This is a genomic window from Dactylosporangium sp. NPDC000555 (assembly GCF_040300025.1).
Classification (GTDB): Bacteria; Actinomycetota; Actinomycetes; order Mycobacteriales; family Micromonosporaceae; genus Dactylosporangium.
The window spans coordinates 1-56,710 of the sequence record NZ_JBEPDB010000004.1 but is presented as its reverse complement, the minus strand read 5'-3'; the positions used below and the strand labels follow the sequence as shown (position 1 = coordinate 56,710).

55 protein-coding genes, 1 tRNA gene and 1 pseudogene (1 of these 57 cut by a window edge) are annotated in these 56,710 nt (G+C 71.0%); 26 read left to right on the top strand and 31 right to left on the bottom strand.

What is annotated here, in order from left to right; translation table 11 throughout:
* The 4 genes from ABT297_RS04835 to ABT297_RS04820 all read right to left on the bottom strand — a co-directional run.
* Positions 1–548, bottom strand: partial view of a glycosyltransferase family 2 protein gene (locus ABT297_RS04835; RefSeq protein ID WP_350544787.1) — the 5' portion only. Its footprint begins 454 nt before the window's first position; 548 of the gene's 1,002 nt are visible here — the first part of the coding sequence; its start codon is at positions 546–548; its stop codon lies off the left edge, out of view.
* 167 nt (positions 549–715) lie between these two features.
* Positions 716–1,081, bottom strand: a complete 366-nt coding sequence (locus ABT297_RS04830; RefSeq protein ID WP_350544785.1) for a macro domain-containing protein — start codon at positions 1,079–1,081, stop codon at positions 716–718.
* A gap of 191 nt (positions 1,082–1,272) precedes the next feature.
* Positions 1,273–1,773 (bottom strand): hypothetical protein, encoded by a 501-nt coding sequence (locus ABT297_RS04825; protein ID WP_350544784.1) that lies wholly within the window; start codon positions 1,771–1,773, stop codon positions 1,273–1,275.
* Complete coding sequence (locus tag ABT297_RS04820; RefSeq protein WP_350544782.1) at positions 1,766–2,059, bottom strand: metal-sensitive transcriptional regulator; 294 nt, start codon at positions 2,057–2,059, stop codon at positions 1,766–1,768. The genes ABT297_RS04825 and ABT297_RS04820 overlap by 8 nt, the downstream gene beginning before the upstream one ends.
* Before the next feature lie 98 nt (positions 2,060–2,157).
* Between ABT297_RS04820 and ABT297_RS04815 the strand changes: the two genes are divergently transcribed.
* Positions 2,158–4,389 (top strand): putative bifunctional diguanylate cyclase/phosphodiesterase, encoded by a 2,232-nt coding sequence (locus ABT297_RS04815; protein ID WP_350544781.1) that lies wholly within the window; start codon positions 2,158–2,160, stop codon positions 4,387–4,389.
* Here ABT297_RS04815 and ABT297_RS04810 read toward each other — a convergent pair.
* The gene (locus tag ABT297_RS04810) at positions 4,386–4,964 is read right to left on the bottom strand and encodes a thymidine kinase (protein WP_350544779.1); all 579 of its coding nucleotides are present in this window, start codon (positions 4,962–4,964) and stop codon (positions 4,386–4,388) included. The two genes, ABT297_RS04815 and ABT297_RS04810, sit on opposite strands and share 4 nt — an antisense overlap.
* A 56-nt stretch (positions 4,965–5,020) precedes the next feature.
* On the opposite strand from ABT297_RS04810, the gene ABT297_RS04805 reads away from it, so the two are divergent.
* From ABT297_RS04805 to ABT297_RS04790, 4 genes are all read left to right on the top strand, one after another.
* Positions 5,021–5,332 (top strand): hypothetical protein, encoded by a 312-nt coding sequence (locus tag ABT297_RS04805; protein ID WP_350544777.1) that lies wholly within the window; start codon positions 5,021–5,023, stop codon positions 5,330–5,332.
* A gap of 46 nt (positions 5,333–5,378) precedes the next feature.
* The gene (locus ABT297_RS04800) at positions 5,379–6,137 is read left to right on the top strand and encodes a hypothetical protein (RefSeq protein ID WP_350544776.1); all 759 of its coding nucleotides are present in this window, start codon (positions 5,379–5,381) and stop codon (positions 6,135–6,137) included.
* A gap of 114 nt (positions 6,138–6,251) precedes the next feature.
* The gene (locus tag ABT297_RS04795; protein ID WP_350544774.1) at positions 6,252–7,025 is read left to right on the top strand and encodes a hypothetical protein; all 774 of its coding nucleotides are present in this window, start codon (positions 6,252–6,254) and stop codon (positions 7,023–7,025) included.
* Positions 7,026–7,057: 32 nt separating this feature from the next.
* Positions 7,058–7,708 carry an MOSC domain-containing protein gene (locus ABT297_RS04790; protein WP_350544772.1) on the top strand — a complete coding sequence of 217 codons (651 nt, stop codon included), beginning with the start codon at positions 7,058–7,060 and terminating at the stop codon, positions 7,706–7,708.
* Here the strand turns inward: ABT297_RS04790 and ABT297_RS04785 are convergent.
* The 5 genes from ABT297_RS04785 to ABT297_RS04765 all read right to left on the bottom strand — a co-directional run bounded on the left by ABT297_RS04785 (position 7,691) and on the right by ABT297_RS04765 (position 11,182).
* Positions 7,691–8,554 (bottom strand): dioxygenase family protein, encoded by an 864-nt coding sequence (locus ABT297_RS04785; protein WP_350544770.1) that lies wholly within the window; start codon positions 8,552–8,554, stop codon positions 7,691–7,693. The two genes, ABT297_RS04790 and ABT297_RS04785, sit on opposite strands and share 18 nt — an antisense overlap.
* Positions 8,555–8,672: 118 nt before the next feature.
* A complete protein-coding gene (locus ABT297_RS04780; protein ID WP_350544768.1) occupies positions 8,673–8,900 on the bottom strand; it encodes a hypothetical protein in 228 nt (75 codons plus the stop codon).
* A gap of 75 nt (positions 8,901–8,975) precedes the next feature.
* Positions 8,976–9,635, bottom strand: coding sequence for a phosphotransferase (locus tag ABT297_RS04775; protein ID WP_350544766.1), 660 nt, complete (start codon positions 9,633–9,635; stop codon positions 8,976–8,978).
* An 88-nt stretch (positions 9,636–9,723) separates the two neighbouring features.
* Complete coding sequence (locus ABT297_RS04770) at positions 9,724–10,332, bottom strand: response regulator transcription factor (protein WP_350544764.1); 609 nt, start codon at positions 10,330–10,332, stop codon at positions 9,724–9,726.
* Positions 10,333–10,369: 37 nt separating this feature from the next.
* Positions 10,370–11,182, bottom strand: a complete 813-nt coding sequence (locus ABT297_RS04765) for a M20/M25/M40 family metallo-hydrolase (protein ID WP_350544762.1) — start codon at positions 11,180–11,182, stop codon at positions 10,370–10,372.
* A 413-nt stretch (positions 11,183–11,595) separates the two neighbouring features.
* Between ABT297_RS04765 and ABT297_RS04760 the strand changes: the two genes are divergently transcribed.
* The gene (locus ABT297_RS04760) at positions 11,596–11,946 is read left to right on the top strand and encodes an ankyrin repeat domain-containing protein (protein ID WP_350544978.1); all 351 of its coding nucleotides are present in this window, start codon (positions 11,596–11,598) and stop codon (positions 11,944–11,946) included.
* Positions 11,943–12,149 (top strand): RNA-binding S4 domain-containing protein, encoded by a 207-nt coding sequence (locus ABT297_RS04755; protein WP_350544760.1) that lies wholly within the window; start codon positions 11,943–11,945, stop codon positions 12,147–12,149. The genes ABT297_RS04760 and ABT297_RS04755 overlap by 4 nt, the downstream gene beginning before the upstream one ends.
* A gap of 141 nt (positions 12,150–12,290) precedes the next feature.
* On the opposite strand, the gene ABT297_RS04750 is transcribed toward ABT297_RS04755, so the two are convergent.
* Positions 12,291–12,809 (bottom strand): hypothetical protein, encoded by a 519-nt coding sequence (locus ABT297_RS04750; protein ID WP_350544758.1) that lies wholly within the window; start codon positions 12,807–12,809, stop codon positions 12,291–12,293.
* A 146-nt stretch (positions 12,810–12,955) separates the two neighbouring features.
* Positions 12,956–13,795, bottom strand: a complete 840-nt coding sequence (locus tag ABT297_RS04745; protein WP_350544756.1) for an NADP-dependent oxidoreductase — start codon at positions 13,793–13,795, stop codon at positions 12,956–12,958.
* A 446-nt stretch (positions 13,796–14,241) separates the two neighbouring features.
* Between ABT297_RS04745 and ctaD the strand changes: the two genes are divergently transcribed.
* Positions 14,242–15,978 carry an aa3-type cytochrome oxidase subunit I gene (ctaD, locus tag ABT297_RS04740; protein WP_350544754.1) on the top strand — a complete coding sequence of 579 codons (1,737 nt, stop codon included), beginning with the start codon at positions 14,242–14,244 and terminating at the stop codon, positions 15,976–15,978.
* 475 nt (positions 15,979–16,453) lie between these two features.
* Here the strand turns inward: ctaD and ABT297_RS04735 are convergent, their stop codons facing one another.
* The 4 genes from ABT297_RS04735 to ABT297_RS04720 all read right to left on the bottom strand — a co-directional run bounded on the left by ABT297_RS04735 (position 16,454) and on the right by ABT297_RS04720 (position 21,575).
* Positions 16,454–16,831, bottom strand: coding sequence for an STAS domain-containing protein (locus tag ABT297_RS04735; RefSeq protein WP_350544752.1), 378 nt, complete (start codon positions 16,829–16,831; stop codon positions 16,454–16,456).
* Between the two features lie 213 nt (positions 16,832–17,044).
* Entirely contained in the window at positions 17,045–17,632 is a 588-nt protein-coding gene (locus ABT297_RS04730) for an isochorismatase family protein (RefSeq protein ID WP_350544750.1), read from the bottom strand.
* On the bottom strand, positions 17,629–18,915 hold the full coding sequence (locus ABT297_RS04725) for a nicotinate phosphoribosyltransferase (protein WP_350544748.1): 1,287 nt from the start codon (positions 18,913–18,915) through the stop codon (positions 17,629–17,631). Before ABT297_RS04725 ends, ABT297_RS04730 begins: the two co-directional genes overlap by 4 nt.
* 35 nt (positions 18,916–18,950) lie before the next feature.
* Positions 18,951–21,575, bottom strand: coding sequence for a LuxR C-terminal-related transcriptional regulator (locus tag ABT297_RS04720; RefSeq protein WP_350544746.1), 2,625 nt, complete (start codon positions 21,573–21,575; stop codon positions 18,951–18,953).
* A gap of 293 nt (positions 21,576–21,868) precedes the next feature.
* On the opposite strand from ABT297_RS04720, the gene ABT297_RS04715 reads away from it, so the two are divergent.
* The 6 genes from ABT297_RS04715 to ABT297_RS04690 all read left to right on the top strand — a co-directional run bounded on the left by ABT297_RS04715 (position 21,869) and on the right by ABT297_RS04690 (position 26,042).
* Positions 21,869–23,356: a P-loop NTPase family protein gene (locus tag ABT297_RS04715; RefSeq protein WP_350544744.1), complete on the top strand. Its 1,488-nt coding sequence runs from the start codon at positions 21,869–21,871 to the stop codon at positions 23,354–23,356.
* Positions 23,357–23,371: 15 nt separating this feature from the next.
* Complete coding sequence (clpS, locus tag ABT297_RS04710) at positions 23,372–23,668, top strand: ATP-dependent Clp protease adapter ClpS (RefSeq protein ID WP_350544742.1); 297 nt, start codon at positions 23,372–23,374, stop codon at positions 23,666–23,668.
* Between the two features lie 2 nt (positions 23,669–23,670).
* Positions 23,671–24,165: a DUF2017 domain-containing protein gene (locus ABT297_RS04705; RefSeq protein WP_350544740.1), complete on the top strand. Its 495-nt coding sequence runs from the start codon at positions 23,671–23,673 to the stop codon at positions 24,163–24,165.
* Between the two features lie 47 nt (positions 24,166–24,212).
* A complete protein-coding gene (locus ABT297_RS04700; protein WP_350544738.1) occupies positions 24,213–24,704 on the top strand; it encodes a M67 family metallopeptidase in 492 nt (163 codons plus the stop codon).
* A 71-nt stretch (positions 24,705–24,775) separates the two neighbouring features.
* A complete protein-coding gene (locus tag ABT297_RS04695) occupies positions 24,776–25,087 on the top strand; it encodes a MoaD family protein (protein WP_350544736.1) in 312 nt (103 codons plus the stop codon).
* A gap of 4 nt (positions 25,088–25,091) precedes the next feature.
* A complete protein-coding gene (locus tag ABT297_RS04690; RefSeq protein WP_350544734.1) occupies positions 25,092–26,042 on the top strand; it encodes a PLP-dependent cysteine synthase family protein in 951 nt (316 codons plus the stop codon).
* Positions 26,043–26,065: 23 nt separating this feature from the next.
* Here ABT297_RS04690 and ABT297_RS04685 read toward each other — a convergent pair whose 3' ends face one another.
* Positions 26,066–26,413, bottom strand: a complete 348-nt coding sequence (locus tag ABT297_RS04685; RefSeq protein WP_350544732.1) for a hypothetical protein — start codon at positions 26,411–26,413, stop codon at positions 26,066–26,068.
* Between the two features lie 259 nt (positions 26,414–26,672).
* On the opposite strand from ABT297_RS04685, the gene ABT297_RS04680 reads away from it, so the two are divergent.
* The 6 genes from ABT297_RS04680 (at position 26,673) to rdgB (ending at position 32,165) form a co-directional block, all read left to right on the top strand.
* On the top strand, positions 26,673–27,425 hold the full coding sequence (locus ABT297_RS04680) for an MBL fold metallo-hydrolase (RefSeq protein ID WP_350544730.1): 753 nt from the start codon (positions 26,673–26,675) through the stop codon (positions 27,423–27,425).
* Between the two features lie 67 nt (positions 27,426–27,492).
* Positions 27,493–28,641: a glycosyltransferase family 4 protein gene (locus tag ABT297_RS04675; protein WP_350544728.1), complete on the top strand. Its 1,149-nt coding sequence runs from the start codon at positions 27,493–27,495 to the stop codon at positions 28,639–28,641.
* 124 nt (positions 28,642–28,765) lie between these two features.
* Positions 28,766–29,878, top strand: a complete 1,113-nt coding sequence (locus ABT297_RS04670) for a glycosyltransferase (RefSeq protein WP_350544726.1) — start codon at positions 28,766–28,768, stop codon at positions 29,876–29,878.
* Positions 29,879–29,978: 100 nt separating this feature from the next.
* Entirely contained in the window at positions 29,979–30,818 is an 840-nt protein-coding gene (locus tag ABT297_RS04665) for an SGNH/GDSL hydrolase family protein (RefSeq protein WP_350544724.1), read from the top strand.
* A 25-nt stretch (positions 30,819–30,843) separates the two neighbouring features.
* Entirely contained in the window at positions 30,844–31,572 is a 729-nt protein-coding gene (rph, locus tag ABT297_RS04660) for a ribonuclease PH (RefSeq protein ID WP_350544722.1), read from the top strand.
* Entirely contained in the window at positions 31,569–32,165 is a 597-nt protein-coding gene (gene rdgB, locus ABT297_RS04655) for an RdgB/HAM1 family non-canonical purine NTP pyrophosphatase (protein ID WP_350544720.1), read from the top strand. Before rph ends, rdgB begins: the two co-directional genes overlap by 4 nt.
* A gap of 332 nt (positions 32,166–32,497) precedes the next feature.
* Here rdgB and hutH read toward each other — a convergent pair whose 3' ends face one another.
* From hutH to ABT297_RS04625, 6 genes are read right to left on the bottom strand one after another with little or no spacing between them, the layout of a single operon-like run.
* Entirely contained in the window at positions 32,498–34,018 is a 1,521-nt protein-coding gene (hutH, locus tag ABT297_RS04650; RefSeq protein ID WP_350544718.1) for a histidine ammonia-lyase, read from the bottom strand.
* Positions 34,015–35,184, bottom strand: a complete 1,170-nt coding sequence (hutI, locus tag ABT297_RS04645) for an imidazolonepropionase (protein WP_350544716.1) — start codon at positions 35,182–35,184, stop codon at positions 34,015–34,017. Before hutI ends, hutH begins: the two co-directional genes overlap by 4 nt.
* Positions 35,181–36,650 carry a formimidoylglutamate deiminase gene (locus tag ABT297_RS04640; protein WP_350544977.1) on the bottom strand — a complete coding sequence of 490 codons (1,470 nt, stop codon included), beginning with the start codon at positions 36,648–36,650 and terminating at the stop codon, positions 35,181–35,183. The genes hutI and ABT297_RS04640 overlap by 4 nt, the downstream gene beginning before the upstream one ends.
* Positions 36,647–37,852 carry an allantoate amidohydrolase gene (locus ABT297_RS04635; RefSeq protein ID WP_350544975.1) on the bottom strand — a complete coding sequence of 402 codons (1,206 nt, stop codon included), beginning with the start codon at positions 37,850–37,852 and terminating at the stop codon, positions 36,647–36,649. Before ABT297_RS04635 ends, ABT297_RS04640 begins: the two co-directional genes overlap by 4 nt.
* On the bottom strand, positions 37,852–39,504 hold the full coding sequence (hutU, locus tag ABT297_RS04630; protein WP_350544973.1) for a urocanate hydratase: 1,653 nt from the start codon (positions 39,502–39,504) through the stop codon (positions 37,852–37,854). The genes ABT297_RS04635 and hutU overlap by 1 nt, the downstream gene beginning before the upstream one ends.
* Positions 39,505–39,513: 9 nt before the next feature.
* Entirely contained in the window at positions 39,514–40,377 is an 864-nt protein-coding gene (locus ABT297_RS04625) for a MurR/RpiR family transcriptional regulator (RefSeq protein WP_350544714.1), read from the bottom strand.
* 95 nt (positions 40,378–40,472) lie between these two features.
* On the opposite strand from ABT297_RS04625, the gene ABT297_RS04620 reads away from it, so the two are divergent.
* Positions 40,473–41,273, top strand: coding sequence for an MOSC domain-containing protein (locus tag ABT297_RS04620; protein ID WP_350544709.1), 801 nt, complete (start codon positions 40,473–40,475; stop codon positions 41,271–41,273).
* Positions 41,274–41,591: 318 nt separating this feature from the next.
* Positions 41,592–42,083, top strand: a complete 492-nt coding sequence (locus ABT297_RS04615) for a hypothetical protein (RefSeq protein ID WP_350544707.1) — start codon at positions 41,592–41,594, stop codon at positions 42,081–42,083.
* Here the strand turns inward: ABT297_RS04615 and ABT297_RS04610 are convergent.
* The 3 genes from ABT297_RS04610 to ABT297_RS04600 all read right to left on the bottom strand — a co-directional run bounded on the left by ABT297_RS04610 (position 42,080) and on the right by ABT297_RS04600 (position 44,354).
* Positions 42,080–42,232, bottom strand: coding sequence for a hypothetical protein (locus ABT297_RS04610; protein WP_350544705.1), 153 nt, complete (start codon positions 42,230–42,232; stop codon positions 42,080–42,082). The genes ABT297_RS04615 and ABT297_RS04610 overlap by 4 nt on opposite strands.
* 426 nt (positions 42,233–42,658) lie before the next feature.
* Entirely contained in the window at positions 42,659–43,702 is a 1,044-nt protein-coding gene (locus ABT297_RS04605) for a LacI family DNA-binding transcriptional regulator (protein WP_350544703.1), read from the bottom strand.
* Positions 43,703–44,207: 505 nt separating this feature from the next.
* A complete protein-coding gene (locus ABT297_RS04600; protein WP_350544701.1) occupies positions 44,208–44,354 on the bottom strand; it encodes a hypothetical protein in 147 nt (48 codons plus the stop codon).
* 214 nt (positions 44,355–44,568) lie between these two features.
* On the opposite strand from ABT297_RS04600, the gene ABT297_RS04590 reads away from it, so the two are divergent.
* Positions 44,569–48,450: a GH92 family glycosyl hydrolase gene (locus tag ABT297_RS04590; RefSeq protein WP_350544699.1), complete on the top strand. Its 3,882-nt coding sequence runs from the start codon at positions 44,569–44,571 to the stop codon at positions 48,448–48,450.
* Between the two features lie 189 nt (positions 48,451–48,639).
* Here ABT297_RS04590 and ABT297_RS04585 read toward each other — a convergent pair.
* The 5 genes from ABT297_RS04585 to bcp all read right to left on the bottom strand — a co-directional run bounded on the left by ABT297_RS04585 (position 48,640) and on the right by bcp (position 52,736).
* A tRNA-Leu gene (locus ABT297_RS04585) sits at positions 48,640–48,712 on the bottom strand.
* 21 nt (positions 48,713–48,733) lie between these two features.
* A complete protein-coding gene (locus ABT297_RS04580) occupies positions 48,734–49,576 on the bottom strand; it encodes a transglutaminase family protein (protein ID WP_350544697.1) in 843 nt (280 codons plus the stop codon).
* The gene (locus ABT297_RS04575) at positions 49,573–50,520 is read right to left on the bottom strand and encodes an alpha-E domain-containing protein (protein ID WP_350544695.1); all 948 of its coding nucleotides are present in this window, start codon (positions 50,518–50,520) and stop codon (positions 49,573–49,575) included. Before ABT297_RS04575 ends, ABT297_RS04580 begins: the two co-directional genes overlap by 4 nt.
* Before the next feature lie 8 nt (positions 50,521–50,528).
* A complete protein-coding gene (locus tag ABT297_RS04570) occupies positions 50,529–52,151 on the bottom strand; it encodes a circularly permuted type 2 ATP-grasp protein (protein WP_350544693.1) in 1,623 nt (540 codons plus the stop codon).
* Positions 52,152–52,262: 111 nt separating this feature from the next.
* Positions 52,263–52,736 carry a thioredoxin-dependent thiol peroxidase gene (bcp, locus tag ABT297_RS04565; RefSeq protein WP_350544691.1) on the bottom strand — a complete coding sequence of 158 codons (474 nt, stop codon included), beginning with the start codon at positions 52,734–52,736 and terminating at the stop codon, positions 52,263–52,265.
* 139 nt (positions 52,737–52,875) lie between these two features.
* On the opposite strand from bcp, the gene ABT297_RS04560 reads away from it, so the two are divergent.
* The 3 genes and pseudogenes from ABT297_RS04560 to ABT297_RS43110 form a co-directional block, all read left to right on the top strand.
* Positions 52,876–54,813 (top strand): copper resistance CopC/CopD family protein, encoded by a 1,938-nt coding sequence (locus ABT297_RS04560; RefSeq protein ID WP_350544689.1) that lies wholly within the window; start codon positions 52,876–52,878, stop codon positions 54,811–54,813.
* A 99-nt stretch (positions 54,814–54,912) separates the two neighbouring features.
* On the top strand, positions 54,913–56,343 hold the full coding sequence (locus ABT297_RS04555) for a hypothetical protein (protein WP_350544687.1): 1,431 nt from the start codon (positions 54,913–54,915) through the stop codon (positions 56,341–56,343).
* 227 nt (positions 56,344–56,570) lie between these two features.
* Positions 56,571–56,710, top strand: a pseudogene (locus ABT297_RS43110) (IS982 family transposase); the annotation flags it as partial.

Below are 56,710 nucleotides of genomic sequence, written 5' to 3'. Positions count from 1 at the left end.
CGGTAGACGGGTTTCTGCTCGGGAAGCTCGGTCAACGCGTTGACGACGTCGCGACTGATGAGCCGGAAGTCGCCGGCCTGCGACGGAACCCAGCTACCGACGTAGCGTCGCATGAGCCAGTAGTACAGACCCGCGGTGGTTTTCTTGAAGAGGGCGTCCGTCGTCCGGTCTGCCCGGACCCCGTAGACGACGTGGAGACCTTCGGCGCGGGCCAGCGCGAGCATCTCGGGGATCTTCTCGGGCGGGTCCTGCAGGTCGGCATCGATGCTGACGACGTACTGACCGAGCGCTCGCTGCAAGCCGGCGGCGAGCGCCGCCTGATGGCCGGAGTTGCGCTGCAACTGGATGAGGCGAAGCTGCGGCCAGCCGATCTGCAGGCCGCGGATGATCTCATTGGAACGGTCCTGGCTGCCATCATCGACGAGGATCACCTCGTACGCTTCGCCAATGCCGTCCATGACTCGCCGTAGCCGGTCAATGGTCAGGTGGAGCACGGCTTCTTCGTTATAGACGGGAGTGACTACGGACAAAACAGGTGTTCGGTCCACTTCTCCGCACCCCAATCCAGGCAGTGTGCCGTTGCATTGAGCGCCAGCGCCGGGCCACTGTACACGGAACGTGAAAGATTCTACGTCCTCGCCGAGTGCCGCCCGTCCAGTGTGGACAAACATGCTGAGCCATAGCGGAACCGGTCATTGTGTCCTGCGTGGGGAGATTACGCGAGGTCGTACACGGTCACGGGGATGTCCCGGGCGGACAGCCGGGCGGTGATCAGCGGCTCGATGCGCTCCCAGTGGCCGCCGGCCAGGCCGGTGCCGATGCGGGGAATGTGCGCCGAGGCGGCGAGGCGTTCGGCGTGATCGGCGAGGGCGGCCAGGCAACGGTCGACCGCGTCGTACCGGATCGGCGGTCCCTTGGAACCCGTCCGCATACCGTGCTGGCCGATCATGTTGGCGACCCAGAGGTCGCCGCGGACCTGGATCAGCCGGACCGCGCCGAGGCCGAAGTCGTTGTGGGAGCGGCCGCGGTGCCAGGCCCGGTAGTCGCGCTCCGGCTCGGGCCAGCGGCGGGACACGGCCACCACGAAACCCTTGCCCAGCCGCCGAAGTCGTTGCAGACGTGCGCGATCACCTTCGGTCCGGCCGCCTGCGGGCTGGTCGCGTCGCCTTGGCGGATCGTCAGCGGTACCACCTGGAAAAACTAACCGACGCCGCCGCCGCGCGGATATCCCAACATGTCATGAAATGTCGGATATGTCGCATCGGTCGGGGTTCAGTTCAGCGTGTGGCCGGGGAGGACCACGGCGAAGGCGCGCGGGAAGCCCAACGTGTCCAGGCGGCGGGTCTGCGCGTCGGTGACCGTGACCGTGGTGGCCTCGCCGCGCGAGGGGTTGAAGCACCGCAGCGCGCCGCCCTCGTGGCCGACGATGAGGACCCAGTGGCGCGGGATCGTCGCGCCGATGAGCATCGCCACCGGCCAGTCGGACTCCACCGCGGCCAGCACGGCGCCCAGGTCCTTTCGGAAGAGCCGCCAGGTGTACCGCACGCCGAGCGCCTCCGTGTGCGCGGAGATCGCGGCCGCCACGCCCCACGGGGTCGTGCCCAGCTTGCGCGGCCACAGCCGGTTGGCGGCGGCGTGGATGCGGTGCTGCTCGCCGGCCGCGTCGGTGACCGTCGCGCCGTACGCGGGATCAAGCGCCGCGGACGCCACCAGCGCCACGGTCGGGCCGCACGTGTAGCCGTCGGTCTGCCGGACGAACAGGTAGTCAGCCACGGCGCAGGAGCCGGCCGACCGCGGCCATCATCTCCGTCGCCATCTCCTCGCCCCGGCCCTCCTCGGCGCCGTGGTGCATGCAGTGGCGGGCGTGGTCGTCGAGCAGGCCGAGTGCGACCTTGTCCAGGGCCGCCTGGATCGCGCTGATCTGCGTCAGCACGTCGATGCAGTACCGATCCTCGTCGACCATCTTCTCCACGCCTCGGACCTGGCCCTCGATGCGGCGCAGGCGGCTTTGGAGCTGGTCCTTGGTCGCGGTGTACCCGCGCGGCGTCGCGGTAGTCATGCCGACCAGCATACCCGTTTCGCAAGGAACCCCCTGGGGGTATAAAGCCGAGGAAAACAACCCTCAACCCCGCACCGCGGGCTGCCGATAACCCTCGCGTGGAACATTGGCTGACCAGACGCTTCTGGATCGTCTGGTTCCTGGTGGGCGGCGTGGCGGCGGCCGTGTGCCCGCTACTGCCCAAAAACTCGTACCTCGCGAACGTCGGGTACGAGGCGGTCGCCTTCGGCGCCGTCATCATGGTGCTGCTCGGTGTGCGGCGCAACCGGCCCGAGCGGCGCGCGCTGTGGTACTTGTTCGCCGCCGGCCTGGCTGTGCGGATCCTCGGTGACGTGACGTACGGGATATTTTTCCACAAAACCGGCGCCGTGCCCTTCCCGTGCGTCGCCGACGCGTTCTACCTCGGCGCCTACCCCGCCATCGCGGCCGGGATGTGGCTGCTGCTGCGTGCGCAGGGCCGCGACCGGGCCGGCCTGATCGACGGGTGCATCACGGCCGCGAGCGGCGGGCTGCTGTTCTGGGCCTTCGTCATGCGGCCCATCGCCGATGCCGGGCGCGTGTCCGCGATCCAGCAGGCGTTCTCCCTGGCGTACCCCGCCGCCGACGTGGTGCTGCTGGTGCTGCTGGCCCGCCTGCTCACCGGGCGGGCGGCCCGCAAGCCGAGCTACTGGCTGCTCGTGGCGAGCATGCTGGTGATGTTCGCCAGCAACGTGAGCTACTCGGTGCTCTCCAACTATTCGGCGGTACCGAATGGAGTGCTGGAGACCGGGTGGCTGACGTCGTATGTCGCGCTCGGCGCGGCGGCGCTGCACCCGTCCATGCGGGCGCTGACCGCGCGGGTCGACGTCGCCGAGACGGCCCCGTCCCGGGGGCGGCTGGTGGTGCTCGCGATCAGCTCCCTGATTGCCCCGGTGCTGTTGCTCGGGCAGGGCCTCGCCGGGGTCCGCCACATCGACTGGCTGGCCATCGGGGCGGTGGCGGCAGCTCTGTTCCTGCTGGTCCTGGTGCGCATGGCCGGCCTGGTGGGGCAGGTGCAGTCGCAGGCCTACCAGCTCAGCGAGCTGGCCATGCGCGACGACCTCACCGGCCTGCCCAACCGGCGGCTGCTGGAGGAGCTGATACGCGACGAGCTCAACCGCGGCGGGCACCCGCAGGTCGCCTTCATCGACCTCGACGACTTCAAGCGCATCAACGACGGGCTCGGCCACGCCGTGGGCGACCAGCTGCTGGTCGCGGTCGGCCGGCGGCTCGGCGGGGTGCTGCGGCCCGCGGATGTGGTCGCCCGCCTCGGCGGGGACGAGTTCGCCGTGCTCATGCCCGAGACCGGCCGGACCGCCGCCGACGCGCTCGTCGCCGAGCTCGCCGCGGCGCTCGAGCAGCCGGTCTTCGCCGGCGAGCACCACCTGCTGGTCCAGGCCGGCATCGGCGTCGCGGACGCGGCCGGCACGCGCGACCCGTTCGAGGTGCTGCGCCGCGCCGACGTCGCCATGTACGCGGCGAAGGAGAGCAAGTCGCGGCAGGAGCGGTTCCGCCCCGAGTTCGACCAGCGCCTCTCCGAGCACGCCCGGCTCGGCGCACAGTTGCGCGAGGCGCTCGACCAGGGGCAGTTCCAGCTGGTGTACCAGCCGATCGTGGCGCTGCCGCACGGCGAGATCGCCGGCGTCGAGGCGCTGATCCGCTGGCACCACCCGGAGCTGGGGTTCATGAGCCCGGCCGACTTCATCCCTGTTGCCGAGCGCAACGGCCAGATCGTCGAGCTCGGCGCGTGGATCCTGCTCGAGGCATGCTCGCGGGCGGCCACCTGGCTCGCCACCCTCGGCGACGCGGCACCCGGCAAGGTGAGCGTCAACGTGTCGGCCCGGCAGCTCGTCGAGCCCGACTTCGCCGAGGTGGTCGCGGCGGTACTCGCGGCGACCGGCCTGCCCGCGGAGCGCCTGACCCTGGAGGTGACCGAGACCGCGGTCTTCGGCGGCGGCCGCGCGATCGAGGCCCTCGACGCGGTGCACCGGCTCGGGGTGCGCATCGCGCTGGACGACTTCGGCACCGGGCACTCGTCGCTGGGCCTGCTGCAGACGTGCCCGGTCGACGTACTCAAGGTCGACAAGTCCTTCGTCGACAACGTCACCATGGCGGGCCGGCACGCGGTCATCGCGACGGCGCTCATCAATGTCAGCGACGGGCTCAACCTCGACGCGATCGCCGAGGGCGTCGAGACCGCCGAGCAGGCTCGGGAGCTCTACCGGCTCGGGTACCGCTACGCGCAGGGGTACCACTTCGGCCGCCCGGTGGCCGACCCGCGGTTCGCGCTCGAGCCGGCGGCCGCCGCCTAGGCAATCGGCTGTGTGGGCAGGCGCTGCGGCAGGACGACGCAGGTGCGGCAGCGGGCCTCGTACGTGTACGTCCCGTCGTCGGGCAGCGCCGTCGAGGGCGCGAGCTCGCGGACCATCGGCTCGCCGTGCTCGAGCACCTGGGTGTACACGGCGGAGAAGGAACGGCACCGGTCACATACCGCTCGCCGGTAGGTCACGCTCGCCGGCCCGAGCTCCAGCAGCGCGCGCACCGGCGCGAACAGCTCGCCCCGGTGGTCGAGGTCGATCCCGGCGGCCACGACCCGCGTGCCGCGTTCCAGCAGCCGCCGCACCACGGCCATGTCCGGCAGCGCGAACATGTGCACCTCGTCGATGCCGACGACATCGAGATCCTCTTCGAGCGCCGAGGCCAGCGACGTGGCCTTCACGGTGGCGAGTGCCGCCCCGCTGCGCGACACCACGCCGGCGTCGCGCACGTGCCGGGCGCTCTGGAACACGCGGTGCCGGGCGTCGGTGTACCGCAGCGGCGACAGCAGGCTCACGAGCTCGAGCGACTTGCCGCTCTTCATCGGCCCGAGAATGACGGTCAGATCCACGGCGCAACAGGCTACTCCGGCTTGCGGCCGCCGCCCGGAGCGGGCATGTTTGAGGCATGGACCTCGCCACGCCACCGAGCCGTCTACGGCGTGGCGTGCGACGATTCGTGCTGACCATCTGCGCGCTCATCCTCGGCGCCGGCTTCACGCCCGCCCTGCCGTCCACAGTGGAGCCAGTCCCGCCCGCGTCCGTCTCCTTCGCCGCCGGCCCCTCGTCCGAGCGGTCCACTGTGGACGAGCCGGCCGCCGAGCCGGCTCCGCCCGTCGCCGGCCACGCGGAGCCCGCGATCGCCGGCCCGTTGTCCCTGCTCACGGGCCGGCGCGTCGGGGCCGTGGCCAGCCGGGCCCCTCCCGCGCACCAGGCGTGAGACGAACCCCTCCCTGACCGGTCTCGCTCCTTCGAGGTGCCCCCTCATGCGGAATTTCTCCCACGACGTCCAGTACGCCCTGGCGATCTGGCTGACCCTGCTCGCCGCCGTCACCATCACTTTCCTGGTCCTGACCGCCCTCTCCCGCCGTGGCTCCGGCGACCCGTCCTGGTGGACCCGCCTGCGCAAGGCGATCCGGGATCCCGAGGCCGCCCGCGAGCGGCAGGCCAAGGTGGAGCGCAGCGCGAGAGAAATCGAGGAGCTGCGGCGGTACTGCGCCGAGATCGCCGTCGCCGCCGAGCGCGCGACGGTCATGGCCGAGCGCCGGCGCGCGGAGTGGGAGGCCGCCCAGCGCACCCAGGAGGCGGCCTGGCGCGCGTACGAGGAGACCGAGCAGTCGGTCGACCGCCTGCGCCGCGCCAACGCGTTCCCGATGACCGAGGACGACCCGCAGATCCGCCGCCGCCACCTGGTGCGCATCGCCAACGCCGCCCACGGTCGCGGCGAGATCTCGGCCGCCGACCTCGCTGACGCGCTGATGCACCGTAACGGCTGGGATCCGGCGGCGCACCCGTTCGTCCAGGAGCTGACGCTGCGGCGGGTCGTCAGGGACCGGAGGTTCCAGGCGTATCACGAGGCGTCGGAGGTCGAGCGCCAGACCGCGAACGCCGCGGACATGGCGTCCGCCGCGAAGCGAAGCCTGGACGACGAGGCCTTCGACGCGGCGCTTCGGCTGCGCAAGGCCACGGCGGTGGCCCCGGAGTGGTCGTCACCGTCGTTTCTGACCGCACCGGCGCGTTCCTGACCCGCGCGACCTGCGCCTTGGCCGCTCGTCGGGGGCGCTGTCGGCGTTTCAAGGTCAAGACGGTTCGGCTGACTGTAACGTGGATATAACTTTGCGTGATGCCGGGGGCCGGTCATGGGCATTGAGCTGTCGATCGTTGCGGGACTTTGTTATGCGTCGTCCAGCGTCAACGCCACCGGCGTCGACGCGCACGCGACCAGTGCGGCCGAGGTGGAGCTCTTCGGCCTCGGTGACGATGGGCTCATCGAGGCTGCGGCGGCCTGTCTCGGGCGGGCGCCGGACCGAGTGCAGATCGACGGGCTGTTGCACGGCAGTCACGGCTGGGCGCCGGTCAGCACCACGCTGCGGGTCGCGAGCGCCTCGGTCACCGGGGTCGGCTCGGAGCCCGTCGGCCGGCCGATCGGCGACGATGCGCGGCTGACCGTCACGGCCGCGCACATCTGGTCGCCGATCGGCGGGGTCGCGCCGGCCGAGCCGCTGCGGTACCAGATCGAGGTCCCGAGCGGCCAGCGGCTCGAGTACGAGCACACGTGGGGCGCCGCCACGATCGAGTCGTCCAGTGTCGAGCTGGCGGGGGCGGCGCCCGGCGACGAGCTGCTCGCGCTGCGCATGGAGCTCGGGGTGCGGGTCGTGTACGACGCGTACCTGAGCGGGGATGTGGCCGTCATGTTCCGCGACGGGCATGAGGGGCACCGGGTCTGGGGCGTCGACGTCGGCACGATCATGGCCGCGGGCGGGCTGTCGAACGGCCGGAACTTCGCCGAGAACCTCAGCGTGCGGTACCTCGCCGGGGCGCGCGTCGTGCACGCCGGGCCCGGGGGACAGGTGAGCACCGTCGGCGGGCCGGGCATCCGGGCGGGCGAGGACCTGGCACTCATTCACGCCTGAGCGGGCGGAGCGGAGCGGATAGGTTGTCAGGCGTGGCCTATCTGCTTTCCGTGAATGTCGGCCATCCCGAGCCGACCGAGCACTCCGACAGGGGCGTGACGAGCATCGGCAAGCGCCCCGTCGACGGGCCGGTGGCGATCGCCGTGCCCGGTCCGCGCGGCACCGAGCCGACCGGCGTCGACGGGGACCGGGTCAGCGACATGCGGCACCACGGCGGGCCGGACCAGGCCGTGTACGCGTACGCCCGCGAGGACCTCGACCGGTGGGCCGCCGAGCTCGGCCGCGACCTGCCCGGCGGCGTGTTCGGCGAAAACCTCACCACGGTCGGCCTCGACGTCACCGGCGCGCGCATCGGCGAGCGCTGGCTGATCGGCGACGAGGTCGTGCTCGAGGTGTGCGCGCCGCGCATCCCCTGCCGCACGTTCGCCGGCTGGATGGGGGAGCGCGGCTGGATCAAGCGGTTCACCGGCCGGGCCGAGCCCGGGGCGTACCTGCGGGTCGTGCGGCCCGGGCTGGTGCGCGCCGGCGACGAGGTGCGCGTGATGTTCACGCCGGTGCACGACGTCACGGTCGGGCTGACCTTCCGCGCGCTGACCGGCGAGCCGGACCTGCTGCCCAGGCTGCTGGCGGCCGAGGCGCTGCCCGGCTGGACCCGGGAGAAGGTCCTAAGCCGTTTGCAGTGAGCGCTTCGACAGGCCCATGAAGTAGCCGTCGATCACGGAGCGCACCGGCGCGTCGGGCCGGTCGGCTGCGCCGAGCGTGACGAACAGCGGCGTGTAGTGCTCGGCGGTCGGATGTGCGAACGGCATGCCCGGCGCCTGGCTGGCGAACCGGCTCAGCGTGTCGACGTCGCCGCGGGCCAGCGCGTCGGCCGCCCAGGCGTCGAAGTCGGCGGACCAGCCGGGCGGCTCGGCCGCGCCCGCCCAGTGCTCGTGGGTGAGGAACGGCAGCCCGTGGGTCATGAACCCGGATCCGATGACGAGCACGCCCTCGGCGCGCAGCGGACGGAGCCGGCGGCCCAGCTCGAGCAGGCGGTCGGGGTCGTGCGTGGGCAGGCTCAGCTGGAGCACCGGGACGTCGCCCAGCGGGTACATCACCATGAGCGGCACCCACGCGCCGTGGTCGAGCCCGCGGCCGCGGTGCTCGTGCAGCGGCTCCGAGTCGGGCATCACGGCGGCGACCCGCCGGGCGAGGTCGGAGGCGTCCGGGGTGGCGTACCGCAGCGTGTAGAACACGGGCCTGAAGCCGCCGAAGTCGTACACCAGGGGCGTGCCCGCCGGCGTGGCCGACACGCTGAGCGGCGCCGACTCCCAGTGCGCGCTGACGATGAGGATCGCCTTCGGCTTGGGCAAGTCCAGCGCCCAGTCGAGCAGCTGCCGCATCCACTCGCCGTCCTCCAGCAGCGGCGGGGCGCCGTGGCTGAGGTACAGGCTGGGCAGCGCCCCGTCCTCGGGCGTCCAGGCACGCTGCTCGCGAGCGGCCGGCACGGCGGCGGCGAGGTGGCGATCGAGAAGGGGCAGTTCGCTCATGTGCTCAACGGTAGCGCTTTAGTTGAGCGCTCAACAAGGGTTGGCAAAAAAGTCCGGTACGTCCGGCAATGGGGTTGACGGACGTACCGGATGAGGAGATGCGGGGATATAAGGAGCCTCAGTTGGGGTCGGTCATCGCGAGATCGGCGGCGTGCCGCAGTGCCTCGGCGACGGCGTGGGTCTCGGCGGCGCCGTACACGAGGAGGAGCTCGCGGTCGGGGCCGCCGCGGCGGTCGGTGGCGGTCGCGCGCTCCACGACGACGCGCGTGGTGGTGAGCTGGTCGTCTACGGAGATGTCCATGTCGGCCACGCCGATGTCCACCTGACGGACGAAGAGTTCTTCCATGAGCAAAAGCGTGGCGCCACCTACCCCGGGTCACGCCGCCCCGTGCGGGTTATTCACCCGCCGGCGTGCGGGCAATCAGAAGTGCGCGCGGGCGGCGGTGGTGACGAGGAGCTTGGCCTCCTGCAGGTGTGCCTTCTCCTCGGCCTTCACGTTCGGGTCGGCCGTGCGGCGGTGCACGGCCGCCTCGAGCTGGGACATCGGGTTGTCGCGGGTGCAGCTCAGCAGCGTGTCCAGGAACGACTCGGCCCGATCGGCGAACGGGCCGGGCAGCACCGCCACGCTGGCGATGATCAGGGCCGTCATCGCCACGTCGAGCTCCGGCGGACCCTCCGTGCTGTTGCGCCAGTCGATGACCACGGGGCCGCCCTCGGTCATGACGACGTTCTCCGGGTGCAGGTCCAGGTGCAGGATGCGGGTGCCCGGGTCGGTCGCCGCGCGCACGCGGACCTTGTGCAGCCGCTCCAGCAGGTCGGCCAGCACGGTGGCGCCGGAGTGCAGGTCGATCGTGCCGTCGCGGAGGGCCTGCAGCATGGTCGGGCCGTCGAGGCGCTCCAGGACCAGGTCGGCGCCGTCGGCCGCGTAGACGCGCGGCACCGGGTAGCCGTGGTCCGAGACGTATCGCATGATCGCCGCCTCGGCCGTCACGTCCCCGCCCCGGCGGTATCGCCGCAGAACCCGCCGCTCGTCGAGCGCATATACATCAGCGTCCCGGCCGCTGGCGAGAAGTGCGGTCATGCCGCGACTCTACGTCCCCGGGCGCGATCCTTCAGCCCTTAGGACCGCAGCCAGCCGTTGCCGCCGGTGTCCGAAAGCCGCGTGTATCTCAGAGCCAGCCGTTCTCCTCGGCGAGGCGGACAGCCTCGGCGCGGGTGCGCGCGCCGGTCTTGCCGATCGCGGCGGACAGGTGGTTGCGCACGGTGCCCTCGGACAGGCCGAGCTGGCCGGCCACGTCGGCGACCGTGCCGCCCTTGCGCGCGGCGCGCAGCACGTCGGCCTCGCGCGGTGTCAGCGGGCTGTCGCCGCTGGCCAGGGTCTCCGCGGCCAGCGTCGGGTCGACGACGCGCAGGCCGGCGGCGATCCGGCGTACCGCGTCGGCGAGCTGCCGGGCCGGTGTGTCCTTGACCACGAAGCCGGAGGCGCCCGCCGCCATCGCCCGTCGGAGATACCCCGGCCGCCCGAACGTGGTCACCATCAGCACCTTGCAGGACGGCAGCGCCTTGCGCAGCGCGGCGGCGGCCGCGATGCCGTCCAGGCCCGGCATCTCCACGTCGAGCAGCGCCACGTCCGGGCGGTGCTCGCGGGCGGCCGAGACGACCTCGTCCCCGCGGCCGACCTCCGCCACGACCGTCAGATCGGTCTCGAGGTCGAGCAGCGCGGCGAGCGCGCCCCGCACGAGCGCCTGGTCGTCGGCGATCAGCAGTCGGATGGACACCCCAGCATGGTGCCACGGCGCCGGTGCCAGACCCGCGTCACTGGGCGAGATCGACGACCGTGCGCACGGCCGCGGCGACGACGCTGGCGGCGAAGGCGTAGTCCAGCGTGTCCGCGGTGTCGCTGGGGCGATGGCAGTGCGGGTTGCGGTAGTCCGCGGTGTCGGTGACCAGCAGTGCCCGCCGGCCGGTGTTCCAATACGGCACGTGGTCGCTGCGCATCGCGAACTCGCGGGCGAAGTCAGGCAGGACCAGCGGGAAGCCCGGGATCTCGAGGTGCCCGGCGAAGCGGGTGAGCAGACCCTGTGAGGCCTCGTTCGCGACCAGCGCGACGAAGTCGCCGCGCTCCGGCGGGTCGGCGAACCCGGTCAGCTCGTCGGGGAAGCGCTGCCAGGCCGCCGTGAAGCCGATCATCTCGAACACGATGGACTCGGTGCGTGGCGTGATGCGCGCCATGTGCGCCTCGCTGCCGAGGAAGCCGTCCTCCTCGCCGCCGAAGAGGCAGAACCGGACCGTGCGGGCCGGCAGGTCGGCGTCGCGCAGCGCGCGGGCGGCCTCGAGCACGCCGGCCACCCCGCTCGCGTTGTCGTCCGCGCCGGGGCTCTCCTCGATCGAGTCCCAGTGGGCGCACAGCTCCACGGCGTCGTCGGAGGTGCCGCCCTGGATCTCGGCGACAAGGTTGACCTGGTGCAGCTCGCCGCCGTAGCGCTCGACGCGCACCGCCAGGCCCATGGCGCCGAGCTCCTCGGTGATGTACCGCAAGCAGGCCGGCACCCCGGCCAAGTCCTCGAATCGCGGCCCGTGCGCGGTGAGCGCCTCGACGTGGGCGCGCAGCCGTTCCGGTGAGATCACCGTCACAAGCGTACGGGTGATCCGGACATGGAACAGCCCCCGAGGTTCCAGCGCGAAATGCGCGTGGACCGGCCGGACTAGACCGGAAAGCCTCGGGGGCTGGGCGACTGTCTCGTATTCGCCGACCGCCATCCGGGCGGACGCACGAAATGCGAGTCCAGAGGACGGCGACTAGCGGACAGTCACCTCACGAGTCCCATTGCTACACAATTTTGGACCACCTCCTTTCCCGTGTACGCCCAAACTAGCCAGCGTCGTGGAACGGCTGCAACGCTTTTTCGGGAGCAACCCGGTTAGCGTCCGGGTGAGCGGGTGACTCAGCCGGGTGCGGGTGCGCCGGCGCTACGCTGCGCGATGTGAGTGAACCGACCCGCGAGGAGCCCGGCCAGGACGTGCTGGACCTCGCGCACCGCATGTTCGACCTGGCTCGCTCGGGCGCGACCGAGGAGCTGGCCGGCTACGTCGACGCCGGCGTGCCCGTGAACCTGACCAATGACAAGGGCGACTCGCTGCTGATCCTGGCGGCGTACCACGACCACGCGGCGACCGTCGCCGCGCTGCTCGCCCGGGGCGCCGAGGCCGACCGGGCCAACGACCGCGGCCAGACGGCGCTGGCCGCCGCGGTCTTCCGGCAAAACCCGCGGACCGTCGGCGCCCTGCTCGGGGCCGGCGCCGACCCGGACGCCGGCGGCCCCTCCGCGCTCGACACGGCCCGCTTCTTCGACCTGCCCGAGATGCTGACCCTGCTGGAGGCGGCGCGATGAGGGACGTCGAGATCCGCGGCGACATGATCCGGCTGGGGCAGTTCCTCAAGCTGGCCGACGTCATGGAGTCCGGGGGCGAGAGCAAGGAGCTGATCCTCGACGGCGAGGTCAGCGTCAACGGCGAGATCGACACGCGCCGCGGCCGCCAGCTGCACCGGGGCGACGTCGTGCGGGTGCTCGGCGAGACCCTGCGGGTCGCCTGAAGATCGCCGTACTCAGCAACTTCACAGCGCCGTTTACGCCGCTGCTCAGGTGGGCAGCTCATGCTTTGGGTGTGACCGGCGCCGGGAAAACCGGAAGCCTCCCTGGATGGTCCACCGGCGCGCGGTCACGCCAAGCGTTGCTCACGACGTTGCTGTGCTGGGGTGGTCAGCGGAGGCAACGGTGATGCGGTCGAGGTCGGGGCACCACCTGCCGGGGGTGTTCCCGGCCTCGACTGTGTTGCGGCCCGTCTGCAACCGCACCGTCACAGTCACCGTCGCGACCGAGCCCAAGCCGCCGCTCGCCGGGAACGACACCTGGGTCCAGCGGTACCCCGCGCCGATGAAGCAATGCCGGCCTCCGGCGGACAGGTATGCGATCGTCACCCGGTAGTCGCCGAGCCGCTGGACGTCGACGCCCGCGAAGGTCAGGGAGCGGCCGTCGCCGACACCGGTGACCGGGATGTGAATCGTGGCCGCTGCCTTCTCCAGGACGATGAGCGTGCTGGCCAGGCTGATCGAGCCCGTAGGGCTGCCGTCGGCCCGCAGCCGCTGCAGACGCCGGATCTCGCCGGTGGCGGCCTTTGCACCAGGTCCGTCGTCGATCAGCACGACGACGTCGGCGCCGGCCTCCGCAGCTACGACCGCGTGGGCGATCACCATCGTTTCGCCCAGGTCTTTGAGCGCCTCAGGCGTTCGGCCATGGGTTGCTGGGTGAGCCGGTGCACGACCCGGGCGAGTTCGGGTGTCACGTCGTCGGGAAGGAACGGCCCGCGGGTGAGGCGGCCCGAGTCAGGAAATGTCGAATTTCATGGGGTCAAGACCAGCTTGCCGCGGACGTGGCCGGCGCCGAGCAGGCGGTGGGCGTCCGCGGCCTCGGCCAGCGGCAGCTCGCGGTGCAGGGCCACCCGCAGCAGGCCGCGGTCGGCCAGGTCGGCCAGCCAGCGCAGGTCCGCGGCGGCGGGTTCCGGGGTGATGTACCGGCCGCCGGCCGCGGCGATCGCCGGGTTGACCGTCGAGACCGCCCGGGCCGGGTCGCGCACCTCACGCAGGGCGTCCGCGGTCGTGTCGCCACCGGCCAGGTCCAGGGACACGTCGACCGGCTCGGTGGGCCCGGTGACCGGCTCAGCGCCGAGCTCGCGCAGGAAATCGTGGTCGGCGGGGTCGGCGGTGCCCAGCACGCGCTCAGCGCCCAGCGCGCGGGCGATCTGCACCGCGAAGTGGCCGGCGCCGCTCGCGGCGGCGTGGATCAGGACCACGTCGCCCTCGCCGGTGCCGGCCGCCCGCAACGCCTGCAGGGCGGTCGCCGCACCCTGGGGAACCGCGGCGGCCTCGACGAACGTCAGGCCGGCCGGCTTGTGCGCGGTATCGCGCTCCGCGACGGCGACGCGCTCGGCGTAGGCGCCCTCGGCGTAGGCGTACACCTCGTCGCCGACGACGAAGGTGGTCACCTCCGGGCCGCGGCTCACCACGACACCGGCGAGCTCGTGGCCGGCGACGGGCGAGCCCGTGCGGGACAGGTCGGCCGGGTTCACGCCGGCGGCACGGACCTCGATCAGGACCTCGTCCGCGGCCGGCTGTGGGTCGGGCACGTCCTGCAGAGACAGGGCTGCGGCGTCGTCCTGGGCGGTCAGCGTGATGGCCTTCACGCCTCCATGTCTAGCGGCTCCGAGACCCGCGTGCAGGCGGATATGGCCAGGTAGAGGGGGGTGAGATGGTCTACCCCGGCGATGGTGAGCCGCAGCGCCACCCCGGCCGGCGCCCTACCTGGCCCACGCCTGCCGCCGGGTCCGCCGTCGACGACCCGGATACCGGCGTGACCGCCGAGGTGACTGTCGCCCGGCCCGTGGCGGCCCCTGTCGCCGGCCGGCCGCGTGGTTTTCTGGGGGCGGAGTCCTGTTGGTGCTGGCGGCGGTCGCGGTCGGCGCGGTCAGTTTCGACCTCGGTGCCAGGGGCTGTAGCTGAACCCCAGCGATTTCGCGCCGACGGGGGAGACTATTCTGCCTGCGGGGTGACGTGTTGATCGCACTGCCGATCGCCCGGCGCCTCGTGGAGCTGGCTCGCCAGCTGGTTCAACAGCCCCAGGAGGCCTTTCGTGACCACCGTCGCACCGAAGCCGATCGTCACCAGGCCCTGGCCGGTGCACAAGCCGGTCAAGGGCTCGGCGTTCGCTCGGCTGCTGCGCACCACGGACGCGAAGCAGATCGGCCTGATGTATCTCGTCACGTCGTTCGTGTTCTTCATGATCGGCGGGTTCATGGCGCTGCTCATGCGCGCCGAGCTGGCCCGGCCGGGTCTGCAGTTTCTCTCGCCCGAGCAGTACAACCAGCTGTTCACCATGCACGGCACGATCATGCTGCTGTTCTTCGCGACGCCGGTCGTGTTCGCGTTCGCGAACTACATCACGCCGATCCAGATCGGCGCGCCTGACGTGTCGTTCCCCCGCCTCAACGCGTTCGCCTACTGGCTGTACCTGTTCGGCGGGTCGATGACGCTGATCGGCTTCCTCACGCCGGGCGGCGCCGCCGACTTCGGCTGGTTCGCCTACGCGCCGCTCAACAACATCATCAACTCGCCCGGCGTCGGCGCCGACCTGTGGATCGTCGGCCTGGTGCTCTCCGGCCTGGGCACCATCCTGGGCGCCGTCAACATGATCACCACGATCCTGACGCTGCGCGCGCCCGGCATGACCATGTTCCGGATGCCGATGTTCACCTGGAACATCCTGGTCACCAGCGTCCTGGTCATCATGGTCTTCCCGATCCTCGCCGCCGCCCTGCTGGCGCTCGAGGCCGACCGCCGCCTCGGCGCGCACGTCTACGAAGCCTCGACCGGCGGCGCGATGCTCTGGCAGCACCTGTTCTGGTTCTTCGGCCACCCCGAGGTGTACATCGTGGCGCTGCCGTTCTTCGGCATCATCACGGAGGTCATCCCGGTCTTCAGCCGCAAGCCGGTCTTCGGCTACAAGGGCCTCGTCGGCGCGACGATCGCAATCGGCGCCCTGTCGATGAGCGTGTGGGCGCACCACATGTTCGCCACGGGCCAGGTCCTGATGCCGTTCTTCTCGTTCCTGAGCTTCGTCATCGCGGTGCCGACCGGCATGAAGTTCTTCAACTGGATCGGCACGATGTGGCGCGGCCAGATCACCTTCGAGACACCGATGCTCTTCGCGATCGGCTTCCTGGTGACCTTCCTCTTCGGTGGTCTCTCGGGCGTGCTGCTGGCGAGCCCGCCGATCGACTTCCACGTCTCCGACACGTACTTCGTGGTGGCCCACTTCCACTACGTGCTCTTCGGCACGATCGTGTTCGCGGTATACGCCGGCATCTACTTCTGGTTCCCGAAGATGACCGGCCGCATGCTCGACGAGCGCCTCGGCAAGATCCACTTCTGGCTCACCACGATCGGCTTCCACGCCACGTTCCTGGTGCAGCACTGGCTCGGCACGCAGGGCATGCCCCGGCGGTACGCCGACTATCTGGCGACCGACGGCTTCACCACGCTGAACATGATCTCCACGATCGGCTCGTTCATCACCGGCCTGTCGACGCTGCCGTTCTTGTGGAACGTCTGGAAGTCGTACAAGACCGGACGGGTCGTCGAGGTCAACGACCCGTGGGGCCACGGCATGTCGCTCGAGTGGGCGACGTCCTGCCCGCCGCCGCTGCGCAACTTCGACAGCATGCCGCGCATCCGCTCGGAGCGCCCGGCGTTCGACGCGAAGTTCCCGGCGCACGCCCCCGGCCACTCGCTGGAGGCCCCGCCGCCCGGCGGTGCCAAGCCGCTGAGCCACGAGGCCGACGGCGGCGCGACGTACGAAGAACAGCGCTGACCCACCGCTTCTCCAGGACCGCCCCCGAGGCCCTCAGGCCGCCGGGGGCGGTCCCGTTTGTGTGCCGCTGTGAGGGGGCCCGTGGCGGGCACGTCGTTCCCGGGTGCTGGCGGCCAGTTGGGCCGCTGGGCCGCGTCGCTGGGAGCCTCCGCCGAGCCGGCCGGGCCGCGCCGTGAGGCTGCGTGTCAGGGCCGTTGTGTCGCCGCGCTGCGCCGGGCCGTCTCGGGCCGAGTTGAGCGGTCTTGGGTGGCCGTGGCGTCGGAGGCGGGAAAGATCGGATGGCGGGCCTCGCGGTGCGGGGTGATCATCTCCGACAAATCCGGCGACGTCGCTCAAACGGACGAACCTCGTGCGGGTGACGCTGCGTATATGACACGCCTATGGAGCGCCACCGTCGGGGTGAGGCGGGGCGCTCCATGGAACGTGTCAGAGAGGCCGGCCGGGGCCGGGGGAGGGAAATACGTTGCGTGATCGGTCAGGCGGGCTGGGTGACGCCGCGCTCGCGCGGGGCGGGAAGCCTGCCGGACACGGTGCCGGGCGGGATCGGCACGCCGAGGATGTCGCTCACGCCCACCACGGCGAACAGGCGCGCGATGAACGGGTTGGGACGGCGAATGTCGAGCTTGACGCCCATGCTGTGACAGATGCGCTTGGCAACGACGAGCGTGCCGATGCCGGTGGAGTCGAGGAAGGTGACCCCCGCGAGATCGATGACGAGGAGGTCGATACTTCCGTCGAGCACTGAGCTCACCGCGGTGCGGAGCTCCTGAGCGGTCTCATAGTCGATTTCGCCACTCAGGGTCAGCACTGACTCTCGCTGATCCGAAGGGCGAGTCTCGATCGACAACTTCACGTGACCCTCCTGGTGCTGAGCCGTCCACCATGGACGACCCTTCGAGGTCCCGCAAGCGTAGCGAAGTCTGGCCATTTTCGCCACGCTCCGTGTAGGTGCTCCTTACGTTGCGACGTGAGAAGTCCTCACATCAGGTGCGGAACCGTTTGCCCGGATGACGGTACACGTCGGTTGTTACACGGCAAGTCCATCCACGTGCCATCGGCCGGACGGTCAACTCCCGGCCACGACCGGTTCACCGACGAGGGTCACGCTGGCCTCCCGCAGTTCGACCAGGGCGGACGCGGTCGTGGCCGGCTGGACGCCCGCGGTGAGGCCCAGGAGCACAGTTGTAACAAAGCCCTCACGCACCGCATCGAGGGCGGTGGCCCGCACGCAGTGGTCGGTCGCGATGCCGACCACGTCGACCTCGGTGACATCCCGCTCGCGCAGCCACTCGGCCAGCCCGCGACCCCCGGCGGTGCCCTCGAAGCCGGAGTACGCCGCCGCGTACGACCCCTTCTCGAAGACGGCCTCCACGCGCGCGGTGTTGAACGACGGGTGGAAGCCGACCCCGGCCGTACCGACGACGCAGTGAGCCGGCCAGGTGCTGACGTAGTCGGGGTGCGCGTCGAAGTGCGCGCCGGGATCGATGTGGTGATCCTGCGTGGCCACGACGTGGTCCCAGTGCCTGTCGGTCAGCTGCCCGCCGGCCAGCGCGGCGGAGATCGACGCGGCCACGGCCGCCCCGCCGGCGACCGCGAGGGAACCGCCCTCGCAGAAGTCGTTCTGCACGTCGACGACGATCAACGCCCGCGTCATGCGGTGCCTCCAGAGATGATGACCGGGACCGCCGGGTCGCCGGCGGAGAGCTTGAGCCCCTCCCAGGGGATCGAGATGAGGCACTGCCGGAGGTGCTGGCGCGAGTCGGCGAGCGTCGGCAGGTCCTCGGCCGGCTCGCCGCCGCGCAGCAGGGGCCGCTGCAACGGCCGGTCGTGCGGCTGGGGCTCCGGCGCGCCGAGCGAGACGACGACCTCCTCGGTCGCGGTGCCGGTGGGCTTGTGCCGGCGTACGGCCGTCTTGCGCCCGCCGACCGTGCCCTTGTTCTCCGAGCGCTTCACCACCGGGCGCCCGTCGACCTCGACGAGCTTGTACACCAGCCCCGCGGTCGGCGCGCCCGAGCCGACGACCACCGCGGTGCCCGCGCCGTAGGCGTCGACCGGCTCGGCGGCGAGCGCCGCGATCGCATGCTCGTCGAGGTCGCCCGACACGACGATCTGAGTGTCGGTAGCGCCGAGCGAGTCGAGCAGTGCCCGGGACTCGGAGGCGAGCACGGACAGGTCGCCGGAGTCGATGCGCACGGCCCGCAGGTCGGGGCCGGCCACCGCGATCGCGTTGCGGATGCCCTGCGCGATGTCGTAGGTGTCCACCAGCAGCGTGGTCTGCTTGCCAAGCGTCGCCACCTGCGAGGCGAACGCGGCCGGCTCCGAGTCGTGCAGCAGCGTGAAGGCGTGGGCGGCGGTTCCCGTGGTCGGGATGCCGTAGCGCCGGCCCGCCTCGAGATTGGACGTGAACGCGAAGCCGGCCAGGTAGGCGGCCCGGGCGGCGGCGACCGCGGACTCCTCCTGGGTGCGGCGCGAGCCCATCTCGATCACGGGGCGACCGCGGGCGGCGGTGATCATCCGGGCCGCGGCGGCCGCGATCGCGCAGTCGTGGTTGAGCACGGAGAGCACCAGCGTCTCCAACACCACGCACTCGGCGAACGTGCCGCTGACCGTCAGGATCGGGGAGCCGGGGAAGAACAGCTCGCCCTCGGTGTAGCCGTCGATGTCGCCGCTGAAGCGGTACTTGCTGAGCCACTCGGCCGTGTCCGCGTCCACGACGCCGCGGGTGGTGAGGAACTCGATCTCCTCCGGCCCGAAGCGGAACTTTCCGATGAGGTCCACCAGGCGGGCGTTGCCGGCCACGACGCCGTAGCGGCGCCCCGTCGGCAGCCGGCGCGCGAACACCTCGAACACGCAACGGCGGTCGGCGGTGCCGTCGTGCAGGGCCGCGGACAGCATCGTCAGTTCGTAGTGGTCGGTCAGCAGCGCGCTACTCGTCACACGACCAACATATGCCACCCGTTATAGGACGCCGATCACTCCTCGGGCGGCAGGGAGCGCAGCGCCGCGGCGAGCTCCGCCCGGCCGGTCACGCCGAGCTTCGCGTACACGCGCATGAGGTGGTTGTCGACCGTGCGGGAGGAGAGGTACAGCTGGTCGGCGATCTCCTTCGACGGCACTCCGGCGGCGGCCAGCCGCGCGATCTGCCGCTCCCGGCCGGTCAGCATCGGCTGCGGCACCACCAGCGCCGGCGTGACGGCCTGCGGGCACTCCAGGCGCAACTCGGCGAGGCGTTGCGCGGCCCGCGGGGTCTGCGGCGAGCGGATGCCGCGCAGCAGGGTCACCGCGCCGGCGGCGGCCTCGGCGGCGAAGAGGTACATCTCCATCTCCGCGAGCTCCTCGGCGACCGACAGCAGCGACCCGCCGTCCTCCTCGGCCATCGCCCGCACGTGCCAGGCCATGGCGGGCGCGAGCCGGCCCTCGACCGACCGCGCGAGCTGCGCGATGCGGTCGTTGACCTCGGTCGCGAGGCCGAGCCGGGCGAGGTCGTAGAGGGCGAACATCTCGTGCGCGGCGAAGCCGTCGCTGCGGTTGCGCGCGGCGAGCAGGCGCAGCACCTCGACGGCCGTGGGTATGTCCCCGGACGCGACGGCGACCCACGCGCGGGCCTCCTCGATCCACGGGTACAGCACCTCCATGGAGCGGTAGTGCGTCTGCTCGGCGAGGGTGAACGCATTCGCGGCGGCGGCCGCGTCGCCCAGCAGCGCGGCGATGTGCGCCCGCTCGGCGTGGGCGAGGGCCACGAAGATCCGTCCGGTGGCGAGCATGGCGCTGGCCTGGCTCGCCGCGCGGCCGGCCTCCTGCAGGTGGCCACGCAGCCGGGCCGCCTGCGCGCGGACGATCTGCAGGTAGCCGGAGCCGAGCAGGAAGTTGCCCGCGTCGGCCATGCCGGCGAACTCGGTGGCCACGATCGCGTCGACGGCCGCCATGTCGCCGGCGAGGATCATGGCGGTGCCGCGGGCCAGCTCGATGCCCAGCTGGATGTACGGCACCTCGGCCCGCCACTGGGCGGCGTCGGCGTCCAGCGACGCCATCGCCTTGACCGTCTGCACCGGGATGCCGCGCATCGCCTGCAGGTGGCCCATGATGCTGCGGGCCAGCGCGCGGGGCCCGGGTGCGCTCGCCGGGCTGTCGAGCACGGTGCGGGCGAGGGTCAGCGCCTGGGCGTGGTCGCCGCGGTGCAGGCGCATGGTCGACTCCACCGCCAGGGCAAGGGAGCGCTCCCGCAGATCGCTGAGCTTGTGGGCCTGGCGGTTCATCTCGTCGGCGGTCGACGAGTCGCCCAGGCCCCACTGCGCGGTGATGTGGCGGATCGCGAGCCACCGGCTGCGCTGCGCCTCGTCGATGATCTGGTCCTCGTTCTGGTCGAGGATGAGCGCGCCCTCGTCGGGGCAGCTGGCGAACATCAGGATCGTGGCGAGCGTCTCGGCGGCGTCGAACCCGCCGCCGGCGGCGACGGCGGCCTTGCCCAGCCGCATCGCCAGGGCCATGTCGTAGGTCGCGAAGGCGAGGCGGCAGGCGTTGAGCAGCAGGACCGGGTCGCGGGCGGTGTCGCTGTCCAGCCGCCAGACGGCGACCCGCAGCAGGTCGTCGCGGCGGCGCGCACCGGTGTCCTCCACCAGAGTGGCCAGGTCGGCGAGCAGGCGCCGGAACCGGGTGACCGGGCAGCGGCGGCGCACGACCTCGCCGTACAGCGGATGGGCCAGCCGGACCATGGTGCGCCGGTCCTCCACGACGACCCGCACCAACTGCCGTTCCTCGGCGATCTCGACGGTGGCCAGATCGGTGGCCTTGACCAGCAGCGGCAGGCCGATCGGCTCGCCGAACGCGACCAGTTCCAGCACGCCCCGCTCCTGCGGGGTGAGCTGGCCGATGCGGGCGTCGACCACCTCCGTGAGGGTGGGTGCCAGGTCGACCTTGCCGGTCCAGCGCTGCATGCCGTAGCTCTCGATGACCTCGCCGGCGGCGTGCGCGGCGATCACCAGCTCGCGCAGCAGCAGCGCGTTGCCCTGGGAGAGCTGCCAGAGCCGGTCCACGGACGCCGAGTCGACCGGGCCGCCGAGCACCTGCTGCAACAGGTCGGAGGTCTCCTGCAGGGTGAGCGGCCCGAGCTCGATCCGCTCGGCCAGGTCGTCCTTCCACAGCGCGCTGATCGGGTCGTGCACCGGCTCGCCGGTGCGCACGGTGCCGATGACCGTCGCGTTCTCCGAGCGGGCGACGTAGTACACCAGCGCGGCCGACAGCGGGTCGAGCAGATGTGCGTCGTCGATCGCGACCACGATCGGCCGCCCGGCCGCCTGGCGGTGCAGCGCGTCGACGGCCCAGCGCAGCAGCCCGGCCGGCGAGCCGCCCGCCGGCTGGTCCGGCGGGAGCACCTGCGCCAGGCCACCGAGCGGCAGGCCGGCCGTCGCGGCGTTGGCCGTCGCCGTCCAGACCGCGATTCTGTCCTGGTCAAGGGCGTTGACGCCCTCGCGAAGCAATCGGCTCTTGCCGATGCCTGGCGGGCCGCCGAGAATCAGTCCGCGACCGGTCGAGCCGGTGGCCGCCTCGGCGACTCGGATCAGTTCTGCGCTTCTGCCGACAAAGCTCCAGGGAGGCACAGATGCAGCATATCGATACGTTGATTACTCGCAGTACCCACGGCAGCACGAACTTTGAGTAGTGTGCTCGGCGCCAGTTGAGTAGCTCCGACCCTGCTGCCGTAAGTGTCCGTTCACGTAGCGTTCCGGTGCCCGCCGTGCACGCCCTTGAGCTGCGCGTGGGCGGGTCTTCCCGGGCGTGCACAAGGAGGTCGCACATGGGCTTCGGGGTCCTGCAGGCGCCGCTGATCGATATGACTGTCACGTCTTCGCCGGACTACGGCGTCACGACGAGTGGGAGTCCAGTGTCCGCCATGCCGGTTCGCGGTCGCCGGAACCACCGGCAGCCGGCCGCCCCGCTCCGGCCGCCCCACCATTCCTACGCGGTCGTCGCCGGCGCCCCGCGCGGCGGGAAGACGGCCCTGGTCGACGCGCTGATCCGGCGTACGGCCGAGGAACCGATCGACGCCGGGGACGCCTGGCTGGTGTTCCGGCACGGCGAGCGCGCCGACGCGTGGGCCTTCGTGCCCGGGCACCGAGAGCCGCGCCCCTTCCCGGACCACAGCTCCGTCAAGGGCCCGGCCCGTCCGGCCCGCCGGATCGAGATCACGCACCCCTCCGACCTGCTGGAGCGGGTCGCCCTCGTCGACACGCCCGACAGCGGGGGCCTGGACGCGGCCACCGCCGAGATCGTCCTGGACGCCGCCGCCGGCGGACTCGGCCTGCTCTTCGCGGTCGACGCCGAGGCCCCGCTCACCCGCGCCGACCTCGACCTGCTGGGCGCCGCCGACGGCCGGGTGGAGCGGATCGCGTTCGTGCTCACCGGCATCGACCAGCACGACGGGTGGCCGGAGACGCTGGCCGCCAACCGGGCGCTGCTCGCCTCGCGGGATCCCTGGCTGGCCACCGCACCGTGGTTCCCGGTCTCGCTCGACCCGGCGAACGTGTTCGGCGTCGCCGAGCTGCGTCACCTGCTCGAGACGTGGGCCGGCGAGCGGGCCTGGATCGGAGCACAGGCCGACGAACAGGCCGGTGCCCGCACCGGCGTCGCCGCCGCCACCGTCTCGGCGACGGGTGACGCTTGGCAGGAAATGCTCGACCGGGAGATCCGCGCCCGCCGGCTGGCCGCCATGGAGCGCGTCTCGATCGAGCTGGCCACCATCCACGTGCGCTGCGTGCAGGAGCTCGGCTCCGGCAAGGGCTGCCCGGAGCTGCCCCGCGTGCTCGACCGGCAGCTGCACGCGCTGTCCGTGCGCAGCACCCGAGTGCTCCACGCGGACACCCGCGAGGTGATCGGCGCCGTCTTCGGCTCGCTGCTGGACAGCCCGCCGGACGAGGTCGTGCTCGCCCGGGTCGTCGCCGCCGCCCGGCGGGCCGTGGACGCCGCGCGCGACGACGGGCGCGAGCGGGACCGGGTGCTGCTGGTGACGACCACATCCGGCGTCGCCGCGCTCACCGGCGCCGGGGCGCTGGACGGCCTCTCCGCGGTCGGCGCCTGGTCCGGGTCGATCAGCGCGGAGCCCCACCGAGCCGGCCCGGGCGCAGAGGACGTCTGGCGGGTGCTCCCGGCGCTGGGCATCGGGCTCAACGCCGGGTCGTATGCCATGTGGCAGCCCCGCCACGCGCCGGGCGGGCCGCCGAAGCTGCCGGACAAGAAGGACTGCCGGCGCTGGCTGCAGCAGGCGCTGCGGGAGGTCGAGGTCGGACTCGGTCACGAGCTCGACGAACGGTACGCACAGTTGCGTCAGGCGCTCGAGATCATCGCGGGGGACGCGGTCGACCATGGCGTGCTGCTCGCTTGATGGCACCATGATGGTATGGCGGCGCCGCAGGTCCTACCGATCGAAGAGACCCACGTCGAGGTTGACGAGGTGCCCCAGACCGACCGTCCGTGGGTGACCGTCGTCTGGAACGATCCCGTCAACCTCATGAGTTACGTGACCTGGGTTCTGCAGAAGCTGTTCGGGTACAGCAAGGAGAAGGCCGAACGCCTGATGTTCGACGTGCATCACAAGGGCAAGGCCATCGTGACGAGTGGTGTGCGCGAGCGCATGGAATACGACGCGTCACGGTTGCAGGCACACGGCCTCTGGGCGACGGTGGAACAGTCGTGACCATGTTCGTACGCGAAGGCAAGGTGTGTGTCGCCCGGTTCGGTCCGGGCGAGGCCGCCGTGCTCAACGAGGTCATGCTCGAGGTGATCACCCTGCTGTCGGAGGGGTTCGACCGCGCCGATCCGGTGATCGAGCGGCTGTTTCCCGATGTGTACCGCGACGATCCCGCCCTGTCGGCCGAACTGCGTCGCTACACGGAGGACGATCTGCGCTCGGCGAAGCTGGAGCAGGCCGCGATGCTGCTGGACGCGCTGCCGGTGGAGGGCGGCGAGGTGGCGCTCGACGAGGAGCAGGCGGAGGCCTGGCTCCGCGCGCTGACCGACGTCCGGCTCAGCCTCGGCATGCGGCTGGGCATCGTGGACGACGACGTCGACATCGAGGCGGAGCTGGACGACGCCATCCTGAGCGATCCGACCTCCGCCCGGGTGGGGCAGCTCTCCGTGTACCAGTACCTGACGTACCTGCAGGAGTCGCTGGTCGGCGCTCTCATGGCGTGAGGGCGGTCACGGGCGAGTGTCGCTCGGGTTTCGGTACTCTGTCAGGCGTGCTGACCATCGACGCCGCGATTCTCGACGCGATCGTCACGCACGCCCGTCGGGACCACCCGGACGAGGCGTGCGGGATCGTCGCCGGTCCGGCTGGCTCCGACCGGCCCGAGCGGCACGTGCCGATGGAGAACGCGGCCCGGTCCATGACGTTCTACGAGTTCGACTCCAAGGAGCAGCTGCGGCTGTGGCGGGAGATGGACGACGCCGACGAGGAGCCGGTCGTGGTCTACCACTCGCACACCGCGACGGAGGCCTACCCGTCCCGCACGGACGTCGCCTTCGCCGGCGAGCCCAACGCGCACTACCTGCTGGTCTCCACCCGTCACCCCGAGCTGACCGAGATTCGGTCGTTCCGCATCGTGGACGGGGCCGTCACCGAGGAGCCGGTTCAGGTAGTTAATGCAGTCGTGGATCCGAACGCCGTCCAGACCTACCTCTTCGGGCAGAGTCCGACGACCGTCGACTACGAGTGTCAGACCGGCAGCTGATCAGCCGCCGTGCAGCACTCGTCCCGTTCGTCGTCGTCCAACACTCATGCCACACCTGGAGGAGAAAAATCATGGCTATCGAGGTCCGTATCCCCACCATCCTGCGCAGCTACACCGGCGGTGCCAAGACTGTCGACGGATCCGGGGACACGATCGCCGACCTGCTGACCGACCTGGACTCGCGCCACGCGGGCCTGAAGGACCGGCTCATCACCGGTGAGGGCAGCCTGCACCGGTTCGTCAACGTGTACATCAACGACGAGGACGTCCGGTTCCTCGGCGCGCTCGACGCGAAGCTCAACGACGGCGACTCCGTGACGATCCTGCCCGCGGTCGCGGGCGGCGCGTTGGCGTTCGCCGCCGCACACGCCCTGCGGGGCTGATCGCGTGGCGCGCTACGAGTCCCTTCTCGACGCGTGCGGAAACACGCCGCTCGTCGGCCTGCCCCGGCTCTCGCCGAGCGCCGACGTTCGGCTGTGGGCCAAGCTCGAGGACCGCAACCCGACGGGGAGCGTCAAGGATCGCGTGGCGCTGTGGATGGTGAAGGCGGCCGAGGAGTCCGGCCGCCTCCGCCCCGGCGACACGATCATCGAGCCCACCAGCGGCAACACCGGCATCGCGCTGGCGATGGTGGCGAAGCTGCGTGGGTATCGGCTGGTCTGTGTCATGCCGGAGAACGTGTCCGCCGAGCGGACCTCGATCCTGCGCATGTATGGCGCGGAGATCATCTTCTCGCCGGCGGCGGGCGGCTCCAACCGCGCCGTCGCCGTGGCGAAGGAGATCGCGGCCGAGCACCCGGACTGGGTCATGCTGTTCCAGTACGGTAACGAGGCCAACGCGCGCGCCCACTACGAGTCGACCGGGCCGGAGATCCTGCGCGACCTGCCCACGATCACCCACTTCGTGGCCGGTCTGGGCACCACCGGCACGCTCATGGGCGTCGGGCGATACCTGCGCGAGAAGGTCGAGGACGTCGAGATCGTCGCCGCCGAGCCGCGCTACGGCGAGCTCGTCTACGGCCTGCGCAACCTCGACGAGGGATACGTGCCGGAGCTGTACGACGCGACGGTGCTCACCCGGCGCTTCTCGGTCGGCACGCGAGACTCGGTGTTGCGCACCCGGCAGCTGGTCGAGGTCGAGGGCATGTTCGTCGGCTTCTCCACCGGCGCGGTGCTGCACGCCGCGCTGGCCGTCGCCCACCAGGCGCTCAAGGCCGGCAAGCGGGCCGACGTCGTGTTCCTGGTCGCCGACGGCGGGTGGAAGTATCTGTCGACCGGCGCCTACGGCGGCACCCTGGCCGAGGCTGAGAGCGCCCTGGAAGGTCAGCTCTGGGCCTGAGGTCCATCAGGCCCGATCGCGCCCTACAGGCCCGTGACGACCCAGCCGGTCAGCAGGGTCGCCGAGGCGACGCCCAGCAGGGCGAACGGCAGCCGCCGGTGGTGCACGCTCGCGAACGCCGCGATCGTGCACGCCAGGCCCAGCAGGCCCACGGTGATGACGGTGGGGGCGTACCAGCCGCGGTAATGCCCGATGAGCCCCACGAATGCCCGCAGCGCCACCGCCATGCCACCGAGGCCCAGCGCGGCCGCCCAGCCGCACACGGCGGCGATCTGCCGGTTGGCCGGGCGCGGGTCGGTCGCCGTGGGCAGGCGGAACGCGTGCGGCAGTTGCCGGCGCAGCTGCTTCACGCGAGACACGTCGACCGACAAGGTGGCCTCCTCTTACCCGGTGCTGGCTCACTGGATGCAACGAGCGAGGTAGTTATGCGTGACGCAGTCGTGTCACGTTGGCGACATCTGGCGTCCGATCATTCAACCTGGGCTGCCAGTCCGGCGTAGGCTGCGCAGCGTGACGGGCCAAGTCATGCCCTACAAACGGCCGGTCCACGGATTGGATCTATCCTCACCCTGACCGGTGCGATCCACAGATTCGTTCGAAGACGGGAGACGGCGGGTTGAGGGCAGCATCATGAGGCTCACGGTTCTCGGCTGCGCAGGCAGCTTCCCGGGCCCGGAGGCGCCCTGCTCCGCCTACCTCATCGAGGCGGACGGCTTCCGCCTGTTGATCGACTTCGGCCCCGGCTCGATGTCGACGCTGCAGCGCTACCACGGGCTGTACGAGGTGGACGCCATCCTGCTGTCGCACCTGCACTGCGACCACATGCTCGACGCCTGCTCGTACATCGTCGCCCGGCGCTACGCGCCGGACGGACCGTTCCCGCCCCTGCCCGTGTACGCGCCGATCGCCGCCCCCGAGCGGATCGCGGCCGCCTACGGCGCCGAGAACGAGCCGATGTCCATCAGCGACGTGTACACCTTTTACGCGTTGCAGCCCGGCAGCTTCCCGATCGGCCCCCTGCAGGTCACCGTGGACCGGGTCAACCATCCGGTCGAGACGTACGGCGTGCGCGTCGAGCACCAGGGCCGGGTGCTCACCTACTCGGCCGACACGGCCCCCTGCGAGCAACTCATCCGCCTGGCGCAGGGCGCGGACGCGTTCCTCTGTGAGGCGAGTTACCTCGACGGCGTCGAAAATCCGCCCGACCTGCACCTCACCGGCCGGGAGGCGGCCGAGCACGCCACCAAGGCCGGCGTGGGCCGGCTGCTGCTCACCCACCTGGTGCCGGCGTGGGGTAGCGAGGCACTCACGCTGCAGGCCGCATCGAACGCCTTCTCCGGACCCATCGACATCGTCCGACCAGGTGCCCGATACGACATTTAGGCACCCGTTTGCCGTTTGGCCAACATATCGTGGCCGCATGCATGGACGCCCCCCTCATGGTCATGGCATGCGGATCGCGATCGTCACCGAATCGTTCCCGCCCGATGTGAACGGTGTTGCCCACTCCGTCGTCCGGGTCGCCGAACACCTCGTCGCACGCGGCCACGAGCCGCTCGTGATCGCCCCACAGCCATCGTCCGCGGCGCGCTCGGTCACCGGTTCGTTCCCGTATCCGATCGTCCGCGTGCCCTCCGTGGCCACGCCGGGCTATGGGAGCTTCCGGCTCGGGCTGCCCAGCCGACGCCTGGCCGCCGCCCTGAAGGCCCACCGCACCGACCTGGTCCACCTCGCGAGCCCGTTCGTGCTCGGCGCGCGCGGCATGACGGTGTCCGCGTCGCTCGGCCTGCCCACGGTGGCGGTCTACCAGACGGACGTTCCTGCCTACGCCCGTCTCTACTACAAGTCCAACCTCGGCGAGCAGGCCGCCTGGCGCTGGCTGCGGCACATCCACAATGCCGCCGACCGGACCCTGGCCCCCTCCACCGCCGCGGCGACCGCGCTGCACGGACACGGCATCGAGCGCGTGTGGCTCTGGCGCCGCGGCGTCGACGCCGCCCGCTTCGACCCGAGGCATCGTTCGGCCTCGCTGCGCCGCGCGGTGGCGGACGAGGGGCAGGTGGTCGTCGGATACGTCGGCCGCCTCGCGGTCGAGAAGCGGGTCGACCTGCTCGCCCCGGTCAGCCGCATCCCGGGAGTCCGCGTCGTCGTGGTCGGCGACGGTCCCGCCCGGGCGAACCTCGAGCGGGCCATGCCGGATGCGGTGTTCCTCGGCGAGCGGCGCGGCACGCAGCTGGCCCGGGTCTTCGCGAGCCTTGACCTGTTCGTGCACACCGGCCCGTTCGAGACCTTCGGCCAGACCATCCAGGAGGCTCTGGCCAGCGGCGTACCCGTGGTCGCGCCGGCCCAGGGCGGCCCGCTCGACCTGGTCGACGACGGCCGGACCGGCCTGCTGGTCCCGCCCTGCGACGCGACCGCCCTCGTCTCCGCCGTCGCCTCCCTGGTCGGCGACCCGGAGCGGCGCCAGGCGATGGGCGTCGCCGCCCGGGTCGCGGTCGCCACGCGCACCTGGTCCGCGGTCGGCGACGAGCTGATCCGGCACTACGTCGACGTGCACTCCGGCGGCCTGGCCGCCCGGTCCGTCCCGGTTCCGGCGTGAGCGGTCCGGAGCGCAGCGGAGGCTGCGGCGTGAGCGGTCCAGAGTGCAGCGGAGGTTGCTCTGGGCCGATCTGCGCGCAGCCGCATCCAGCAGGACTGGGCGGCGCCCATCGATGGGGCGCGGCATGACCTCTCGGATTGTGCGGCTGGCGAATTTCGTCATGCCGCGCTCCGGGGGGCTGCGCACGGCGCTGCACGCCCTCGGCGAGGGATACCTGGCCGCAGGCCACGAGCCGGTCCTCATCGTTCCAGGAGCCGCCCGCTCCGACGAGATGACCGCCCAGGGCCGCGTCATCACGATCCCCGGCCCCGTCGTGCCCGGCACCGGCGGGTACCGCGTCCTGCTCAACCGCCGCCGCCTGATCAGGCTGCTCGGAGACCTCGAGCCCGACCGGCTCGAGGTCTCCGACCGGTTCACCCTGCGCTGGACCGGCCGCTGGGCCCGCGAGCGCGGCATCCCGGCGGTCATGGTCTCGCACGAGAGCCTGGCCGGCCTGCTCACGTTCGCAGGCCCGCTCGGCAACCCCTGCGCGGACCTGCTCAACGCCCGCAGCTTCCGCTCGTACGACCGCATCGTGTGCACGACCGGCTGGGCGGCCGCCGAGTTCCGCCGCATCGGCGCCGGCAACCTGTCCCAGGTGCCGCTCGGCGTCGACCTCGAACTGTTCAACCCGTCCCGATACGACGAGTCCCTGCGCGCCCGCTACGCCGAGCCCGGCCAGGTGCTGCTCGTCCACTGCGGCCGGCTCTCGTCGGAGAAGCGCCCCGAGCGCTCGGTCGACGCCCTCGTCGCCCTGCGCAAGCGGGGCGTCGACGCGGTGCTCGTGGTCGCCGGTGACGGCCCGCTGCGCGCCCGGCTGCGGGAGCAGGCCCGCGACCACGCGGTGCACTTCATGGAGTTCGTGACCGAGCGCACCGCCGTCGCGTCGCTGCTCGCCACCGCGGACGTGGTCGTCGCGCCCGGCCCGATCGAGACCTTCGGGCTGGCCGCGCTGGAGGCGCTCGCCTGCGGAACGCCCGTCGTCGTGGACGCGGCGTCCGCGCTACCCGAGGTGATCGGCGCCGCCGGTGTCGCCGTCACCAACGATTTTGCGGGAGGTGTACTGCAAGTGCTCGCCCGACCGGTCGCAAAACGTCGAGCCGACGCCCGGGCCCGCGCGGAACAGTTCTCGTGGCCGGCCGCGGTCGCCGGGTTCCTCGCGGTGCATCATCCGTCCTCGACGGTGGCTGTGCCATGAACAGCGCCTTCACCACGCCCGTCACGCCAGCCGTCCTCGCCTCGGCTCCACACCCCTTTGTCTCCGGGGTGGCGGTTCCCTCGTCGGGGGTGGCGGCGTCATGACCACCTTCGCCGCGCTCGGCGACTCCACCACCGCCGGCTTCGGCGACCGGATGACAGACGGCTCGTGGCGGGGCTGGGCGCCGATCTTCGCCGAGGCGATCGGCGTCCGTCTGCACAACTTCGCCACCAGCGGCGCCCGAGCCGCCGACGTCGAGCGCGACCAGCTGCCCCGCGCGCTGGCGGTGGCCCCCGACTTGGCCGCCGTGCTCATCGGCACCAACGACACGCTGCGGGACCCGTTCTCCCCGGTGCGCTTCGCCGAGAACCTCGAGCGCACCGTCGCCGCCCTCCGCCGGGCCGGCTCCGAGGTGCTCACCATCCGGCTGCCCGACCCCGGCCGCATGTTCGGTCTGCCCGGCCCGCTCGCCCGGCCCCTCGCCCGGCGAATGGCCGAGATCAACCAGGCCGCAGACCTCATCGCCGCCCGCTACGACACCGTGCACTTCGACGCGGCGGGCAACCCGGACTCGTACGACCGCCGGATGTGGAGCGTCGACCGCCTCCACCCGAGCGAGCGCGGCCACCGGTTTCTCGCATGCTCGTACTTCGACCTGCTCGCCGCCCGCGGCTTCCTCGACGGGCCGGTCGCCGCCGGGCTGACCGCGGCCCGCCCCTCGCTCGAGCCGAGCAGCCCGCCCCCGACCGTGCGGGGGCAGGCATGGTGGATGGCCACCGCGGGCACCCAGTGGGTGATCCGCCGCTCGACGGACCTCCTGCCCGGCCTGCTCCGCCTCGCCTGGTCCGAGTGGCGGCACGGCTCACCCGACCTGGATCTGCTCGACCTCGAGCTCGGTGCCTCCGTGCGCAGTGACGAGGTACCGGGCAAGGTCGCGTGATCACGGCTTGACTAGGGTGGTCGGTATGGCTCGACCCGACGGACGCGCAGCGGACCAACTTCGTCCTGTATCGATCACCCGCCAGTGGAGCATGCACCCGGAGGGGTCAGTGCTCATCGAGTTCGGCGCCACGCGCGTGCTCTGCACCGCCAGCGTCACGGAGGGCGTGCCCCGCTGGCGCAAGGGCTCCGGCCTGGGCTGGCTCACCGCCGAATACGCGATGCTGCCCCGTGCCACCACCACCCGCAGCGACCGGGAGAGCGTCAAGGGCAAGATCGGCGGCCGCACGCACGAGATCTCCCGCCTCATCGGCCGTAGCCTGCGCGCCTGCATCGACCTCAAGGCCCTCGGCGAGAACTCCATCGTCCTGGACTGCGACGTCCTGCAGGCCGACGGCGGCACCCGCACCGCGGCGATCACCGGCGCCTACGTGGCCCTCCACGACGCCGTGGCCTGGCTCGCCGCCCACCGCAAGCTCGCCGGCAAGCCCGCCGAGGTCCTGCACCGCTCCGTCTCGGCCGTGAGCGTCGGCGTCATCGGCGGCGATCCGCGCCTGGACCTCTGCTACGAGGAGGACGTCGTCGCCGACGTCGACATGAACGTCGTCTGCACCGGCGCCGGCGACTTCGTCGAGGTGCAGGGCACCGGCGAGCAGAGCGTCTTCACCCGCGCCGAACTCGACACCCTAGTGGACCTCGGCGCCCTGGGCTGCGCCGAGCTCGCCACGCTCCAGCAGAAGGCGATCGCCGGATGAAGCTGCTCCTGGCCACCCGCAACAAGAAGAAGCTCGTCGAGCTCCGCCGCGTCCTGGAGGCCTCTGCCTCCCACATCGAGCTCCTGGGCCTCGACGACGTCGACCCCTATCCCGAGGCCCCCGAGACGGGCTTGACGTTCGAAGAGAACGCCCTGCTCAAGGCTCGCGAGGCCGTCCAGTACACCGGCCTGCCGAGCGTCGGCGACGACTCCGGCCTGGCCGTGGACGCCCTCAACGGCATGCCTGGCGTCTTCTCCGCCCGCTGGTCGGGCCTGCCCAGCGGCGCCCCCGACCGCGACGGCGCGAACCTCCGCCTGGTCCTGGCCCAGCTGGCCGACGTCCCGGACGAGCACTTGGGCGCTGCCTTCGTCTGCGCCGCCGCTCTGGTCTACCCCGACGGCCGCGAGGAAGTACTCCGCGGCGAGATGCGAGGCCACCTGATCCGCGCCCCTCGCGGTGACGGCGGCTTCGGCTACGACCCGATCTTCGTAGCCGACGGCTACACCCTCACGACGGCCGAGCTGCCACCGGACGAGAAGGACGCCATCAGCCACCGCGGCAAGGCCTTCCGCACCCTGGCCGGCCGTCTGTAGCCCCACTCACCGGCCCCACGCTCCTCTGGGCCGCGACCGCGGCGTGACATCGCTGCTCAAGCCCGCGTCGCGGCCCATTGCGGCTCTGTCGCCCAGTCCCGCGCCACGGCGCCATCGTCGGCGTCGCGCAGACCCGCGCGGGCTCTGGTCGCGTCGTGCGGGCTTGCGCCGCGTCGCTGTGCCTGGCCCGTGGCCCGTGCGGTGTCGCGCTGTCTGTCTACGCCTTCTCGGCCCGCGCTTCGCGCTGTTTGTGCCCGCGCTGTTTGTGCCCGCGCTGTGTCCGAGGGCGGGCCTCTGGGTGCGGCGGCCTCCGCGCTGCTCGGCGGCGTGCGTCAAGCCAGCGGGCCGGTCGCCCGTTCGATCTCCTTCCTCAGGTCGCGCGACCACACCAGGGCGCGGGCCGCCTCCATCACCGGGGCGAGGAACACGTCCGGGCCCGGTCCTCCCGCGACGCGCTCCACCGTCGCCACCGTGAGCCGGCCGGCGGGCGACGGCTGCAGGGGCGCCCGGAGCTGGATGCCGCGGACCGCCGAGATCAGTTCGACGGCCAGGATGCTGCAGACGTTGTCCAGGACCGTGCGCAGCTTCCGCGTCGCGGCCCACCCCATCGAGACGTGGTCCTCCTGCATGCCGGACGTCGGCAGCGAGTCGACGCTGGCCGGCGCCGCCAGGCGACGGTTCTCGGCGACGATGCCCGCAGCCGTGTACTGCGCGATCATCAGCCCCGAGTTCACGCCCGCGTCCGGCGTCAGGAACGGCGGAAGATCACGAGAGCGGGTCACGTCGAGGAGCCGGTCGACCCGCCGCTCCGCGATGGCGCCCACCTCGGCCGCCGCGATCGCGAGGTAGTCCGCAGCGAACCCGAGCGGCGCGCCGTGGAAGTTCCCGGTCGACTCGACTCGTCCGTCCGGCAGCACGACCGGGTTGTCGACGATCGAGCGCAGCTCTCGGCCGGCGACCGTCGCCGCGAACTCCAGCGTGTCCCGCGCGGCCCCGGCGACCTGTGGCGCGCATCGCATCGAGTACGCGTCCTGCACCGCATGCACCAGGTCGTCCCGATGCGAGTCCATGATCGGCGAACCCTGCAGCAGCCGGTGGATGTTCGCCGCCGAGGCAGCCTGGCCGGGATGAGGCCGGATCGAGTGCAGTTCCGGCATGAACGGCCGGTCGGAGCCGAGCATCGCCTCGATCGACAGCGCGGCGGTCACGTCCGCCATCGTGAACAGGTGCGCGGCGTCCTCGATGGCCATGATCAGCATGCCGAGCATGCCGTCGGTGCCGTTGATGAGCGCCAGCCCCTCCTTCGACGACAGTTTGATCGGCGACACGCCGGCGTCGAGCGCGCTGATCCGGGTGCCGTCCTTCGTCAGGACCCAGCCCTCGCCGATGAGCACCAGCGCGCAGTGCGCGAGCGGCGCCAGGTCGCCCGACGCGCCGAGCGAGCCGTGCTCGGGCACCCAGGGGGTGATGTCCGAGTTCAGCAGTTCGACGAGCGCCTGCGCGACCTCGGGCCGGACCCCGGAGCGGCCCATCGCGAGCGAGCGGATGCGCAGCAGCATCATCGCCCGGACGACCTCGCGCGGCATGGGCGCCCCAATGCCCGCCGCATGCGACCGGATCAACGCGTGTTGGAGTTCCGCCCGCCGCTGCGGTGCGATGAACGTATTGGCGAGCGCCCCGAAGCCGGTCGACACCCCGTAGACAGGGCGCCCGTCACGCTCGATCCCGTCGACGATGGACCGGCTCGCCCGCATTGCGTCGAGCGCGTCCTGCGCGAGGGTCACCCGCGCGTTGGCCCGGGCGACCGCGATGAGGTCGTCAGGGGTGATGCCAGAGGCGGTGATGGTGATCAAACCAGCTCCCCATTGAGCACGACGGTTGTTGTCAACGGCACCCCGGGCCGGTAGGCCAGGTGCACATAGGAGGGGGCATCGAGCACCACGAGGTCGCCGCGCGCCCCGACGGTGAGATGCCCGATGTCGCCGCGGCGCAGCGCGGCCGCCCCGCCACGGGTGGCGGCGAGCACGGCCTCGGCCGGCGTCATCGCCATCTCGCGCACGGCAAGCGCGATGCAGAACGGCATCGACGTGGTGTACGAGGAGCCGGGATTGCAGTCGGTGGCCAGCGCAACGGTCGCCCCTGCGTCGATCAGCGCGCGCGCCGGCGGATAGGGCGACCGGGTCGAGAACTCCGCGCCGGGCAGCAGCGTCGCGACGGTGGCCGACCCGGCGAGCGCCGCGATATCCGCCGCGGACAGGTGCGTGCAGTGATCGGCCGAGGCGGCGTTGAGTTCGACGGCAAGCTGGACGCCGGGCCCCTCGGTCAGCTGATTGGCGTGTACGCGTACGCCCAGCCCCGCATCGGCGCCCACGGTCAGGATCGCCCGCGAGTGGTCGGCGTCGAACGCGCCCCGCTCGCAGAACACGTCGATCCAACGTGCCCCGGCGCCTCGCGCCGCGGTGAGCATCGGCCCGCAGACCAGGCTGACGTAGTCGTCGGCCCGGTCGGCATACTCCGCCGGCACCACATGCGCCCCGAGGAACGTCGTTTCGACGCTGAACTCCCGGGCGACCCGCAGCGAGCGAGCCTCGTCGGCCACGCTCAGCCCGTAACCGGACTTGATCTCCATCGTCGTGGTGCCCTGCCGCAGCGCCTCGTTGCGCAGCCGGGCGACGTTCGCCCGCAACTGCTCGTCGCCGGCGGCGCGCGTCGCTCCGACAGTGGTGCGGATGCCACCCCCGGTGTACGGCTGCCCACCCATCCGCGCCGCGAACTCCGCCGAACGGTCGCCCGCGAACACCAGGTGCGAGTGACTGTCGACGAATCCGGGCACCACCGCCGCGCCGTCCACGTCGAGGCGCGCGTCGGCGGCCGGCGCGTCCGCGGCGCGCCCGAGCCACTCGACCCGCCGGTCGTCGATGACGAGAGCGGCATTGCGCCGAATGCCGAGCGGCCCTTCGCCCCAGGCCGGGTCCGCCGTGACCAGCTCGCCGATGTTGGTGACCAGCAGCGACCTCATCGCACTGCCCCGATCCGCCCACCGACGTCTGCCGAGACCGAACCGGTCGTCCCGCCGGTCTTCTTGTTGGTGTTCACCGCAGTCGAGGAAGCGTCGGCAGCGGCCGACCGGTCACCCTGTGCGGCGTGGTAGCCGGTCGACTCCGCCGAGATGTCCCCCAGCGCGCGGGTCAGGGCCGATCCGACGTCAGGCACGGCGACGTGGATTCCATCGTGAACGACGACGCGCCCGTCCACCACGACGTGGCGGACGTCGGCGGCGGTGGCCGCGAACCCGATCGCCGCCGGGTCGCAGCCGGCCGTGCGAGGCGAGTCGAGCGCCACGGTGACCAGGTCTGCTCGCGCGCCGACGGCGATGATCCCGCTGTGCGGCCAGCCGAGCGCGGCGTGCCCGGCCACCGTTGCGGCGTCGATCAGTTCGGCGGCGGTGAAGTGTCCCCGATGCTCGGTGTGGAGGCGTTCATGCATCTCAACACCGCGCGCCTCCTCGAACAGGTCGACGACCGCATGGCTGTCGCTGCCGAGGCTCAGCGGGCTGCCCGCGTCGACGAGTGCCCGGGCATGGCCGATGCCATCGGCGAGGTCCCGTTCGGTGGTCGGGCAAAAGCACACGCCGGTGCCGCTGTCGCCGAGTTCCGCCCGGTCGGCGTCGGTCAGATGGGTGGCGTGCACCGCCGTCATCCGTGGGCCCAGCAGCCCCCGGTCGGCGAGCAGCTCGGTCGGTGTGCAGCCGTGCACGGCCAGGCAGGCCTCGTTCTCCGCGCGCTGTTCGGAAAGGTGTACGTGCGTCGGCACGCTGCCGGTGCGCGCCGCGAGCTCGGCCAGGGCGTCGGCCGGCACGGCCCGGACGCTGTGCGCAGCCGCGCCGATCCGCGCGTGTGGGCGGCCCCGGAGCCGGTCCACCCGGTTCGACCACGCGTCGACCGATCCGTCGCCGAAGCGCAGCTGTACCCCTTCCAGCGGCCGACCGTCGACCCCCGCCGTCATGTACAGCGTGTCGAGCAGCGTGATCCGGATCCCGGCATCCGCGGCCGCCGCGATGAGCGCCTCGCCCATCGCGTTCGGATCCGCATACCTCACCCCGCCCGGGCCGTGGTGCAGGTAGTGGAACTCGCCGACGCATGTGATGCCGGCGAGCGCCATCTCGGCGTATACGGCGACCGCCAGTGCGTGATAAGAGTCCGGGTCGAGTGCTCCCGCCACCGCATACATCTGCTCCCGCCACGTCCAGAACGTGCCGCGGCCCCGTTGCGTGCGTCCGCGCAGCGCGCGGTGGAACGCGTGCGAGTGGGCATTGGCCAGCCCCGGCAGCGTGATGCCCGCGAGCCGCACCGCGTCGCCGGCCTCCGGCGCGTCGACCGGCGTCCACGGGCGCACCGCGACGAACCGGCCGCCGACGATCTCGATCAGCACGTCGTTCTCGACACCGGTCGGGAGCCAGGCGTGTGCGCAGTGGTAGCGCGTCACTGACATAGCCGTTCCAGCAGGTCGGTGAGCTTCTCCACCCCGACGGCGCAGTCGGTGTCGGAGGCCGACTCCTGCGGCGCGTGCGAGATGCCGGTCGGGTTGCGAACGAACAGCATCGCCGTGTCGACGTGGCGGGCCAGCACCCCGGCGTCGTGTCCGGCGCCGGTCGGCAGCACCGGCGCACCCAGTTCCAGCGCGGCGAGGCGGCTCACGTCACCGTTGAACCCGACCTCGTCGGTCAGCGACTCGGCGGCCATCGACACGCGGGTCCCGTCGTGCCGCGCGCGCTCCTCGGCCCGCTGATGGATCGACTCGACGAGCTTCTGCAGCGTGCCCGCATCGGCGGCTCGGGCGTCCAGCCAGGCGGAGGCGCGAGCGGCGATCGCGTTGGTGGCATTGGGTGCGACGTCGACCCGTCCGACCGTCGCATGCGCGCCGTGGACTCGGGCCGCCTCGTCGGTCGCCAGCACGGTGAAGGCGAGGGTGAGCATCGGGTCGTGCCGGTCCGCCATCCGGGTCGTGCCGGCGTGGTTGCCCTCCCCGGTGAAGTCGAACCGGTATCGACCGTGCGGCCAGATCGCGCTCGCCACTCCCACCGGCGCGTCGAGATGGTCGAGGGCCCGCCCCTGCTCAACGTGGAGCTCGACGAAGGCCCCGATGCGCGCCAGCCGTTCCGGATCGGGGCCGAGCCGGTCGGGGTCGAGCCCCGCGCGGCCGATCGCTTCGGCGAGCCACGTCCCTTCCCGATCGCGCAGGCGAAGTGCCTTGGCCGGATCGTAGGCGCCGGTGAGGAGCCGAGACCCCAGGCACGGCACGCCGAATCGCGCCCCTTCCTCCTCGGTGAACACGACGACCGCGATCGGCCGGGACGGCGTCACTCCGCGCTCGCGAAGCCGGTCGATGGCGAGCAGCCCGGACACCACGCCCAGGGGGCCGTCGTAGGCCCCGCCGTGCGGCACGGAGTCGAGATGGCTGCCAGTGACGACGGCACCCTCGCCATCGGGCTCGCCCCACCACGCCCATATGTTGCCATTGCGGTCGATCTCGACTTCCAGGTCTCGATCCAGCGCCTCTTCGACGAACCACTCCCGGCAGACCAGGTCGGTGTCGGTCCACGAATGGCGCACGTATCCGCCGTCTTCGCTGACCCTTCCGACCGGGCTCAGCGACTCCCACAGCGCCGCGAACCGCTCCGCGCTCATCATGACTGCTCCCGCATCGGTACCCGAAGTTCGGTCGCCTCGGCGACCGTGGCCGCGTCCTCGTATCCGGCGTCGACGTGTCGCAGCACGCCCATCGCCGGATCGTTGGTCAGCACCCGCGCCAGCTTCTGCGCGGCGAGCTTGGTGCCGTCGGCGACCGAGACCTGGCCGGCGTGGATCGAGCGCCCGATCCCGACGCCGCCACCGTGGTGGATCGACACCCAGGACGCGCCCGACGCCGTGTTGACCAGGGCGTTGAGCAGCGGCCAGTCGGCGATCGCGTCGGAGCCGTCGCGCATGGCCTCGGTCTCGCGATATGGCGAGGCGACCGATCCGGTGTCGAGATGGTCGCGGCCGATGACGATCGGCGCCTCCAGCGTGCCGTCGGCGACCATCTCGTTGAATCGCAGGCCAGCGCGGTCGCGCTCGCCCTGGCCGAGCCAGCAGATCCTGGCCGGGAGGCCCTGATACGCGACCCGCTCCTGCGCCATGGTGATCCAGCGCCGCAGGGACTCGTTCTCCGGGAAGAGGTCGAGGACGGCCTGGTCGGTCGCGGCGATGTCGGCGGGGTCACCCGACAGCGCCGCCCACCGGAACGGTCCCTTGCCCTGACAGAAGAGCGGCCGGATGTACGCCGGGACAAACCCCGGGAACGCGAACGCCCGATCGAATCCGCCGAGCTGTGCCTCGCCGCGGATCGAGTTGCCGTAGTCGAACACCTCGGCGCCGCGGTCGAGGAACCCGACCATCGCCTCGACGTGGCGCGCCATCGAGTGCCGGGCCCGCTCCGTGTATTCCTCGGGCTTCTTCGCCGCGTAGTCCGCCGCGTCCTCGAGCGCGATGCCGCTCGGCACGTAGGAGAGCGGGTCGTGTGCCGAGGTCTGGTCGGTCACGATGTCGACCGCCACGCCCATCCGCAGCAACTCTGGCAGCAGCAGGGCGGCGTTGCCGACGACCCCGACCGACAGCGCCCGGCGGGCGATCTGGGCCTCCGCCGCGAGCCGGACTCCGGCCTCAAGAGAATCGGCGATGACGTCGAGATAGCGAGTGGCGACCCGGCGCTCGAGCCGTGCCCGGTCGACGTCGATGATCAGGCATGCGCCGCCGTTCATCGTCACGGCGAGTGGCTGCGCGCCGCCCATGCCGCCACAGCCGGCGGTGACGGTCAGCGTGCCGGCGAGCGTCCCGCCGAACCGTTTCTCGGCCACCGCCGCGAACGTCTCGTAGGTGCCCTGCAGGATTCCCTGCGTGCCGATGTAGATCCACGACCCGGCGGTCATCTGCCCGTACATCGTCAGGCCGAGTGCCTCCAATCGCCGGAACTCCGGCCAAGTGGCCCAGTCGCCGACCAAATTGGAGTTGGCGATCAGCACCCGTGGGGCCCACTCGTGCGTCTGCAACACGCCGACCGGACGGCCGGACTGGACCAGCATCGTCTCGTCGGGCGCCAGCGTCGTGAGCGTGCGAACCAGTGCCTGGAACGACGGCCAGTCGCGCGCGGCCTTGCCCGTGCCGCCGTAGACGACGAGGTCCTGTGGCCGCTCTGCGACGTCAGGGTCGAGGTTGTTCATGAGCATGCGCAGGGCGGCTTCCTGTTGCCAGCCTCGCGTCGTCAACTGGGTGCCTCGAGGGGCACGGATTGCTTCCATGATTCTCCTCGGCTAGGGCAGGAATACCTGACGGGTGGCGGCGGAGCGCTCGAACGCCTCGAGTCGCTCCTGAGTCTCGGCAGGCGCGGAGTCGCACATCGCCTGCAACAGGATCGTCACCACGGCCATCGGCGCGGTGTGCAGGTCGAACACCAGCCCTGATCCGACCGGAGCGGGCAGCACCACGTCCGACTCGGCTGCGGCGGGGCTGACCGGCGAGTCCGTAACGGTGACCACGCGAAGCCCGCAGGCCCGCGCCTCGCGCAGCGCGTCGATCGCCTCGCGGGGGTATCGGGGCAGCACAAACGCCAGCATGGCAACTGCGCCGGCCGCGCGTGCCTGTTCCAGGCGATCCGCGAACAGGCTGCCCTGCTCGTGGAGCAACCGGACGTCCGGGTGCACCTTGGCGGCGAAATAGACGAAGGCTCCGGCGAGCGCCCCGGCCGCCCGCATGCCGAGCACCGGCAGTGGGCGGCTCCGCATGAGCAGGCGGCCGGCTTCGTTCAGGGGCTCGGCGTCGCGCAGGGTGTCGGAGAGCCTCCGCAGGTTGGTGATCTCATCGCTGAGCGCCTGCTCGAACTGGCTGACCGGCGCGGTGTCGACAGCATCGTCCATTGTGGACGAACCGTGCCGGTAGCCGTCGATCGTCACCCGCAACTGGTCCCGCAGTGCCGGATAGCCCTCGAACCCCAGCGCCGTGGCGAACCTGGTCACCGAGGGTTGGCTGACGCCGGCGAGGGTGGCCAGGTCGCCGCTGGAGAGGTAGCCGGCCTGACCGGCGTGCTCGACCAGGATGCGCGCGATGCGGCGCTGGACGGGTGTCAGACGTTGCCCGTCGAAGAGGTCGAGGATCCGCTGGCGCGGGGATGGGGTCATGACCTGACTGTAAGTCTGCTTTCAGGGTTGCGTCAACCGCATGGAGTCATTCAGACTGTTGGCAGGAAGGGAGGATGACATGCGACTCTCTGAGGGTGCGGCTGAGCTATTTGGCGACCTATCCGATCAAGAGCTGCTATCGCGTCGAGGCGGAAACCGCGGAAGTGGAGCCATGGGGCCTGGCGGGCGACCGGCGTTGGATCGTCGTCGACGAGGAGGCCAAGCTCATCACGCAGCGGGTCTGGCCGGCGATGGGGAGGATTCGGCCGCACTACGACGATCGCGGCCTCGTGCTCCATGCGCAGGGGGCGGTTCCGCTCCAAGTGCCCTTTCCGTCGGGGGCACCGGCGGAGGTCAGGCATTTTCATCAGTGGATCGCCGCGACGTCTGCGGGGGACGTCGCGGACCAGTGGGTGTCTCAGGTGATCGCTCGGCCGGCTCGGTTGTTCTATCTCGACGATCCGACGCGGCGACCTGTCGACCCGAAGTTCGGCGATCCGGACGACCGTGTGAGCTTCGCCGATGGCTATCCGTTGCTGCTGGCCAACGAGGCATCCCTGCACGCGGTGAACGATTGGCTGGCCGAGGACGGCGACGAGCCGATCGCGATGACACGCTTCAGGCCCAACGTCGTTGTCTCCGGAGCCCCGGCCTGGGCGGAGGACGACTGGATCGGCCGGCGGGTCGTCATCGGCGATGTCGCGTTTCGGGTGCCGAAGCCCTGCAGCCGGTGTGTGCTGACCACCATCGACCCCGAGACGGGTGAGAAGGGCGAGCAGCCGCTTCGGGTGCTCGGCCGGCATCGACGGTTCCCGGGCGGGCTGATGTTCGGCCTCAACCTCATCCCTGACGTGCGCGGGAAGATCGCGATCGGGGACGAGGTCACGGTCCTCTGACGCCTTGACGGCCGCTCTGTCGTAGGCCGTGCCGTGTGGTTGTTGACGGTGTTGCGGAGAGCGGTCTGCGGCGCGTGGTGTCGGGTGTCGGGCTTGTGTTCGTAGATGGTGATCAGCGTGGTTTGGGTTGCCATCGGCCGGCGGGACTGACCGGCATCGGACAGCTGCTGGCTGAGCTGAGTGGGTGGGAGTTCGGGGTGCGTTTGTGGTGGTCAAGGGGGTGAGGGGCGTGGAACGCAGGGGAGTGGGATCGAAGAGTGTGGACCGTCACGCGGCGTGTGGACGTCCAGCAGGTGGGGCTCTGGTAGAACAACGCGCGTGTCGTTTCTGCTTTGGGCCGGGCGGGCCATCGGGTACCGGCGTGCCGGCGCCGGGGTGGGGGCTGCCGTGGTGTGTTTCGTCGCGGGGTCCCTCGGAGCGCCAGGCGAGCCGTTCGAGCATCCCAAACGGCTCGCGCTGACGGTGTTGCTCTTTTTGGCCGGGCTGGCGGCGCTCGTCTGGGCGGGGGCGATGGCGCACGTCAGCGTGCAGATCAGCATGTACAACGTGCGGATTCGGCACGGGTTGCTGCCGATGCCGTCCATCGCGGTGCCGCTGCGCATGGTGCACGACGTGCGCACGGTTGACGTGCGGTCAAGCATCGGGCAGCGGTGGGGGTGGACGTGGGTGCCCGGGCGCGGGCGGGCCGTCATCGTGCGGTCCGGGCCGGCGTTGATGTTCGACTTCGGCGGGCGGCAGTTCACGGTCAGCGTCGACGAGCCGGACGAGGCCATGGCCGCGCTCAACCGGATGCGGCTCTCCGCGCGCTAGACCTTCGCGCGCCGAAAGCCGTGCTCGAGCCACGGCACGAAGATGGTGTTACGGTGCCGGCCGGCCCCGCCGTGGTTACCTCGCTGCTTCGGGTAGCGGGCGCGCACCGCGAGCGCGCCGGGGACCGAGAGCACAGTCCCGTCGATCACTGCCAGTAGCAGGTCCCGCCACCGGACCATCTGTGTGGCGGCCGCAGGCGCAGCAGGTGGAACAACGCGCGGAGCAGGCTGGTCCGAGTCGTTGCCTTGCCTGTCGGGCAGACCGCTCGGCAGTGTTCGGGTCGACCAAGGGCGTCGCGGACGCACCCGCGCCGAGGCACGCAACACCGGTCCTCGCGCCGGATATCGGTTCCGGCATCGACGGCCGGGAACGATCACTGTCACTGTGCCCAAGGCAGGGGCGCGTGCCAGGGAGCGCGGCGTCGTCCGGCCTCCGCGTCGCCACACGATCACGTTCGACACGCCGGCGCGGCCGCCCGACCGGCCGAGAGATCGTTACGGTGCGTGAAGGCTGGTCGAAAGTACGGCAGCGGGTCCGCGGCGAACGCGATCCGGCGCAGCGGTGTCAGGCCATCGTCAGGCCGGGATCGGTGCGCGCCGCTCGCCCGACCCGTGCGAGACGAGGGTCGTGGGCAGTACGACGGTCTCGATCGGCCGGTCCCGGTCCGCGAGCCGGGCCAGGGCCAGCCGGCCCGCCTGCCGCCCCATCTCCTCGGGGTCGTCGGCTACGACCGTCACGCCGAGCACCCTGGCCCATTCGACATTGTCGAAGCCGACGACGGCGGGTAGCGGGTCCGGGGCGCGGTGGACGAGCTCCTCGACGACGCCGAGCAACGCTCTGTTGTTGCCGGCGAAGAAGGCCGTCGGTGGGTCCTGGGTGTCGAGGAGCTCGGCTACGCGCGCACGGGCGGCGGCCACGTCATGCGCGCCGGTCCGCAGCCACCGACGCCAGTCCGTCACCCCGGCCGCCTCGAGCGCGCCGGCCATTCCGGCGAGGCGGTCGCGGTGGGTCGGCAGCCAGTCGTAGTCACCGATGAAGGCGATGCGCCGGTGCCCCGCGGAGAGCAGGTGCAGAGCGGCGGCACGTCCGCCGCCAACATTGTCGAACACCACAGCGTCGGCATCGAGCTGCTGCACCGGGCGGTCGACGAAGATCACCGGCATGCCGCGATCCTGGAGCTCCCGGTAGACCGTGTGGTCAGCCATCGCCGAGGCGACGATCACCGCCTTCGTCTGGCGGTCGGCGAGATTACGCGCCAGCGACCACTCGACCTCGGGCGACTCGCCGGAGTTGGCCACCGTGAGCAGCAGGCCGCCGGTGCGCAGCTCGTCTTCGAGCCCCTTCGCCAGGGCGGGGTAGAACGGGTTGGCCAGGTCGCTCATGATCAGACCGACGGAGTCGAACAACTGCCCGCGGGCGAGCAGGCTCGCCGCGGCGTTGCGCTGGTAGCCGAGCTGCTGGGCCGCGGCGAACACCCGCTCGCGCTTGGTCGCGCTGACGTGGGGCTCGCCTCCCAGCGCCCGGGAGGCAGTCTTCAGACTGACCCCCGCGAGCTCAGCGACATGCGTGAGCGTCGGGCGTCGGGTCGCGTCTGCCTGTTCAGCAGGTTGGTTTGTCACACCACTCATTGTCCTCAGACGGGCCCACTGCATGGGCGAGTGTCAACGCCGCTCAACCAGGCGCTCTGGGCAGCGAGCTGGCAAGGGTGCGTGTTGATCAGGGAGGGAGAGGCCGAGTTCCGGCATAGGGCTTTGTCACTCCAAGACAACCCATACCAGGAACTCCGCTTGGTCGATCAGATTGCCACAACCCGTACGGCGACGGAAGCCACAGGTCGGGTTCGCGTCGGCTCATCCCGTTCGAGATGGCCGATGAGCCAGCGCGTTCGCGGGCTCTGGCGTCGTGCGTACGGCGGCACCGGGTGCTTGCGGCACGCCGACGCGAACGTCGTAGCCGACTACCGGGACGTTCGGCCCCTTGACGGCATTGGCACGGCCTGCCAAGCTTCCTAACCAAACCAATGACAGCGCTGTCATTAGTAAGGGGGGGAAGTCCTCATGGTGCGCGTGCGCCTCAGGGTAGGTCGGTCCGACCGGCCGCGTGCGACCCACTGGCGGCCAGCGGTCACCGGTCCACCCCCGGCCACGCCTCGACGGACCACGTCGGCGGGTGTATCCATTCCCGGCCCGAAATGGTGAAGATCGGGACCTCGCCGTCCTGATCGGGCTCGCGGCCGGCGGCCTTCCAGTCGCCGACCTCTGCGAGAAGCATTGATGATCGTGTAGAGGTGGTCTGGGTCCACCTCTGCAGTCCGTGCAGCTTGGCAATGCCCACAACCCGACTGGTTCGGGGCGGTCGCCAAGCGGCGCTGGCTCAACCGTGGCTGGGTGAACGCCCTGGCGGCGGCGCTCGCGGGTCTCGCCGGCCTGGCGCAGCAGTCAGTGGAACGCCGACACCGAGCCAAGGTGTACGCCCCATCGAGCGGATGGCCCATACCTCGACCGGGGCGACGTCACCGAACCGAGCTAATACCCCGGCTCGGTTTCACAGATCAGGAGACCGGCAACAGATGAAGTTAGTCAGTCCAGCGATAGGCAGACGCGTTCCGCGTCTTGCCATCCCAAGCATCGTGGCGCTCGTCGCCGCCTCGGGATTCGTGGCGGTGCCGTCGGCGATGGCGGCAGAACCCCTCGTCACCGACCCCGCTCAGTACGTCCACACGCTCGCCGGCACGCAGGGCGCCACCAACTCGTTCCCGGGCCCGGCCATGCCCTTCGGCATGGTTCAGTTCTCACCGGACACGGCCAGCGGGGGCAACGTCCAGAGCACCAACGGACCCAGCGGCGCCGGTTACAAGTACAACCAGAACCACATCATCGGGTTCGGCATGACCCACGCCTCGCAGGGCTGCGGCATGGGCGGTGACTTCCCGATCCTTCCCACCAGCTACGACAACCTCACGGCCACGTCGAACACCGCGGCACCGTGGGCCCAGAAGATCTCGCTGAACCGCACCGAATTCCCGGAGACCGGGGAGACGGGCTACTACAAGGCGACCGCCCGCGACACCTCGACCATGAACGGGACGACTGCCGCCGGTCGGTTGATCACCACCGAACTGAGCGCCTCCACCCGTGCCGGTATTGCTCAGTTCACCTTCCCGGCCGACACGCCGGCGCCGAAGGTGTTCCTGCGGACCAACCAGACCGCCTGGTCGACGTCCTCCTTCAACTCGGAGATGACGGTCGACCCGGCGACCGGACTGATCACGGCTCGGGCCCTGGTCGGAAACTTCTGCCGCAAGGGCCAGCAGCACAACCTCTACTACGCGCTGCGTTTCGAGCAGCCGTGGGCCGGCTTCGGCACCTGGGTCAACGGGCAGGCCGCTCAGGCCGGGCGTACGCATGTCTCCACCAACGCGAACACCCAGACCGGTGGCTACTTCACCTTCCCGGACGGGACGCAGGTCATCCGCGCCCGCATGGCGATCTCCTACACCTCGACGGCGAACGCCGTGCTCAACCTGAACACCGAGATGCCCAACACGCGGACGTTCGACGATGTCAGGACGGCCAACCGTGCGGCGTGGAACACCGAGTTGAGCAAGGTCCAGGTCTCCGCGCCGCTTGACGGCCAGTCGGACGACAACCTGCGTACCTTCTACACCCAGCTCTACCATTCGATTACCCACCCGGCCACCCACAGTGACGTCAACGGCGAGTACCTCGGGTTCGAGTCAACGCCGAAGGTTCACAACGTCTCGGAGAGCCCCGGGGCGAACGGGCGGACTCGGCGCCAGTACACGATGATCTCCGACTGGGACACCTATCGCGCCCTGACCCCCTTCCAGGCAGCCATCTGGCCCGACGTCGCCTCCGACCAGGCCCAGTCCCTGGTGAATGCGGCCGAACAGATGGGTTCCTTCCCCAGGTGGGCGGTTGCCAACACCTCGACCAACCAGATGAACGGGGACAGCGTCGCACCGCTGCTGGCGTTCACGTGGCACTTCGGTGCGCGCGACTGGAATGTCGACCGAGCGATCGACATCATGCTCGAGAACTCGATCGGCAGTAAGGCCGGCAAGTTCACCGGCGGCACCAACACCGGCGCCGGTGGCACCAACGGCATGACGAACACCCGCTGGCCCATCATGCAGCGGCCCGGGGCCGACTACTACAACGAGTACAAGTACGCCCCGCAGCTGCGGCCTTTCCAGGCGGACCATGTGGTCACGGGCGCGTCCTACACGCTCGAATACGCGATCGCCGACTTCTCCGTCGCCGAGCTCGCCCAGGCCAGGGGCCGCACCGCCACCGCCAAGCAGTTCTACGAGCGGGCCCAGTGGTGGCAGAACCTGTGGAACCCGACGGCGGACGGCATCCAGCCGCGCGACGTCAACGGCCGCTACCCCGAGTCCGACCCGCGCCTGCAGTACCCGGCCTCGTTCGGTTACCGCGGTAACGTCTACGACCTCGGCCAGCAGGGCTTCGAGGAGGGTAACGCCGAGCAGTACCTGTGGATGGTGCCGCACAACCTCGCCGGCCTGATCACCGCCATGGGCGGTAAGGAGGCCGCGACCGAGCGGCTCGACAAGTTCCTGTCGACCGGCCTGGTCCGCGGTGCCGGTGCCAACGTGCCCTACATGAACCTCGACAACGAGCCGAACTTCGGTGTGCCGTGGGTCTACAACTACCTGGGCCGCCCCGACAAGACGTCCGAAGTGGTCGACAAGATCACGGGGACCCTGTTCGGCTACAAGCCGGCGGGTTCCGAGCCCGGCAACGACGACCTCGGTGCCCTCGCCAACCTGTACGTCTGGTCGGCGCTGGGTATGTACCCCGAGACCTCTGGCGCCTCGGCCGTGAACTTCAACACCCCGCTTTTCGACAAGTCGATCATCAAGCTCGGCAACGGTCGCACGCTGACCATCAACGCCCCCGGCGCTCAGTCGGGCAAGCGGTACATCAACAACGTCAAGATCAACGGCGCGTCGTCGACCAAGTCGTGGTTCGACTGGAAGACCGTTTCCAAGGACACCACGATCGACTTCACCGTCGCTACCACGCCCAACGCTTGGGGCACCGGTAACTCCGACGTCCCGCCGTCGTGGCAGGAGAGCTCCAAGCCCGTCTCGCTCAACGTCAACACCGTCGGCTCGCCGACGTTCGGCGCCGTCGAGCTGCAGCCTGGCGCAACAGGCACCGCCCAGGTCGACATCCAGCGCATCGGCTCGAAGGCCCAGGCGCTCCACGTCGCCGTCACCACCTCGAACCCGGGCATCGTCGTCGCTTCAGTTCCTACCCAGCACTTCGACGCTCAGGGCCGCGTCAGCGTTCCCCTGTCCATCACGGTCGCTCCCCACGTGCCTTCGGGCTACTACGAGGCGACCGTGACCGTCACCTCGAACGGATCGTCGACCTCTGAGAAGGCCATTCTCCGGGTCGTCAAGCCAGGGTCGCTCGAGGCCAGCAAGACCGTCACGGGCACCGCCCTCTATGACGCCCTCAAGGGCTCGTTCGACGGCGGCAGCGGCATTACGTGGTCCGGTAGCAACGGCACCAACATGGGAAACAACACCACCACCAACACCTACGACCGCAAGGAGCTCGCCGCCGTGGGTCTCGCCCCCGGCGCGGTCAAGCACTTCACCGCCAGTGGCGTGCCTCTGTCCGTCGTGTGGCCCAACGCGCCCGTCGGGTACGCCGAGGCCTACCAGCCGGCCGCGAACCAGACCATCCAGCTCGAGCGTCCCACCTCGGCGTTCTCGCTCGTTGGCGCGGCCTACACCGGGAACACGACCGTCCAGGCGACGCTGCAGATCACGGACGGCACCAATGTCGCCGAGGCCACCTACCCCGTGGCCTTCTCGAACTGGGTCCTGCCGTCGACGACCGGCGACGTTCGCAACGGGACGCTGCAGCCGCAGTACGACAACAGCGTCGTCGCGTGGACGCCGCACCGCCTCGCCGTCGAGACGGCCAACGACGCGGGCGCGTACATCTTCGCGACCAAGCCGTACGTCGCTCCCGCGGGTTGGAAGGTCACCTCGATCACGTTCCCGACGGCCGCCACCGGCCAGCGGATCTTCGCGGTCGCAGGCGACGCCCCGGCCGTGCAGCTGGGGGCCAGCGAGGCCAACGCCGGTGACGTGGTCGCTGTGACCGGGTCCGGCTTCGTCGCCGGCGAGCCGGTGACGGTCTCGCTCGACAAGTCGAACGTCGTGCTCGTGGCGAATGCGTTCGGCGCCATCTCCGGCAACATCTCGGTTCCCCGGTCGCTGAAGTCGGGGACCTACCAGGTGTCGGCCTCGGTGGCTTCACTGCCGGGCGGGGCTGTTCAGGCCCCGGCTCTCGTCGTGCGCAAGTAGGCAAGGCGTATGACCAGAAGGGACGGACGTGTGGTCAGGTGCCTGGTGATCCGAAGGGTCCCTGGAAGCTGATCGGGTAGCCGTCCCGGCGGGGTGGTTCGTCCTACCGGACGAACCACCCCGAGCCGGCACGCCGCGACAGCGTCGTAACGTGCCGAAACAAGCAACGGCGTGATGAGTCCAATCCTGTGGGGCCGGTGAGAGTCGAACTCACACTGGCACGGACCTAAACCGTGTGCCTCTGCCATTGGGCTACGGCCCCTGTAACCGAGAGACACAATACTCAGGCCAGCCGCGTGATCTCCACCGTGACGCCGAGGTGTTCGCTCGGCGCGCCGTGGTACACCCCACGCAGCGGCGCAACGTCGTCGTAGTCGCGGCCGCGGGCGACGATCACGTGCCGTGGGCCGACGGGCACGCCGTTGGTGGGATCGAATCCTGTCCAGTCGCCGCACCACCACTCGACCCAGGCGTGGCTCTGGCCGGCGACGGTCTCGCCCACCTCGGCCTCAACCTTCGGGTGGAGATATCCGGAGACGTACCGCGCGGGCACCCCTCTGGCACGCAGTAGCCCGACGGTCAGGTGCGCGATGTCCTGGCAGACGCCCTTGCGCAGGTCCCACGCCTCCTGGGCGCTGGTCTGCACGCCGGTCGAGCCGGGCACGTACGCGACCTCGGAGCGCACCCAGTGCGACACCGCCTCGGCGGCTTCGGCCGGCCTGTGGCCGCTGACCGCGGCCCAGACCTCCTCGACGAGGGCCGGGCCGACGTCGGTCAGCCGGCTCTTGCCGAGGAACTCCGCGTGCGTGTCGAGCACGGCGTCGGTGCCGAGGTCCGCCCAGCCGAGCGAAGTATGCGGCGCCGGCGGCGGGGAGACCTCGACCAGGCTGCTGGAGACGACCCGCAGTTGCTGATGGGGGCGGTGCAGGTCGAACGCGGTGACCTGGGTGGCCCAGTAGTCGTGGTAGCGGTACGTCGTCGCCCCGGGAGTGACCTCGACCTGGCTGAACAGGGTGGTCTGCCACGGCAGGGTCATCGGCGTGAGCCGGGCCTCGTTGTAGGAGGCCGAGACGGTACCCGCGTACTTGTAACCGGTGACGTGCCGGATCTTGAGACGCCAGTTCATGACACACCCCAAGCGACGGTGCCCCACGTGACGGGCGTGGACTGCGGGAAGTAACGGGCGGTGATCGCCGCGCTCGCGGTCGAGCAGGTCTGCTGCAGCGCGCGCAGGTGGTTCGGCAGCTCCGACAGCAGCGTGGTGGTGTCGGCGTACTCCAGGCGGGTCCGGATCTGCCCGACGGGCCGGCGGGCGGCGTCGGTCACGCCGGCGCGCTCGATCGTGGGCGCCAGGTCGACGAGGCACTGCTCGGCCGTACCGAGGGCGTGCAGCGCCGATCGCGGGAACAGGCGGTCCAGCAGCAGGAACTCGGTGACCCGCTGCGGATCGAACGTGCCGCCATGGGTACGCAGGAACGCCTCGTCGGCGCCGCAGGAGCGCAGCACGGTGCGCCACCCGGTGACCTCGTCCGGCGTGTTGGACTGGATCGACAGCAGTCGCGCGGTCATGTCGACTCGCTCCAGGCTGCGCCCGAGGACCAGGAAGCGCCACCCCTCGTCGCGGCTCATCGTGGACTCGGCGAGGCCGGCGAGCACCGCCGCCCGCTCGCGGACGTAGCTGAGGAACACGGTCGGCCCGAGGCGCTCGGCGGCGACCCTGCGGGAGGCGAGCGTGTGCCAGGTGACGTTGAGGCACTCCCACATCTCGCTGGAGATCGTCTCGCGCACGCCACGGGCGTTGTCGCGGGCGGCCACGACCGCGCCGGAGATGGCGCTGGGGTCCTCCGCGTCGAACGCGAGCAGCTCCAGCACGTCACCGGTGGACAGGCGTCGGTCCTGCGGGGCGGGCGTGCCGAGGATCGACATGAGGCTGCGGCACGCCGCGTCCTCGTCGGCCCACGGGTCCTCCAGCAGCCGGCCGAGGAACGCGTCGAGGATGCGGGCGGTGTCGTCGGCCCGCTCGACGTAGCGGCCGATCCAGAACAGCGACTCCGCGATGCGACTGAGCATCAGCACTCCTACTGCTGTTGTCCGGCCATCTGTGCGGCCGCTGGGCCGCTGTCACGAGGGCTGCCGCCCGAGTCCCGGAGCTCGGCCATGTCGGCCCTGGCGTGGGGACTCGGGGCACCTTGCCCGGGTCGACCAGCGCGAAGCTTCATCAAGCCGAATTGGGCGGAGGGCGCGGGCTCGCCGGGGTGGGCCAGCACCCAGGTGTCCTTGGAGCCGCCGCCCTGGCTGGAGTTGACGACGAGGGCGCCCTCCGGCAGCGCGACCCGGGTCAGGCCGCCGGGCAGCAGCCAGATCTCGTTGCCGTCGTTGACGGCGAACGGTCGCAGGTCGATGTGGCGGGGCGCCACCCGGTCGCCCAGCAGCGTCGGCGACGTGGACAGCGCGACCGGGCGCTGTGCGATCCAGCCGCGCGGGTCCTTCTCGACCGCTCGCCGCAGCCCGGCCAGCGTCTCCTCGGAGGCCTGCGGGCCGATGACGATGCCCTTGCCGCCGGCGCCGTCGACCGGTTTGAGCACCAGCTGGTCGAGCCGGCCCAGCACGTCGTGCAGAACGTCCGGGTCGCGGTCGTCGAGCCGGTACGTCTCGACGTTGTCGATCAGTGGCTCCTCTGACAGGTAGTAGCGGATCAGGTCCGGCACGTAGGTGTAGAGGAGCTTGTCGTCGGCGACCCCGTTGCCGACCGCGTTGGCTAGCGTGACCTGCCCGGCGCGGGCCGCATTGACGATCCCTGGGCAGCCGATGACCGAGTCGGGGCGGAAGTGCAGCGGGTCGATGAACTCGTCGTCGACCCGTCGGTACACCACGTGCACCGGACGCTCGCCCTGCGTGGTGCGCATGCGTACGCGGTTGCCGCTGCACACCAGGTCGCGGCCCTCGACGAGCTCGACGCCCATGAGGCGGGCCAGCAGCGCGTGCTCGAAGTACGCCGCGTTGTAGACGCCCGGGGTGAGCACCACAACGGTCGGGTCGTCGACGCTTTCCGGGGCCGCCGCCCGCAGCGCCGCGAGGAGCCGGGCCGGGTAGTCGTCGACCGGCCGGACGCGCGCCTCCGCGAACAGTGCCGGCATGGTGTGGGTCAGGGCGCGGCGGTTCTCGATGACGTACGACACCCCGGACGGGATGCGCAGGTTGTCCTCGAGGACCCGGAAGCGGCCCTCCTCGTCGCGGACGAGGTCGACGCCGCTGATGTGGACCCGCACGCCGTTGGGCGGTGCGATCCCGTGTGCCTGGCGGTGGAAGTGCGCGCTGGTGGTGATGAGCTTGCGGGGCACCACGCCGTCGACGAACACGCGGCCGGCGCCGTAGATGTCGGCGAGGAACGCCTCGAGGGCCTTAACCCGCTGCTGAACGGCGGTCGTCAGCAGATCCCACTCGGTGGCGTCGAGGATGCGGGGGATGAGGTCGAGCGGGAATGGGCGCTCCTCGCCCGCGTAGGCGAAGGTGACCCCACGGTCGGTGAAGACGCGGGCCAGCTGGTCGGCCCGGAACCGGAGGTCGGCCGGGGCCAGTGGCTGGAGCGCGGCGAACAGCGAACGATAGGGCGATCGCGGCTGGCCGGGGCGTTCGAACATCTCGTCCCACGCTTCGAACATGGCCCCGGACATCAGGTAATCATCGAAGATGTCCGCCATGACGAGAGCCTAGGTACGAACCGTTTCGACCGGATTACCGATGTGTTTTGGTGCGCGATCTCGTGCTGACCTCGGCATACGCTCCCGAATTCGGCCCAGGGGCGCCACCGCTCAGTCCAGGCCGAGATCCTTGCGAAGCTTTGCCACGTGCCCGGTCGCCCGCACGTTGTAAAGAGCCCGCTCGATGGTCCCCTTCTCGTCGATGACGAAGGTGGAGCGGATCACGCCGAGCACCGTGCGGCCATAGTTCTGCTTCTCGCCGTAGGCACCGTATGCGCGCAGCACCGAGCGGTCGGGGTCGGAGACGAGCGGAAACGTGATCGCGTCGCGCTCGCGGAACTGGGCCAGCTTCGCGGGGGAGTCCGGCGAGATGCCGACGACCTCGTAGCCGGCCGCCTGCAGCGAGGCGAGGTTGTCACGGAAGTCGCACGCCTGCTTGGTGCAACCCGGCGTCATCGCGGCGGGGTAGGCGTAGAGGACGACCTTGCGACCGCGAAGGTCGGCGAGCGACAGGGGCTCGTCCCGGTCCGTCTGCAGCGTGAACTCGGGGGCGGTGTCGCCCGGCTCGAGGCGAGTCGTCGTCATGACTGGACTCTATCGCGTGAGGGTCGAGCCCGAGGGGACGCATAGCTACGCGTAAGCGTATAACTACTTATAGTTACTGGGAACTTTGGGTGGCCGACCCGCGACCACCCTGGAATGACGGTCGCGAAATCATGACGGCATGACCCGACGCAGATGGTCCGTACCGCTGGCGATGCTCCTCGGTGCCCTGGCCATCCTGGTGCTGCCCAGCGCGCCCGCCAGCGCGCATGCCACCCTCGAGCGGACGGCGCCCGTCGCCGGCACGGTCCTCGACCGGCTGCCCGGCGAGGTCACGCTGACCTTCAGCGAGCCGGTGCGTCTCGTCACGGACAAGATCCGGATCATCGGCCCGGACGGTAACCGGGCCGACACCGGCAAGCCCGCCGTGCGCGACACGGAGCTGGTCATCCCGCTGAAGCCGAGCGGCCCCAAGGGCACCTATCTGGTCAGCTACCGGGCCATCTCGGCCGATAGCCACCCCATCAGCGGCGGCTTCAGCTTCTCCTACGGCCAGGTCTCCGCGACCCCGAACATCGGCGACGCCGGCTCCTCGGTCCAGACCGACGCCGTGGTCAAGAACGCCATGTCGGTCGCGCGCTTCCTCGGCTACGCCGGTCTGGTGCTGCTCGTCGGCCCGTCGCTGATTCTGTTCGCCCTCTGGCCGCGCCGGCTCTCCGCCCGCGATCCGGGCCGGCTGGCGCAGACGGGCGCCGGACTGCTCGCGTTGAGCACGATCCTGGAGTTGTACCTCCAGATCCCCTACACCGCCGGGACGACGCTCTTCGACGTCACCGGCGCGGCGACCCGCGAGATGCTCGGCACCCCGTTCGGCGCGGCGCACCTCGTGCGGCTCGGCGTGGTCCTCGCCACCGCGGTGCTGCTGCGCCCGGTGATCGCGGGACGCGCGGGCAAGGTCGACCAGACACTGATGATCATCCTCGGCCTGATCGGGCTGGCCACCTGGCCGATCTCGGGGCACCCGAGCGCGTCGCCGGTTCCGACCCTGACCGTGGTCGCCGCCGTCGCCCACCTCGCGGCCATGTCGATCTGGCTGGGCGGACTGGTCATGCTGTTCGGGTTCCTGCTGCGCCGCGCGAACACGCGGGAGCTCACCGCGATCGTCCCGGTCTGGTCCGGATGGGCGCTGTTCGCGGTCACGGTGCTGGTGCTGGCGGGCACCGCGCAGGCGCTCGTGGAGATCGGCACGATCGACGCGCTCACGGGCACGTTGTACGGCAAGTTGGTGATCGCCAAGGTGGCGCTGCTCACCGTCGTGGTGTCCGTGGCCGCGTATTCCAGCAGCCTGACGAAGCGCCGCTTCGCACCGATCCCGGTTGCGACCGGCGTCGGCGACATTTCGGAAATGTCCGGAAGGGCGGCAGCCGACACCGAGACGCCGGGTGGCGCCGAAGCGCTGGGAGGCGCCGGAGCGCTGGAACCCGCCAAGGCGCCGGAACGCGGAGCGCTCGAGGGCGACCGTGGGCTCGAGGACGACGGCGGGCTTGGCGGCGCCGAAGCGCTGAAGCGCAGAACGACCGAGGACGGCGGAGAGCCGGAGGGCGACGGAGCGGCGGAACAGGGCGAAGAGGAGGCCGGCCGGCGTGCCGAGGTGGATCTACCCAAGGAGCACGCCCGGAAGCGACTGCGCACCGCGGTCCTGATCGAGGTCGCCATCGCCGTCGTCGTCCTGGCGCTCACCTCCGTGCTGGTGCAGACCACCCCGGCGCGCAGCGGGCAGGGCGTCCCGGCCGGGCCGTTCGACAGCACCGTCTCGACGAGCCTGCTCAAGCTCCAGGTCGACATCTCGCCGGCCACGGTCGGGCAGAACTCCATTCACCTGTACGCCTTCAAGCCCGACGGCTCCGGACCCCAGGCGGTGGTCGAGTGGAAGGCGACCGCGGCCCTGCCGGCCAAGGGCATCGAGCCCCTCATCGTGCCGACCCTCGCGATCTCCGAAGACCACGCGCTGGGGCAGGTCTCGCTCGTCTCGGCGGGCACGTGGGAGTTCAAGTTCACGGCCCGCGTCGACGATCTCAACCAGACCACGGTCACGGTGCAGGTACCCGTCAGGCCCTGAACGATCCCGCTCGGTGGTTTTCGACAATAACGGGCATTCTGTGACCGATTTGCCGGTAATGTCGGCCTCGTAACGCCGGGGGGAAGAGGGGCCGCTGCCATGGTCGTGCGTCTGGTTCGGGCGGGTGTCGGCGCGCTGCTGCTGCTCATCGCGGTACTGCTGGCCCTCGCCGGTGGCGGACTGCTGCTGGCCATGGAGCATCGCGCCGCCGACGACACGTTCACGGCACGACTGGAGCGGCTCCGCACGGACGGCAGCGCCGTGGTCGTGCCCGACGTCGACGCGCTGCTGCGAGCCGACGCGCCGTTCGCGCGGGGTGGGCAGACCACGCTCAGTCTGTCGGCGGTTGGCTCCGGCGGCCCGCTCTTCCTCGGCCTCGCCCCGTACGCGGACGTCGAGCGGTACCTCGACGGGCTCGCCCAGTCGCGCCTCACCCAGGTCCGGCTGGCCCGCGGCCCGCTGCCCGTTGAACTGGTCGCCCAGCCCGCCCGGCCGGCCCCGACCGACGGCGCCCCGGCCGCGGCGGAACCGGTCGACGCCCCGACCGCCGAGAGCCCAGCCGGCGACGCGTCCGGCGCGAGGGCCCCTCTGCCCGCGCCCGGCAGCCAGCGCTTCTGGCTCACGCGCAGCGAGCCGGGCGCCGAGCAGGACAGCGGGCCTGGCGGCGAACAGGACAGCGAGCAGCAGAGTGAGCAGAAGGCCAGCGAGCACGAGGCGGGCGCCGCGGAGCTGACCTGGTCCCCGTCCGCCCTGCGCGGCCGGCACCTGGCCCTGGTCATCATGCGTGCCGACGGTACCGCCGGCATCGACGCCATGGTCACCGCGCGCCTGGCGCCGGCGTGGCTCGGCCCGACCGCCGGCGGCCTGACGATGCTCGGCGCCGCGCTGTTCCTCCTTGCGCTGTTCACCCTGGCCTGGCCACCGGCCCGCGTCCGCGAGCCGCACGCGCGGCCGACCCTCCCCGCCCAGCCGACGCCGGAGACCCGCGACGAGCCGGACGGGGCCCCGGAGCCCGAGTCCGAGGGGGCGAAGGCAGACGAGGTCGCGGCCGAGGCGTCCGGAATCGAGACTCCGGCCGACGATCCGCAGGCGACACCCAGCGAATCCGTCCTGGCGACGCTCGCCGATGTCCTGGCCGAGGCGGACGCCGAGACGACGGCGGAGGCCAAGACGAACGCCGAGACGACGGCGGAGGCCGAGGCGGCGGAGGCCGAGACGACGACGGCGGCAGAGACGACGACGGCGGAGGCCGATTCCGGGGCCGGCGCGCCGGGTCCGAAAGCCGACACCGTGACAATCGAGCCGAAGGCGCCCGTCCTGCTCACCGAGAGCGAGCTCGACCGGCCCGCGCCGAGGGACGTCGAGCTCGACGGGGACAGCCCGATCGAGCTGCCCCCGCTGCCTGCCATGCCGGCCATCGAGCTGCAGTTCACCTGGGCGCCGGTCGCGCTGAGCGAGCCCGCCGGTGACGCCGCGCGTGGGCGGGGGCAGCGCCGCGACACGGCCGGATCGGGCACGGCGGCGCGCTGAGGACGGCGTCCTGGGCGCGTGAGCCGGGCCACAGTGTCAATGTGGTGTTGGTAACGACAACGCGCAGTACTGGCGGTTGCGCCGATCGAGGAGTGAGAAGTCGACCAGATGAACACTAGATGATTGATGCCTTGAAGATTCGGGCGTGTGTCGCTGCTGGGTAGATGCGGGGAGGGTGTCCAAGATCGGCGTTGCTGACCCAGCCGCCGAACTCTTGGAGCCCGTCGTTGGACGCTGATCTGGACACCCTCGTGACCGCACTGTACGTGGAGATCGACGACCTGATCGAGCGGCCCCGCGGCCGGGGCCGCCGCCCCCTGCTCACGCACGCTGAACTGCTGTGCCTGGCAGTGATGCAGGTGCTGCT

Bases quoted from the DNA above. Each gene is read 5' to 3' on its own strand.
- ABT297_RS04695 (WP_350544736.1), top strand. From the start codon at position 24,776: ATGGCTATCGAGGTCCGTATCCCCACCATCCTGCGCAGCTACACCGGC.
- ABT297_RS04715 (WP_350544744.1), top strand. From the start codon at position 21,869: ATGCCGGTTCGCGGTCGCCGGAACCACCGGCAGCCGGCCGCCCCGCTC.
- clpS (WP_350544742.1), top strand. From the start codon at position 23,372: ATGGCGGCGCCGCAGGTCCTACCGATCGAAGAGACCCACGTCGAGGTT.
- ABT297_RS04675 (WP_350544728.1), top strand. From the start codon at position 27,493: ATGCGGATCGCGATCGTCACCGAATCGTTCCCGCCCGATGTGAACGGT.
- ABT297_RS04670 (WP_350544726.1), top strand. From the start codon at position 28,766: ATGACCTCTCGGATTGTGCGGCTGGCGAATTTCGTCATGCCGCGCTCC.
- bcp (WP_350544691.1), bottom strand. From the start codon at position 52,736: ATGACGACGACTCGCCTCGAGCCGGGCGACACCGCCCCCGAGTTCACG.
- ABT297_RS04590 (WP_350544699.1), top strand. From the start codon at position 44,569: ATGGCCCATACCTCGACCGGGGCGACGTCACCGAACCGAGCTAATACC.
- ABT297_RS04625 (WP_350544714.1), bottom strand. From the start codon at position 40,377: ATGACCCCATCCCCGCGCCAGCGGATCCTCGACCTCTTCGACGGGCAA.
- rph (WP_350544722.1), top strand. From the start codon at position 30,844: ATGGCTCGACCCGACGGACGCGCAGCGGACCAACTTCGTCCTGTATCG.
- ABT297_RS04760 (WP_350544978.1), top strand. From the start codon at position 11,596: ATGTTCGACCTGGCTCGCTCGGGCGCGACCGAGGAGCTGGCCGGCTAC.
- hutI (WP_350544716.1), bottom strand. From the start codon at position 35,184: ATGAGGTCGCTGCTGGTCACCAACATCGGCGAGCTGGTCACGGCGGAC.
- ABT297_RS04665 (WP_350544724.1), top strand. From the start codon at position 29,979: ATGACCACCTTCGCCGCGCTCGGCGACTCCACCACCGCCGGCTTCGGC.
- ABT297_RS04575 (WP_350544695.1), bottom strand. From the start codon at position 50,520: ATGCTCAGTCGCATCGCGGAGTCGCTGTTCTGGATCGGCCGCTACGTC.
- ABT297_RS04560 (WP_350544689.1), top strand. From the start codon at position 52,876: ATGACCCGACGCAGATGGTCCGTACCGCTGGCGATGCTCCTCGGTGCC.
- ABT297_RS04635 (WP_350544975.1), bottom strand. From the start codon at position 37,852: ATGAGCGCGGAGCGGTTCGCGGCGCTGTGGGAGTCGCTGAGCCCGGTC.
- ABT297_RS04800 (WP_350544776.1), top strand. From the start codon at position 5,379: ATGCGGAATTTCTCCCACGACGTCCAGTACGCCCTGGCGATCTGGCTG.
- ABT297_RS04795 (WP_350544774.1), top strand. From the start codon at position 6,252: ATGGGCATTGAGCTGTCGATCGTTGCGGGACTTTGTTATGCGTCGTCC.
- ABT297_RS04780 (WP_350544768.1), bottom strand. From the start codon at position 8,900: ATGGAAGAACTCTTCGTCCGTCAGGTGGACATCGGCGTGGCCGACATG.
- ABT297_RS04580 (WP_350544697.1), bottom strand. From the start codon at position 49,576: ATGAACTGGCGTCTCAAGATCCGGCACGTCACCGGTTACAAGTACGCG.
- ABT297_RS04755 (WP_350544760.1), top strand. From the start codon at position 11,943: ATGAGGGACGTCGAGATCCGCGGCGACATGATCCGGCTGGGGCAGTTC.
- ABT297_RS04705 (WP_350544740.1), top strand. From the start codon at position 23,671: ATGTTCGTACGCGAAGGCAAGGTGTGTGTCGCCCGGTTCGGTCCGGGC.
- rdgB (WP_350544720.1), top strand. From the start codon at position 31,569: ATGAAGCTGCTCCTGGCCACCCGCAACAAGAAGAAGCTCGTCGAGCTC.
- ABT297_RS04555 (WP_350544687.1), top strand. From the start codon at position 54,913: ATGGTCGTGCGTCTGGTTCGGGCGGGTGTCGGCGCGCTGCTGCTGCTC.
- ABT297_RS04600 (WP_350544701.1), bottom strand. From the start codon at position 44,354: ATGCTTCTCGCAGAGGTCGGCGACTGGAAGGCCGCCGGCCGCGAGCCC.
- ABT297_RS04785 (WP_350544770.1), bottom strand. From the start codon at position 8,554: ATGAGCGAACTGCCCCTTCTCGATCGCCACCTCGCCGCCGCCGTGCCG.
- ABT297_RS04820 (WP_350544782.1), bottom strand. From the start codon at position 2,059: ATGACTACCGCGACGCCGCGCGGGTACACCGCGACCAAGGACCAGCTC.
- ABT297_RS04805 (WP_350544777.1), top strand. From the start codon at position 5,021: ATGGACCTCGCCACGCCACCGAGCCGTCTACGGCGTGGCGTGCGACGA.
- ABT297_RS04750 (WP_350544758.1), bottom strand. From the start codon at position 12,809: ATGGTGATCGCCCACGCGGTCGTAGCTGCGGAGGCCGGCGCCGACGTC.
- ABT297_RS04775 (WP_350544766.1), bottom strand. From the start codon at position 9,635: ATGACCGCACTTCTCGCCAGCGGCCGGGACGCTGATGTATATGCGCTC.
- ABT297_RS04730 (WP_350544750.1), bottom strand. From the start codon at position 17,632: ATGACGCGGGCGTTGATCGTCGTCGACGTGCAGAACGACTTCTGCGAG.
- ABT297_RS04680 (WP_350544730.1), top strand. From the start codon at position 26,673: ATGAGGCTCACGGTTCTCGGCTGCGCAGGCAGCTTCCCGGGCCCGGAG.
- ABT297_RS04570 (WP_350544693.1), bottom strand. From the start codon at position 52,151: ATGGCGGACATCTTCGATGATTACCTGATGTCCGGGGCCATGTTCGAA.